Annotated in this window: 52 protein-coding genes (2 of these 52 cut by a window edge); 8 read left to right on the top strand and 44 right to left on the bottom strand. The window is 37.5% G+C overall.

Going from position 1 to position 57,671, the window contains the following annotated elements:
* From pcrA to ACEN36_RS05920, 12 genes are all read right to left on the bottom strand, one after another.
* On the bottom strand, positions 1-1,435 hold the 5' portion of the coding sequence (pcrA, locus tag ACEN36_RS05865; RefSeq protein WP_407126162.1) for a DNA helicase PcrA. 803 nt of this gene lie to the left of the window's left edge; only the first 1,435 of its 2,238 coding nucleotides appear in the window; it begins with the start codon at positions 1,433-1,435; its stop codon lies beyond the left edge, outside the window.
* A gap of 244 nt (positions 1,436-1,679) precedes the next feature.
* Positions 1,680-2,330, bottom strand: coding sequence for a GntR family transcriptional regulator (locus ACEN36_RS05870; RefSeq protein WP_407096473.1), 651 nt, complete (start codon positions 2,328-2,330; stop codon positions 1,680-1,682).
* A gap of 550 nt (positions 2,331-2,880) precedes the next feature.
* On the bottom strand, positions 2,881-3,771 hold the full coding sequence (locus tag ACEN36_RS05875) for a DMT family transporter (protein ID WP_407102688.1): 891 nt from the start codon (positions 3,769-3,771) through the stop codon (positions 2,881-2,883).
* 138 nt (positions 3,772-3,909) lie between these two features.
* Positions 3,910-5,208 carry an adenylosuccinate lyase gene (gene purB / locus ACEN36_RS05880; protein WP_407096475.1) on the bottom strand — a complete coding sequence of 433 codons (1,299 nt, stop codon included), beginning with the start codon at positions 5,206-5,208 and terminating at the stop codon, positions 3,910-3,912.
* 178 nt (positions 5,209-5,386) lie between these two features.
* Positions 5,387-6,508 carry a 5-(carboxyamino)imidazole ribonucleotide synthase gene (locus ACEN36_RS05885; RefSeq protein ID WP_407102689.1) on the bottom strand — a complete coding sequence of 374 codons (1,122 nt, stop codon included), beginning with the start codon at positions 6,506-6,508 and terminating at the stop codon, positions 5,387-5,389.
* A 23-nt stretch (positions 6,509-6,531) separates the two neighbouring features.
* The gene (locus ACEN36_RS05890) at positions 6,532-7,089 is read right to left on the bottom strand and encodes a DUF2179 domain-containing protein (protein WP_407096477.1); all 558 of its coding nucleotides are present in this window, start codon (positions 7,087-7,089) and stop codon (positions 6,532-6,534) included.
* A gap of 122 nt (positions 7,090-7,211) precedes the next feature.
* Positions 7,212-7,784 carry a xanthine phosphoribosyltransferase gene (locus ACEN36_RS05895; RefSeq protein ID WP_407096478.1) on the bottom strand — a complete coding sequence of 191 codons (573 nt, stop codon included), beginning with the start codon at positions 7,782-7,784 and terminating at the stop codon, positions 7,212-7,214.
* Positions 7,785-8,094: 310 nt separating this feature from the next.
* Entirely contained in the window at positions 8,095-9,447 is a 1,353-nt protein-coding gene (locus ACEN36_RS05900) for a hemolysin family protein (RefSeq protein ID WP_407126163.1), read from the bottom strand.
* A 135-nt stretch (positions 9,448-9,582) separates the two neighbouring features.
* Positions 9,583-11,628, bottom strand: a complete 2,046-nt coding sequence (locus tag ACEN36_RS05905) for a penicillin-binding transpeptidase domain-containing protein (RefSeq protein WP_407126164.1) — start codon at positions 11,626-11,628, stop codon at positions 9,583-9,585.
* Positions 11,629-11,854: 226 nt separating this feature from the next.
* Positions 11,855-12,484, bottom strand: a complete 630-nt coding sequence (locus tag ACEN36_RS05910; protein ID WP_407126165.1) for a glycoside hydrolase family 73 protein — start codon at positions 12,482-12,484, stop codon at positions 11,855-11,857.
* A 39-nt stretch (positions 12,485-12,523) separates the two neighbouring features.
* Entirely contained in the window at positions 12,524-13,336 is an 813-nt protein-coding gene (locus ACEN36_RS05915; protein ID WP_407096482.1) for a D-alanyl-D-alanine carboxypeptidase family protein, read from the bottom strand.
* A gap of 114 nt (positions 13,337-13,450) precedes the next feature.
* On the bottom strand, positions 13,451-13,987 hold the full coding sequence (locus ACEN36_RS05920) for a hypothetical protein (protein WP_407126166.1): 537 nt from the start codon (positions 13,985-13,987) through the stop codon (positions 13,451-13,453).
* Positions 13,988-14,159: 172 nt separating this feature from the next.
* Here ACEN36_RS05920 and ACEN36_RS05925 point away from each other — a divergent pair, with 172 nt between their 5' ends.
* Both ACEN36_RS05925 and ACEN36_RS05930 read left to right on the top strand, forming a co-directional pair.
* Positions 14,160-14,825, top strand: coding sequence for a hypothetical protein (locus ACEN36_RS05925; RefSeq protein ID WP_407096484.1), 666 nt, complete (start codon positions 14,160-14,162; stop codon positions 14,823-14,825).
* Between the two features lie 98 nt (positions 14,826-14,923).
* Complete coding sequence (locus tag ACEN36_RS05930; protein WP_407126167.1) at positions 14,924-15,892, top strand: Gfo/Idh/MocA family protein; 969 nt, start codon at positions 14,924-14,926, stop codon at positions 15,890-15,892.
* A 78-nt stretch (positions 15,893-15,970) separates the two neighbouring features.
* On the opposite strand, the gene ACEN36_RS05935 is transcribed toward ACEN36_RS05930, so the two are convergent.
* The 11 genes from ACEN36_RS05935 to ACEN36_RS05985 form a co-directional block, all read right to left on the bottom strand.
* The gene (locus ACEN36_RS05935) at positions 15,971-16,621 is read right to left on the bottom strand and encodes a CBS domain-containing protein (protein ID WP_407096486.1); all 651 of its coding nucleotides are present in this window, start codon (positions 16,619-16,621) and stop codon (positions 15,971-15,973) included.
* A 3-nt stretch (positions 16,622-16,624) separates the two neighbouring features.
* The gene (locus ACEN36_RS05940; protein ID WP_407096487.1) at positions 16,625-17,329 is read right to left on the bottom strand and encodes an ABC transporter ATP-binding protein; all 705 of its coding nucleotides are present in this window, start codon (positions 17,327-17,329) and stop codon (positions 16,625-16,627) included.
* On the bottom strand, positions 17,330-18,103 hold the full coding sequence (locus ACEN36_RS05945) for an ABC transporter ATP-binding protein (protein ID WP_407102695.1): 774 nt from the start codon (positions 18,101-18,103) through the stop codon (positions 17,330-17,332).
* Positions 18,103-19,074 carry a branched-chain amino acid ABC transporter permease gene (locus tag ACEN36_RS05950; protein WP_407096489.1) on the bottom strand — a complete coding sequence of 324 codons (972 nt, stop codon included), beginning with the start codon at positions 19,072-19,074 and terminating at the stop codon, positions 18,103-18,105. The genes ACEN36_RS05945 and ACEN36_RS05950 overlap by 1 nt, the downstream gene beginning before the upstream one ends.
* Before the next feature lie 9 nt (positions 19,075-19,083).
* The gene (locus ACEN36_RS05955; RefSeq protein ID WP_407096490.1) at positions 19,084-19,962 is read right to left on the bottom strand and encodes a branched-chain amino acid ABC transporter permease; all 879 of its coding nucleotides are present in this window, start codon (positions 19,960-19,962) and stop codon (positions 19,084-19,086) included.
* Between the two features lie 92 nt (positions 19,963-20,054).
* The gene (locus tag ACEN36_RS05960; protein ID WP_407096491.1) at positions 20,055-21,203 is read right to left on the bottom strand and encodes an ABC transporter substrate-binding protein; all 1,149 of its coding nucleotides are present in this window, start codon (positions 21,201-21,203) and stop codon (positions 20,055-20,057) included.
* A 505-nt stretch (positions 21,204-21,708) separates the two neighbouring features.
* Complete coding sequence (locus tag ACEN36_RS05965) at positions 21,709-22,842, bottom strand: GerMN domain-containing protein (RefSeq protein ID WP_407096493.1); 1,134 nt, start codon at positions 22,840-22,842, stop codon at positions 21,709-21,711.
* A gap of 67 nt (positions 22,843-22,909) precedes the next feature.
* Positions 22,910-23,893 (bottom strand): aromatic acid exporter family protein, encoded by a 984-nt coding sequence (locus ACEN36_RS05970; protein WP_407126168.1) that lies wholly within the window; start codon positions 23,891-23,893, stop codon positions 22,910-22,912.
* Positions 23,894-24,398: 505 nt separating this feature from the next.
* Positions 24,399-27,989, bottom strand: coding sequence for an FtsX-like permease family protein (locus ACEN36_RS05975; protein WP_407126169.1), 3,591 nt, complete (start codon positions 27,987-27,989; stop codon positions 24,399-24,401).
* 10 nt (positions 27,990-27,999) lie between these two features.
* Complete coding sequence (locus tag ACEN36_RS05980) at positions 28,000-28,701, bottom strand: ABC transporter ATP-binding protein (RefSeq protein WP_407096496.1); 702 nt, start codon at positions 28,699-28,701, stop codon at positions 28,000-28,002.
* Between the two features lie 148 nt (positions 28,702-28,849).
* Positions 28,850-30,235 carry an APC family permease gene (locus tag ACEN36_RS05985; protein WP_407126172.1) on the bottom strand — a complete coding sequence of 462 codons (1,386 nt, stop codon included), beginning with the start codon at positions 30,233-30,235 and terminating at the stop codon, positions 28,850-28,852.
* Between the two features lie 233 nt (positions 30,236-30,468).
* On the opposite strand from ACEN36_RS05985, the gene ACEN36_RS05990 reads away from it, so the two are divergent.
* The 3 genes from ACEN36_RS05990 (at position 30,469) to ACEN36_RS06000 (ending at position 33,637) form a co-directional block, all read left to right on the top strand.
* Positions 30,469-31,746: an NAD(P)/FAD-dependent oxidoreductase gene (locus tag ACEN36_RS05990; protein WP_407096498.1), complete on the top strand. Its 1,278-nt coding sequence runs from the start codon at positions 30,469-30,471 to the stop codon at positions 31,744-31,746.
* Positions 31,747-32,169: 423 nt separating this feature from the next.
* The gene (locus tag ACEN36_RS05995; RefSeq protein WP_407096499.1) at positions 32,170-32,739 is read left to right on the top strand and encodes a 5' nucleotidase, NT5C type; all 570 of its coding nucleotides are present in this window, start codon (positions 32,170-32,172) and stop codon (positions 32,737-32,739) included.
* Positions 32,740-32,803: 64 nt separating this feature from the next.
* Positions 32,804-33,637: a metallophosphoesterase gene (locus ACEN36_RS06000; RefSeq protein ID WP_407096500.1), complete on the top strand. Its 834-nt coding sequence runs from the start codon at positions 32,804-32,806 to the stop codon at positions 33,635-33,637.
* 564 nt (positions 33,638-34,201) lie between these two features.
* Here ACEN36_RS06000 and ybaK read toward each other — a convergent pair.
* The 3 genes from ybaK to ACEN36_RS06015 all read right to left on the bottom strand — a co-directional run bounded on the left by ybaK (position 34,202) and on the right by ACEN36_RS06015 (position 36,633).
* Entirely contained in the window at positions 34,202-34,699 is a 498-nt protein-coding gene (gene ybaK / locus ACEN36_RS06005) for a Cys-tRNA(Pro) deacylase (protein ID WP_407096501.1), read from the bottom strand.
* Positions 34,700-34,725: 26 nt separating this feature from the next.
* The gene (locus tag ACEN36_RS06010) at positions 34,726-35,904 is read right to left on the bottom strand and encodes a class I SAM-dependent rRNA methyltransferase (protein ID WP_407096502.1); all 1,179 of its coding nucleotides are present in this window, start codon (positions 35,902-35,904) and stop codon (positions 34,726-34,728) included.
* 84 nt (positions 35,905-35,988) lie between these two features.
* Complete coding sequence (locus ACEN36_RS06015; protein ID WP_407096504.1) at positions 35,989-36,633, bottom strand: VanZ family protein; 645 nt, start codon at positions 36,631-36,633, stop codon at positions 35,989-35,991.
* Between the two features lie 324 nt (positions 36,634-36,957).
* Between ACEN36_RS06015 and ACEN36_RS06020 the strand changes: the two genes are divergently transcribed.
* The 3 genes from ACEN36_RS06020 (at position 36,958) to ACEN36_RS06030 (ending at position 40,938) form a co-directional block, all read left to right on the top strand.
* Positions 36,958-39,123 carry an LTA synthase family protein gene (locus tag ACEN36_RS06020; protein WP_407096505.1) on the top strand — a complete coding sequence of 722 codons (2,166 nt, stop codon included), beginning with the start codon at positions 36,958-36,960 and terminating at the stop codon, positions 39,121-39,123.
* Between the two features lie 555 nt (positions 39,124-39,678).
* On the top strand, positions 39,679-40,320 hold the full coding sequence (locus tag ACEN36_RS06025) for a hypothetical protein (protein ID WP_407096506.1): 642 nt from the start codon (positions 39,679-39,681) through the stop codon (positions 40,318-40,320).
* 69 nt (positions 40,321-40,389) lie between these two features.
* Positions 40,390-40,938, top strand: a complete 549-nt coding sequence (locus ACEN36_RS06030) for a hypothetical protein (protein ID WP_407096507.1) — start codon at positions 40,390-40,392, stop codon at positions 40,936-40,938.
* A gap of 430 nt (positions 40,939-41,368) precedes the next feature.
* On the opposite strand, the gene ACEN36_RS06035 is transcribed toward ACEN36_RS06030, so the two are convergent.
* The 18 genes from ACEN36_RS06035 to ACEN36_RS06120 all read right to left on the bottom strand — a co-directional run.
* Positions 41,369-42,799, bottom strand: a complete 1,431-nt coding sequence (locus ACEN36_RS06035; RefSeq protein WP_407096537.1) for an ATP-binding protein — start codon at positions 42,797-42,799, stop codon at positions 41,369-41,371.
* Between the two features lie 48 nt (positions 42,800-42,847).
* Positions 42,848-43,564, bottom strand: a complete 717-nt coding sequence (locus ACEN36_RS06040; protein WP_407096508.1) for a response regulator — start codon at positions 43,562-43,564, stop codon at positions 42,848-42,850.
* Positions 43,565-43,980: 416 nt separating this feature from the next.
* Positions 43,981-44,385 carry a single-stranded DNA-binding protein gene (locus ACEN36_RS06045; protein ID WP_407096509.1) on the bottom strand — a complete coding sequence of 135 codons (405 nt, stop codon included), beginning with the start codon at positions 44,383-44,385 and terminating at the stop codon, positions 43,981-43,983.
* Between the two features lie 139 nt (positions 44,386-44,524).
* Positions 44,525-44,728: a DNA-directed RNA polymerase subunit beta gene (locus ACEN36_RS06050; protein ID WP_407096510.1), complete on the bottom strand. Its 204-nt coding sequence runs from the start codon at positions 44,726-44,728 to the stop codon at positions 44,525-44,527.
* Between the two features lie 23 nt (positions 44,729-44,751).
* On the bottom strand, positions 44,752-45,744 hold the full coding sequence (locus tag ACEN36_RS06055) for a rod shape-determining protein (RefSeq protein WP_407096511.1): 993 nt from the start codon (positions 45,742-45,744) through the stop codon (positions 44,752-44,754).
* Positions 45,745-45,989: 245 nt separating this feature from the next.
* Positions 45,990-47,300, bottom strand: coding sequence for a UDP-N-acetylglucosamine 1-carboxyvinyltransferase (gene murA / locus ACEN36_RS06060; protein WP_407096512.1), 1,311 nt, complete (start codon positions 47,298-47,300; stop codon positions 45,990-45,992).
* Between the two features lie 154 nt (positions 47,301-47,454).
* Positions 47,455-47,688: a DUF1146 family protein gene (locus ACEN36_RS06065; RefSeq protein ID WP_407096513.1), complete on the bottom strand. Its 234-nt coding sequence runs from the start codon at positions 47,686-47,688 to the stop codon at positions 47,455-47,457.
* Positions 47,689-47,935: 247 nt separating this feature from the next.
* Positions 47,936-48,358: a F0F1 ATP synthase subunit epsilon gene (locus ACEN36_RS06070; RefSeq protein WP_407096514.1), complete on the bottom strand. Its 423-nt coding sequence runs from the start codon at positions 48,356-48,358 to the stop codon at positions 47,936-47,938.
* A gap of 70 nt (positions 48,359-48,428) precedes the next feature.
* Positions 48,429-49,865: a F0F1 ATP synthase subunit beta gene (gene atpD / locus ACEN36_RS06075; RefSeq protein ID WP_407096515.1), complete on the bottom strand. Its 1,437-nt coding sequence runs from the start codon at positions 49,863-49,865 to the stop codon at positions 48,429-48,431.
* Between the two features lie 38 nt (positions 49,866-49,903).
* A complete protein-coding gene (locus tag ACEN36_RS06080) occupies positions 49,904-50,827 on the bottom strand; it encodes a F0F1 ATP synthase subunit gamma (RefSeq protein ID WP_407096516.1) in 924 nt (307 codons plus the stop codon).
* A 32-nt stretch (positions 50,828-50,859) separates the two neighbouring features.
* Positions 50,860-52,383, bottom strand: coding sequence for a F0F1 ATP synthase subunit alpha (gene atpA, locus ACEN36_RS06085; protein ID WP_407096517.1), 1,524 nt, complete (start codon positions 52,381-52,383; stop codon positions 50,860-50,862).
* 31 nt (positions 52,384-52,414) lie between these two features.
* On the bottom strand, positions 52,415-52,954 hold the full coding sequence (gene atpH / locus ACEN36_RS06090) for an ATP synthase F1 subunit delta (RefSeq protein WP_407102705.1): 540 nt from the start codon (positions 52,952-52,954) through the stop codon (positions 52,415-52,417).
* Positions 52,941-53,459, bottom strand: coding sequence for a F0F1 ATP synthase subunit B (gene atpF, locus ACEN36_RS06095; protein ID WP_407126170.1), 519 nt, complete (start codon positions 53,457-53,459; stop codon positions 52,941-52,943). The genes atpH and atpF overlap by 14 nt, the downstream gene beginning before the upstream one ends.
* Positions 53,460-53,560: 101 nt before the next feature.
* Positions 53,561-53,773: a F0F1 ATP synthase subunit C gene (atpE, locus tag ACEN36_RS06100; RefSeq protein WP_407096520.1), complete on the bottom strand. Its 213-nt coding sequence runs from the start codon at positions 53,771-53,773 to the stop codon at positions 53,561-53,563.
* A 48-nt stretch (positions 53,774-53,821) separates the two neighbouring features.
* Complete coding sequence (atpB, locus tag ACEN36_RS06105) at positions 53,822-54,571, bottom strand: F0F1 ATP synthase subunit A (protein WP_407102707.1); 750 nt, start codon at positions 54,569-54,571, stop codon at positions 53,822-53,824.
* Positions 54,572-54,859: 288 nt separating this feature from the next.
* Positions 54,860-55,489, bottom strand: coding sequence for a uracil phosphoribosyltransferase (gene upp / locus ACEN36_RS06110; RefSeq protein WP_407096522.1), 630 nt, complete (start codon positions 55,487-55,489; stop codon positions 54,860-54,862).
* A gap of 195 nt (positions 55,490-55,684) precedes the next feature.
* Positions 55,685-56,923, bottom strand: coding sequence for a serine hydroxymethyltransferase (gene glyA / locus ACEN36_RS06115; RefSeq protein ID WP_407096523.1), 1,239 nt, complete (start codon positions 56,921-56,923; stop codon positions 55,685-55,687).
* Positions 56,924-57,225: 302 nt separating this feature from the next.
* Positions 57,226-57,671, bottom strand: the final stretch of a protein-coding gene (locus ACEN36_RS06120) for an L-threonylcarbamoyladenylate synthase (RefSeq protein WP_407096524.1). The gene runs 583 nt beyond the window's last position; 446 of the gene's 1,029 nt are visible here — the last part of the coding sequence; the start codon falls outside the window, past its right edge — the gene reads right to left on this strand; the stop codon is at positions 57,226-57,228.

The following is a 57,671-nucleotide window of genomic DNA, read 5'->3' on the forward strand; positions in this document are numbered from 1 at the left end:
TTTGCAAGTACTCTTGCATCTTGCTTAAGTCTTGCAGCAATACGCCAAAGCCTTCAAGTGACTTAGCCGCTTTTCCAGTAATATTGGTTAAGGCGATATTTTGCGCAGCTTCCAATAAAGACCAGTCATATAGATCAGCAAAAGCTCTTAATTTCTCTACTGTTCCTGGACCAACTCCTCGTTTTGGAACATTGACGATCCGTTCGAAGCTCATATTATCAGAGGGATTTGCGATCAAACGCAAGTATGCCAATACATCTTTGATTTCTTTTCGATCATAGAATTTATGGCCGCCAACCATTTTGTAAGGAATATTGGATTGCAGCAAACTTTCCTCTATTTTACGAGATTGAGCATTGGTACGGTATAGTACAGCAAAGTCGCCGTAGTTTAATTGATTTTTTTTCATTTCTTCTTGCATTTTCGAAACGACATAGCGAGACTCATCGCCTTCACTTTGAGCACGATAATAAGAAATTTTTTCTCCATCATGATTGTCAGTCCATAGTTTCTTTTCTTTTCGTTTCGCGTTGTTTCCAATGACATCATTGGCTGCTTGTAAAATGTATTTCGTAGAGCGGTAGTTTTGTTCCAATAAGATTACTTTTGCTTCTGGATAATCATTTTCAAAGTCCAAGATATTTTCCATATTTGCTCCACGCCAACCATAAATACTTTGGTCAGCATCCCCCACAACACAAAGGTTCTTAAAACGAGCTGCCAACATTTGTACTAATGTGTATTGCGCTTGGTTGGTATCTTGATACTCATCCACGTGAATGTATTGAAATTTCGCTTGATAATGTTGCAGTGTTTCAGGGCTCTCTTTGAATAAACGTGTTGTCAACATGATTAAATCATCAAAATCGACTGCTTGATTCCGACGGAGCTCTTTTTGGTAATCATCATAGCAGTCCGCTACTATCCGTTGAAAATAAGAAGCAGCTGTTTCGCGGTACTTTTCTGCGGTCAACAATTCATTTTTTGCATTGCTGATCTCAGCCAGAATCGCTCTCGGATTGAATTTTTTCGGATCAATGTCTCGCTCTTTTAAAATTCGTTTCATTAAGGTTTGTTGTTCACCTGGGTCACTAATCGTAAACGCCCTAGTATATCCAATACGGTCAATATCACGACGCAAGATTCTGACACACATTGAGTGAAATGTCGAAACCCAAACATCATTTCCACCGTCTTGAATCAATCGGCTTACCCGTTCTTTCATTTCTTTAGCCGCTTTATTGGTAAATGTGATCGCTAAAATATTCCATGGATTCACATTTTTTTCTTGGATCAAATAAGCAATACGATGAGTCAAGACACGCGTCTTGCCACTTCCTGCACCTGCCATGATCAAAAGCGGTCCATCTGTGTGGATCACCGCTTCTTTTTGTCGGGGATTCATACCGTTCACTAATTTTTCTCGTAATACCAATTCTTACATCCTCTCTGATTCCTTAAGTACATTATCCGCTTGTCTGAAACTTGTAACGGTTGCTTTTTATGCTGTCTTTTAACATTTTCCATGTCCATTTTACCATAGTTTGATTCTTCTTTGAGTACGATACGAAAAACTTCAAATTTATCATAAAAAAAGCACATCACTCTTTATACTTTCGCATAAGAAATCAATAAGAACTCTTCATTTCTGAAAAGTTCTTTCTTTTTAAATACTGTTGTTAAATCCCTTGAATGATTGCTAGAGAGAGTTGATTCAACAAAATACGGATTTCTTTCCGTGCATATGCATATCGAGATTCGGATAAATATTTTGTCAGTTGGGTTAAATATTTTACTTTCAATTCTCTTGATTCAGATAAAACAACTTGAATTTCTGCATTTTTTTGATGTGTTAAAGAGCGCAGCGTATCCATAAATAAAGTCACGTTATATGTATTCTTTGCGTAACGAACAAATTCTTGCCAATATTTTATTTCGGCAACATAGAATTCTGTTTCTTGTCGCTTTCCTGTTAAACGAGCTAATGACTCCACACAATTTTCCAGTTCTGAAACATCGAACACAATCTCTCTGATTTGAATTTGATGCAAATAATTGTTTAGGATCATCTCAATAAATCCAAGTCTGTCTTGAAAGCCTTTATCATCAATGGACGGTTCTTGAATAGAAGCGCCTTTATGAGGGATAATCTCTAATACGTCTTCTGCTTGAAGACGTAAAAAAGCTCTTCTTATAGGCGTACGGCTGATACCCAATTCTTGAGACAAATCTTGCTCTGTAATGTGGGTTTTAGGCAGCCATTGCCTTGTCTCGATTTTTTCCTTAATGTACAAATATGCTTGTGTTTCCAAGTTCTTTGACTTCACCATTTCGCTTCTTCACCTACTTTATTTTCTTACACCTGTCATTTTGTTTTATCCATCCTAAATACAAAAACAATTTTGTGTATTTTCTATCTTAGTTGATTATAAGTACTTTCACTACAATATTCAATACCATTCTTTGCACAATTAACTACAAAACAACTCTGTAGGCACATTTCTCTTTTTAATCCGTTGAACACTCTGCTAGGTAATCACTACTATTCTCTACATGGAGAAATTTTGAACGCATTTCAACAATTTTTTGCTGCTATGTTTAAACCATTAGTCACTAATATAGAAAATCTCCCTAACTGACGTTAATAACTTCATCATAAATCACTAACTAGGATCCTCAGCTCATCAGTTAAAAGCATAACTTCACAAAATTTACAAAAAGAAAACCTTTCCCTAACCTCTTTTTTATAATCCTATGGTAACTTTTAACTAGTGTTGACTATTACTAATTGTTCTATCTAGTTTTTTTGGATAGGACTTACCCCTTTAGGAACTGTTTGTGCCCACAAACAGTTCCCTTTTTGTCTCTTGCTGATCCACTCTATCCCATAGTAGGTTTTGATTTAGGTATCCCTTGCCAATCACTGATAAATGCAGCTCCTAATACAAATACTCCGCCAATAAACTGGACCAAACTCAGGTGTTCATTTAAGAAAATAGTTGAAAACAGAATAGCCGATACAGGATCGATGTAACTTAGCATAGCAGTTGTCTGCCCTTTTAAATAAGGAATAGAAGAAAAAAACATGACATACGTGATGCCGGTATGAACGATCCCTAAGATAACTAAATAAGGCAACGATGCAATAGGCATACTCAACAGATCAAACCCTTCCGTAAAAAAGACGTAAGGGATCAATATTCCGGTAGCAATCAATAATTGAAAGAATGTACTCTGCAATCCTGAAAATCCTTTCAAAAACTTATTGCTGATCATCATACCGGCATAAAACACTGCTGCAGCTAAACCAAAAGCAATTCCTTTAAGAGGATCAGAGTTCCCCACACTGGATATACCTCCACTATTGACGATCATAAACATCCCCGACATAGCTATTCCAATGCAGCTCACCTTTTTCACCGTTAATTTTTCTTTCAACAATACTGCAGAAACCAACACCACAAAAACAGGAGCAAAGTAATAACTCAATGTTGCATTGGAAATAGTTGTGTAACGATACGACTCAAACAATAACAGCCAGTTTACTCCAATTGCACCACCCGAAAAAAGCAATGCCAGGCTATTTTTTTTAACGAGCCGCCAAGAAATTTTCTCCCGTTTTACAACCAATACTATTCCTATAAACAAGCAACCAAGCAGTCCTCTAGAAAGAGCGATCTCACTAGAAGACAGTTGAATCCGTTTAACAAATAACCCCATAGAGCCAAAAATGAACATTGCAGTCATTACATTGTATTTTGCTTTTTTCACGGCCGCACCAGCTTCTTTTTTTTATGTTTGCGCAGACAAACAGAAGCCCAACTCAATTATTGGCTCCTGTTTTTAAAAGAATTCACTTGTTGTTCTCATTGTTTCTTATTTCATCATGAAAGTATGCCCCTCACGAGCTTAATCACCCAGTCCTAAACGTTCAAATACCTTGTCGACATTTTTTAAATGGTAATGATAGTCAAAAGCATCATCCAGTTCTTCTTTAGACAAAACTTCTGTGATACGCTCATCTTGCTCCAACAAAGGTCTGAACTGAGTTTGTTCATCCCATGCAATAGCGGTTTTCGGCTGCACTAGATCATAGGCTGCTTCACGGCTCATCCCTTTATCAATCAACTTCAACAATACGCGTTGGCTGTAAATCAGGCCAAATGTAGCCTCCATATTCCGCAACATATTTTCCGGAAGAACGGTGAGTTTTTTCACAATATTTCCAAAACGATTCAACATATAATTCAATAGAATCGTAGAATCTGGGATAATGATACGCTCTGCTGAAGAATGTGAAATATCTCTTTCATGCCATAAGCTGACATTTTCATAAGCTGTGATCATATGACCTCTAATTACACGCGCTAATCCAGTCACATTTTCAGAGCCAATAGGGTTTCGTTTATGAGGCATTGCAGAGGACCCTTTTTGTCCTTTTGCAAAAAATTCTTCCACTTCACGTGTTTCTGACTTTTGCAATCCGCGAATTTCCGTTGCAAATCGTTCAATACTGGTTGCGATCAAAGAAATAGAAGCGACGTATTCTGCGTGCAAATCACGAGGCAAGACCTGCGTAGAAATTTCTTGAGCGCGAATGCCTAGATGTGTGCAGACATATTCTTCTACTTCCAACGGCGTATTCGCAAATGTTCCCACTGCACCACTGATTTTTCCAGCTTCAACACCTTTAGCAGCATGTTCAAAACGCTCAATATGACGTTTCATTTCAGAATACCAAGTTCCTAGTTTCAAACCAAATGTAGTAGGCTCCGCATGTACACCGTGCGTTCTTCCCATCATAACAGTGTACTTATGTTCTTTGGCTTTTTCTCCAACAATAACTAAAAAGTTTTGCAAATCTTGGCGTAAAATATCATTTGCTTGTTTGAGTAAATACCCATACGCCGTATCCACCACATCAGTGCTTGTCAATCCGTAATGAACCCATTTGCGTTCTTCACCTAAAGTTTCAGAAACAGCTCGTGTAAATGCCACCACATCATGACGTGTCTCCAGTTCAATCTCAAGAATACGTTCCACATCAAAAGAGGCATTTTTTCGTATTTGTTCTGCATCCTCTTTTGGAATTTCTCCTAATTCCGCCCATGCTTCATCTGCCAAAATCTCAACTTCCAGCCAAGCTTTGTAACGATTCTCATCAGTCCAAATAGCTCCCATTTCAGGTCTCGTATAACGTTCAATCATTTTGTAATCTCCTCAATTCTGAGTTTTGCCTCATTCATCTATCAAATGAATTTTCAATCCATTTTTTCTGACAGTATTAGTTTAGCAGTATGGACATCATCTGTCATGAATTATCTAACTTTTTTATAAAAAAAAAGACCAGTGCAGATTACCTGCATTGGTCTATCCATTAATCCTTTTAAAGCAGAATTCCCGTATCCCTTAGCAAATTAAGCGCAGACTCAATATCCTCCGTTAAAACAGTGATGTGTCCAATAGCTTGATGCTCAGTAGATTCTTTGACACCATAATAATAAAAGTGCCAATTGGGTTTAAGTTGAAGCTGATTTTCTACCTCTGTTTGATTCTCATTCAATGTTTTTACAGTGATTGCTCGAGAAAGCAACTTTATCTCTGGCAAAGGCCATCCGCAAATCGCACGGATATGACTGTCAAAAAGAGAAGTAGAGCAAGCATCTAATGTACTCAAGCCACTGTCATGAATAGTTGGAGTAATATCATCCACATAGAGAGCCCCACTTGACGTTAATAGCAGTTCAACAGTAAGTGTACCGACTAAATTGCTTCTTTCAGCGATCAACTGTCCAATCCGTTTCACTTCTTCATCTACTTCTTCAGTGATATGAGCAGGAAAAATAGTTTCATACAGTAAGTCGTTACGGTACAAGTTCTCAGAAACGGGAAAAATACGCATTTCTCCTTTAGCGTTTTTGACCACAGACACCGACAATTGTCTTTCAAATGGAATTAACGCTTCTAAAATGCACGTTCCATGAACAAGCAATGATTTACTGCGCTCAAAATCTTCTTCGCTATACAAAATCACTTTTTGTTTCTTGCTTTTATCTCGATGCAGGGTCTTTAACGCACAAGGAAATCCTAGTTCTCTGCTCGCTGATTCTATATCTTCAGCTGATACAATCGTCGCATACGGTGCAATATTAAAATTGGCTGCTTCTAAATAAGCTTTTTCCAATATTCTATCTTGAGCAATATCCAATAACTCTGTTCCTTGAGGAAAAGCTACTGTTCTAGAAACTCTTCGTGCTGATTCAGGAAATACATGCTCAGCCTCCATCGTTACCACGTCACACTTAAACGCCATCTCGGTTAGAAGATTAGGATCATTGATATCTCCGACCAATTGCCAATCAGCTGCTTGTGCTGCTGAACATTCAGGCATCGGATCAAGAATGCCTACTCGATAGCCCATTTTTTTTGCAGCTAACGCCAGCATTCTCCCTAAAACTCCTCCACCAATGATTCCTATTGTTTTATCAGGAGTTATCACATTTGCCACGATTCATCCCTACCTTCTTAATCTTACTCTTTTTGTTCCATTTTGATTTCTTTTCTTCTTTTCTTCACGCGTTTTGTCCAAAATCCACCGCTGATGTATTTCGGTTCATAAGAAATAACAAATGCTTTAGGAGCCAATTCTTCAATTTGCTGATACAATTTCCGTTCCGTCTTCCGAAGTGTAAGAATTTCTAACACCATCCGGTCGCCTTCTTTGCCCAATGCAAAACTGGTTGTTACTCCATATCCGAGTTCGCGCAACTTACTAGGTATATCGTTCTCAATCGAAGGAATAATAGCTGTTACCATGATGTAACCCAATGCTAAGTATTCTTCGATTTTCATTCCTGCAAGAATACCGACACCATATCCTAAAGCATATACAAATATGTTCACGAAATTGTCTAAACGATCCAATACGAGTCCTAAACCAACGATGTAGATAGTCACTTCCAGCATAGACAGCAAAGGTGCAGCTAATCGATAACCTTTCATCGTCAGCATCATTCGAATTGTCATCAACGTTACATAACTGACATTGATCACAAAAATCACCAGTAATAATCCTAAATCTATTTCCATTTAATAGTGTACTCTCCTCTTCTGAAAATCTCCTACTGCAAGTTAACTCATACAGTTTCCTATAATGATAACATTAGGCTATATCGCTTCATAAATCAAACGCAAAGTATTCTGTCACACGATTAATCAGCAAACCTGACTTCACCATTTGTCAGCGATTGGATTCTGGCTAAGGAATAAATTTCCATTCCTTTTTCTTCCAGTAACGCACGGCCGGTTTGAAAGGATTTTTCAATAACGATTCCGATACCTGCAACTGATACGTCCAATTGTTGACAAATTTCCATTAAACCCAATGCAGCTTGTCCATTGGCTAAAAAATCATCGATGATCAAAACAGTATCTTGCTCACTTAAAAATGTTTTTGAAATCGAAATGCTGTAATTTGTTTGCTTTGTAAATGAATAGACGTCAGCTATCGCCAATTCATCAGTCATTGTGATTCCTACATTCTTTTTCGCTACGATTACTGGGACATTTAAAGAGATACCCGCAAAAACAGCTGGAGCGATTCCAGAAGCTTCAATTGTAATGATTTTTGTGATGCCTTTGTGTTTAAAGTAATTGCCAAACTCTTCGCCAATGGCTTTCATTAGTTGAGGATCGATTTGATGGTTGATAAAACTATCTACTTTCAAAACCCCTTCACTTAATACACGACCATCTTGAACTATTTTTTCCTCAAGTAATTTCATTTTTCTATTTTCCCCCTACAATTTTTTAGAGCTCTTCATCTTCTAACGTTAAAAGAAATGATTTTTTACTTACCAACGTCAAATAGTGCAGAATCCTTTTTAGAGCGTGGAGCAAGGCGTTTAGACTCTCGTAGAGTTCTCTTTTTCCAATTGAAATCATAGAGAGTCTATCTTGCGCAACACGTTTAAGACAAGTCCGTGAAGCAAGAATTGGATACCAGATACCAAAATCGCTTCAAAGTCTAAATTTGTATACAAATAGTAATAGAATAAAAGGTTAAACCAGTGGCTGGTTTAACCCTTTATGCGTTTATTCTTCTTCGTCTTGCGAAGGCTCATCAATTTCTTTTTTTTCATCTATAATTTCAACGATTATATTACTGATACGTGAAGATTCTATTTCATTTGCTTTAAGTAAGAAGTTCCCATACTCTACAAATGCGTCATCTCCATCTCGTGGTATGTTTCCATATTCAATAATAAAGAAACCGGCAATAGTATCCACATCAGAAGACTCGATATTGGTGTCAAAAAACTCATTGAATTTTGACAATTGAGTAGATCCATCTACTAAGTAGCGGTTATCATTGATTTTTTCGATCAAGGCATAGACCTCGTCATACTCATCGTCAATATCTCCCACAATTTCTTCTACAACATCTTCTAATGTAACGATACCAACTACTCCACCATATTCATCGTTCAATATAGCCATTTGATTTCGTGTTCTTCTTAGTTCATAAATCAAATCATCGATATAGATGGTTTCTGGAACAAATAAAGGTTCATTTAATACATCTTTTAAATCAATTTCATCAATATTACGGTTTCGGCTTTCTCTTAACAAGTTTTTGACATGAATGATCCCGATAATATTGTCTTTATCTTCAAAATAAACAGGAATACGTGAATAAGGTATATCTAAAAGTTTAGGGATGTTTTCCTCGTTCCCATCATCATAATCAATCATAAAAGTGTCCGTTCTAGGAACCATGACTTCTTTAGCCATTTTGGTATCTAGAGATAACACACCTTTCAACATTGAAAATTCAGCTATATCAATCGCTTCGTCTTTTTGACTTTGATCCAAATAAGAACGGAATTCGTCACGCGTCATCTTCTCTTCTTCTTCAGAAAACTCAATTGGTGTAATTTTCTTCAGCAGGTTTGTTGATAAAGATAAAAGTTTTACAAAAGGCATCATAAACTTTTGTACCCCTAATATAATACCAGCAGTACCAAGAGCAACACTTTCTGAACGCTGTAACGCAACGGTCTTTGGAAACAGTTCTCCAAATACAAGCGTGATATACGAAATAATAATTGTCACAATCACAACGGCAATGGTTTGAGCACCAGGAATATTTCCTAATAACGGTGTAAAACGATTAGCTAAAGAGGTAGCCGCAGAGGCACTGTTTAAGAAACCTGCTAACGTAATGGCTACTTGTATGGTAGATAAAAAGTTGTCTGAATTGGCTAACAATTTCAGCACATTCTTCGCTTTCTTATCTCCATCGATAGCTTTTTCGTTTATTTTCCCTTTGTCTAAAGAAACAAAGGCCATTTCTGCTGCTGCGAACAACGCATTGATTGCGGTTAATACTACAATTAAAATTATCTGGACACTCAGTGACGAATCACTTCCCGAGTCTGGGGCCATTTAACATCTTCTCCTTTAAATATATAGATACAAATTTTTATATCACTTAAAACATCATTAATGTACCATTTTTTATAAATTATTTCAACATTTGATTCTCATCATTTTTTAATCAAACATTCGTCCGATTATAATTTATTGCAGTAGTGTAGGCATTTCCTGCAACAGAGGTTTCAAAATGGTAATCACTTCTCCACTCGTTCTTCCTTCAACTAAACCAATCATGACATAAGAGTTTTCATCTGCATCAAAAGCCATAATAAATCCATTGTCCTCGTTCTCTTCCAGACCCTGGAATTCAGCCGTTCCTGTTTTGGCACCAACAGTATATGGAAGATCAGCTAACTGATGTGCTGTCCCATTTTGATTATCCACTACTTCCAATAAATAAGAACGAATCAATTCAGCAGATTCAGCCGTTACAACTTGCTTCGTTTCGTTTGTTTCCTGGTCACTGGTTAGCTTTGGATAAATCAAATTTCCACCGTTGACAAATGGGCTGTACGATACCACTTGCTGAACCGGACTCATCAACAATTCTCCTTGTCCATAGGCTGTATCCGCCAATAAAAGTTCTGTATCTAGTGTACCTGAATTAGACAATTGAGCAGGTTCCATTGAAAATGGCAGATTTAAACTTTCGCCAAAAATGAATTTCGCCATTCCGTTTTCAACAGTTTCTTGTCCCATCTCCAAAGCTTCTTGAGCAAAGAAAATATTGTCTGAGTAAACTAGCGCATCTTTCAAAGTAACTTCAGGTACTACAGTCACACGGTGAACAGAGTAATTTCCCCAAGATGCATTGGCTTGCCAAGTATCTCCTTCTATCTCATGGACTTCTTCTGGAGTTGTGATCCCCGAATCTAGCCCTATCCCTGCTGTGATCATCTTAAATGTTGAACCGGGAGCAAATCGAGCTGCGTATCGCGCTAAGAAAGGAGAATTTTCATCATCCAGATAAGCTTGATAAGCTTCATTTGTGATTCCGCGAGTCATTAAACCAGCGTCATAAGATGGTGTACTGGCAAGAGCCAATAAACTTCCGTCTTCAGGATTCATCACTACTACAGATCCATTGACTCCTTCAAGTTCCTCATAGGCTTTTTGTTGAACATCAGCATCGATCGTTAATTGAACATCTTCTCCATTGGTAATTTCAGCTTCTTTTAAAACAGTCTTTGTTTCTCCTTGGACATCGTTCAAAACGATTTTTCCGCCTATCTTACCTCTCAACTGTGCATCAAATGCGGCTTCTAGTCCTGATTTTCCAATCATATCCCCAGCTGCTAAAGCAGGATTATTTTCCACATCTTCAGCCGATACTTCTCCTACATAACCAATCAAATGAGCTGCTGCTTCATTCAAAGGATACGTGCGCATAGATAATTCTTGATAGACAACGCCTGTAGCCTGAACAGAATCTTCCGTAGCCATTACTTTAAACGGCACAAATGAATCCCCAGTGACCCAACTTTGTCCTAAAAGTTCTTCCAAGTGCTCCAATGGAACTTCAAAAGTTTCACTGATTTGAGTTAGATTTTCTGTCCTTGCTTCCCCTTCACCTAAAAGCGATGGATGCAATCCAGCTTGTAACCATGTGCCCGCTATAGCTAAAGGATCTCCATCCTTGTCCAAAATATTCCCACGTTCGCCTTTTGAAAATTGCGCATCGACCGTATCTCCTGGTTCCATACCTGGTACAATCAAGTTTGGATTCCAATCGACTGTAAAATCTCCTTCTTCATTCTTTGTCAAAGAAGCTGAGTAGACCAGTTCTTCTATAGCTCCTATTGGAGACGTCAAATTTAATTGATAAGAAAAATCATAAGTGTCATCCGTCTCATTTTCATCAAAGACAACATTAGTTGCCTCAACGTTACTGATCTGCATTTCATTAAATGTCGATTGGTATAATTCAGTCAGTTGTTCTCGGGTATAGCCCGCATCTACTAAAGTAGATTCCGTTGTACTATTGGCTAAAGCAGCAAAATCCTGTGCTTCTAAGTACCCGATAAATTCTTGTGATTTCTCTTCTGCAGCTTCTGTGTCTGAGCCTTTGCCATTGAAGTAAGACCATGCCATCCAACTGATCCCGCCGATCACAGCTGCTATAACGACTACAATAATTCCCCATAATGCCAAACTTAATTTCAACTTCTTTTTTGGTTTGTTTGCTGACATAGATCTCTAATCTCCTTTAGTCTATTTCCTCATTTCTTCACATCTTTAAATTAAGTTGGTTCTTTTAGATCTTCAAACAAGACAGTATAATGACTTCCGCAACCTAGATCAATTTAACTGAAAGGCCAAGTCAATTGGCAAAAAAAGATACATGACCATTGGCGTAAAGCGCCGTTAATCATTCTCCCTTTTTGCATCATTGCTGTCGAGACCTTTTAGCTTCCTGTCAATCATCGTATTGATGGAGTTGGTATTGTTCGATCAGATCGATAAGTTTTTGGGCATACGTCGGATCGGTTGCGTATCCATTATCCTGCAAGGCTTGTGCTGCTTCTTTATAATTATCAGCTGCCAGGACGGTCGTATATTGTTCCGCATTCCAATCTGTTCCATTTACGAACAATAAGGCATGATCATCCATCGATTGCTGCCAGCTTTCATATTTTCTAAACGGCGCTTTTATTTCGATCCATTCACCATCAACAAATTCTTTCGTCTGCATCATTTCTGTATTATCTGGATCACTGCCTTTTATCCCATAAAGATTTTTACTTTCGGTTGCTAATTCACTGGTGCCCCAGTCCGATTCTAGAATAGCTTGTCCTATACTGATACTAGGCAGCAGTTTATATTCTTTTTGCAGCGTTTTAGCATGACCGGATATTTGAACAATAAATTCTTCTTTTTCTCGGCTCGAATTCAGCGGCTCAATGACAGACTTGCCTAAAACAGCTAACGCGCCGAAGAAAACAAAAAATAATAGAAACAGCGCAATTAAAATGCGACTAGGGAAAAAACGTCTTTGTCTGCTCTTTCTTTTTCGGTATGCAGTTTGTTTCTTTTTTTGTTGCACCAACGCAGTTTCTCCTTCCTGATTACTTGTACCCTCAAATAATTACCTCACTTCTGTTTTCCCAGCTTTTTCAAGCAGCTCAATATACTCTTCTAAAGCTAAATCATATTTTTGGATAAATTGAGCATTTTCTACCCCCACATAACGGAAATGCCAAGACTCATACTCTATTCCCGTAGCTTCTTCTTTGTCTTTTGGAAAACGCAAGATAAAGCCATAATCTGCAGCGGTATCCGCTAACCAATGTTGAGATTCCTGCGTATCATATTCTGGAACTAATCCTTTTCCAGCATTTAACCATTCGCTGTCTATCATATCTAAAGCTAATCCAGTGTGATGTTCACTACCTCCTGGAACAGCAATGTAATCTTCTGTCATTTTAGTAGCTTCTTCTTCTGAATAGCCTTCATTGATATACTGTTGGATACTATTGTTGTAGTTTGCTCTTTGTCGGTCTACAGAACGGTAAGAAGAGGCCAAAAAGATATTGTATCCAGCTTCAGAAGCCGCGTTCATCCAATTCTCATAAGGCTCCATGATGCGCGCATCGATTTCTTTTTGATCCGCCGCTTCCTCCAATGGAATTTCCAGCGTTTCATCGATCGGATTCCAATTGTTCACTAAAATAAGATTCCAGTCTTTTGTGGAAACATCTGGTAATTCTGCCATCATCGCTTTTTCTTTCTCTTCTTCAGGCGACAAAGTTGATTCCGATCTTGCTTGTGATTCTTCTATTGTGCTGCTCACTTCACTATTCGCCGAGCTGGATGATTCATTCTGTGAAGTAGTGAATTCAGATTGACAACCCGCCAACAATAATGCTGCAACTGTTGTCATCAATATTTTCAATTTCATTGCTTATAGGACTCCGTTCATTTTATGATCATTGTTTGTACTCACTCTATTTTATAGTAAAATTTCTTCTTTTCAACCTACTTGGGCCCTATTTTTTTAATTGAAAACCATCCATTACTCTGTTTGATTGATAACTGGAGGAGCGACATTTTGATTAAACCACTCCAAAAGATCTTGTTTTTCTGTCTTTATTTGCTGTTGAACGATTCCAGGCAAATGCAGTTCAATACGATCTTTGTAACTCCAGAAATCGTAACCGATTTCAATTTGAACGATCGTCTGATTTATTTTGCGATGGACAGGTTCTTTTGTCTCACCTTGATTGTCACGGATTTCAATTGTTGCTAACCCGCTTTTTATCCACTTTTTTGCCACATGATATTTCATAGTCATGTATTCAGCGACAGGGCTTTCAGCTACTTCAGAAATAAGGATGGCATTGCGACAAACTTTTTGGACCAGCATCCATTCATAATCTGTAAATAATTGAGCGATTTTACTCATATTTTCTGCTTTTAATCCTTGGTTCCCTTTTTTCCAGCGATCCCAACTTTGAGGAGAGATTCCTAATTGAGAAGAATAAAAAGCTTTTTCAGTTACATATTGTTCTTTCACTGCTCCTAAAACGATTTCTACTAGTGCTTCATGCATAAAAATCATTCCTCCTGATGAATAATGTTTGCTGTTTCATTTATATTTACATAATACACCTATTACGTTACTTTCTAAAGTTTTACTTACTGATAAGTCAACTAGTTGACCTGAAAACGGCAACTCTATATGGTTAAATTAGTAAGACAATTCAAAAAGGGGAATGATGTCTATGATCGATACTATTTTATTTTTTGGTTACTTTGCTGCTTATTCGGTACTGCTGATTTGGACAATCAAATTAGCGGTCCAATACGGATGGAAAAGCTTATCAAATTTACTGATTCTGGTTATCGTAGGGTTAGTCTATGACAATTTGATACTGGCTTTGGGAAGTTTTATTGGTGAAGGAAACTTACTGGAGAATCTAAGTTACCCTCGATTCTACATGCACGCCTTTTTCACGCCACTGCTTGTCCTCTTTTCTTTGAGTACATTAAAAAGGTCCGGCGTACAGTGGGCGTTTAAAAAATCCATTGGCATGGCGTTTTATTTGATTACATTGTGTTTGATGCTGTACGAATTAATAGTTGAAGTGCGAGGACTAGCGCTCATATCTAATTGGCAATACGGTGGTTTAAGTTACAGTAATGCTGAGGCTGCAAGCGGCGTTCCAGTAATGGTGCTGATTGTTTCTATTGTTTTGATTATCTCTTCTATCTTTGTCTGGCGTAAACAAGGATGGATATGGTTCTTCATAGGAATAGGAATCATGTTCCTTGGGAATGCCTTTCCTCTTTCAGTACCCAGTGCGGCTTTGACTAACGCATTTGAACTCATCTTGATTCTAGCTTTATTTTTCACTAAACAGTTTCAAGATAGACGTGCGACGCCCTAAAGGATTTTTTCGCAGCATATTTAGACTGTACTTCTTTTGTCGAATAAGCAATAATGGAAGCGGAACGATTTTATCATTGAAGGGAGTTTCTAAAAAATATGACAACAATTAATTGGGGAATCATCGGATTAGGAGATATAGCATCCAGTTTTGCTGCTGCTTTTAATGTAGAAAATGCAACATTATTAGCTGCTGCTTCTCGAAATTTAGATAAAGCTAATGCGTTTGCTGAAAAACATTCTATTCCAAAAGCTTACGGCAATTACGAGGAGATGCTGTTTGATCCAGATATTGATGTAATTTATATCGCTACGCCGCACAGCCACCACGCTCAGTATATTTTAAAAAGTCTAAAAGCCGGAAAACATGTCTTGTGCGAAAAAGCTATCACCATGAGCAATAAAGAATTAGACGAGGCACTTGCTTTAGCAAAAGAAAAAGAGTTGGTTTTAACTGAAGCCATGACCATCTACCACATGCCTCTTTTCCACAAATTAAAAGACATCATCGCTACTGGAAAACTGGGCAAATTAAAAATGATTCAAGCCTCTTTCGGGAGTTTAAAAGAAGCTGATCCAACAAATCGTTTCTTCAACAAAGATATTGCCGGTGGTGCTTTACTGGATATTGGCGTTTATGCTTTAGCGTTCACTCGTTTCTTTTTATCCAGTCAACCAACAGAAGTTCTGACTACCATGAATCCATATGAAACAGGTGTAGATGAACAATCTGCGATCATCTTAAAGAATAAAGACAATGAAATCGCCGTTGTGAGTTTAACTTTTCGTGCTAAGATGCCTAAAGTAGGTATAGTCGCTTTTGAAAACGGCTATATCACGGTTCAAGACTACCCTCGGGCAAGTAAAGCTACAATCACTTATCCGGATGGTACTTCAGAAGAAATCGATGCTGGGGATTCAGCTGAAGCCCTAAATTATGAGATAGACTTAATGACTCAAAATGTTTTGCATAAAACGCCTAATGTAAATATGCCCCTGACGCATGGTGTAATGGAAATTATGGATAATTTACGTGAACAATGGGGCTTAACATACGACTTTGAATAGAAAAAACTCTTTACAGCGAAAAAGACTTTCCTTATTCGACTCTTAGTGAGTCATAAGGAAAGTCTTTTTCGTTGCGGCTCAATTGCCTTCTTTGTAGACAGCTGAACTGACTGTATATCCACTAGTCGTTAGTATTTCTTGGATGTCATTCGTGTTCTCGCTATCCATTTGGATAACGACTTGAGTGAATGAATCTTTTCGATATACTGCAATTTGATTGATGCTTACATTAGCTTCCGCTAAAATATTCGTGATGTCTTCTAAGATACCGGGATGGTCCTCTGGTATATCGATCACTACACGACTGCCTTTATTGTTGTATCCTAAAAGATCAATAAATGCTCTAAAAATATCTTTGTCTGTGATGATTCCAACAAGTTGATTTTCATTTTGGACTACCGGCAATACGCCGACTTTTAAATCCCTCATTCTGCTGGCAGCTTCTTCCAGTAAATCTTCTGGACCAATAGTCGGTACTTTACTGCACATGATATCTCCAACAGTCGTTTTCGTCAGTAGGTAATTCAACTCATGGATACTTAAAGAAGTGGCTGTTGAGGGGGAATTATCACTAATGATCTCTTCAGTGATCAATCCTATCATACGGCCATTTTTGACGATCGGCAACCGGTGAAAATCATTCTCCTTCATTAAATCCAACGCTTCTAATACTTTAGTATCTTCTGCAGCAGTAATAACTTCGGTTGTCATGTAATCTTTCACTAACATCTTTTAACCTCCCAAGTAAGCTTTTTGAATAACATCACTTTCTAGCAATTCTTTTCCTGTCCCTGTTTGAACCACATTGCCGGTCTCTAATACGTAACCTCTATTTGCTATCTTTAAAGCCATTTTAGCATTTTGTTCGATCAAGAGTACAGTCGTACCCGTTTGGTTGATCTCTTCAATGATATGAAAAATTTCTTTGATCAATATGGGTGCCAATCCCATAGAAGGTTCATCTAGGAGCAATAACCTTGGTCGGCTCATTAAAGCTCGTCCCATTGCCACCATTTGTTGTTCTCCTCCAGACAAAGTAGCTGCATCTTGCTTCATCCGTTCTTTCAATATAGGGAAACGACTGAAGACATTGTCTAAATCATTTTGTACTTCTGCTCTATCTTTTCTGAGAAAAGCTCCCATTTCCAAATTTTCCATAACGGTCATCCCGCTAAAAATGTGTCGCCCCTCTGGTACTTGAGAGATGCCTTTTTCTACGATTTTTTTAGGTGTTTCTTTCGTAATAGCTGTTCCTTCGTAGAGAATTTCTCCATGACTAGGTTGGTGCAATCCAGAAATAGCTTTTAGAATCGTTGATTTCCCTGCCCCGTTTGCCCCAATCAAAGATACGATCTCGCCTTCATTCACACTAAACGTTACATTTCGAATAGCTTCGATAACTCCATAATGGACTGTTAAATCTTTTACTTCCAGCATTTACTCACCACCTAAATAAGCTTTAATCACTTGGTCATTTGCTTTGATCTCTTCCGGTGTCCCATGGGCAATCATACGACCGTATTCCAATACATAAATACGTTCGCAAACATTCATGACCAAAGACATATCGTGTTCAATCAGTAAAATTGTAATCTCGAAATCTTTTTGAATCTGACGAATCAAAGCTGTAAGATCTGCCGTTTCTTGAGGATTCATCCCTGCAGCCGGTTCGTCTAAAAACAATACTTTAGGTCGGGTAGCCAGTGCTCGCACAATTTCCAGCCTTCTTTGTTCCCCATAAGGCAGGTTTTTAGCGAATTCAGTTACTTTATTTTCCAAACTAAAGATTTTTAACAATTCAATCGCTTCTTGTTTCATCTTTTTTTCTGAAGCATAATAGCTTGGGAAACGCAATATACTTTTTATCGTTCCCACTTTACTTTTTGAGTGCATCGCGATCAATACATTATCCAGTACCGTTAAATCTTTAAACAGGCGAATGTTTTGGAAAGTTCTTCCAAAACCCATATCTGTGATGGTAAACGTTTTTTTCCCAATGACGGATTTCTTTTGACCATCTGTTTCAATATCGATCGTCCCCTCTGAAGGCTCATAAACACCCGTTAACAAATTAAAAAGGGTCGTTTTCCCAGCGCCATTAGGACCGATCAAGCCAACTAATTCATTGCTGTTCAGTTCCAAATTGACATTCGATACGGCAGAAAGCCCGCCAAAATTTTTGGTTAATTTTTTCACTTCTAATAAACTCATTATTTGCCCTCCTCTTGTGTAGTGGATTTACGGCCAAAGAGGCGGAGTATTCCTGATACTGTAAATTCTTGATTTCCTAGTAATCCAGAGGGTTTGAAAATCATGATAATGATCAAAGCTAGTGCGTAGATAATCATACGCAGTGAACCGAATGGTTGTAAAAATACATTTAAAATACCTAGAATAATTGCTGCAATAACTGATCCAGTCACACTTCCAATACCGCCAAAAACCACAATGATTAAAATATCAATGGATTTATTGAATGTAAAATCTCCCGGTCGGATAACACTGAAATAAGATGCATGTAATGCTCCACCGATAGCAGCAGTTGCAGCTCCTAAAACAAAAGCGATCGTCTTGTATTTTGTTGTGTTGATCCCCATCGATTCAGCAGCAATCTCATCTTCACGAATCGAGATCGTAGCTCGTCCAGGACTGCTTCGCGTATAATTGACAACAATCAAAATCGTTAATACGGCAAATACATATATCAAAGGCCATTTAGCTAAATAAGGTATCCCACTTAATCCAGCCGCCCCATTTGTGATCCCTTGCATGTTTACGATCGCAATCCGAATGATTTCAGCTACTCCCAAGGTAGCAATCGCTAAATAATCTCCTTTTAATCGCAATGTTGGAATCCCAACGATCAAAGCAACCACACTGGTTAATATGATCCCTGCTATAATACCTAGAAATAATCCTCCATAATGAGGGAAATATTTAGAGATGATTCCAGCAGTGTAGGCTCCAATCGCCATAAACCCGGCATGACCTAACGAGAACTGTCCTGAAAAACCGATGATCAAGTTTAATCCAACGGCTAATATCACATTGATCAAAATAGTGACCAACGTAATTTCATAGTAAGCACTGATGATTCCAGTTGAAACAGCTAATTGCAGCAGCAAAAAGGCAGCAACAGCTAAAATCAGCCAACCGATATTTGTTTTATTCACTAATTTCATTTTTGCCACCTACACTTTCTCTTTAACATGTTTCCCTAAGATACCTGAAGGACGTATAATCAAAATCAGAATCAAAATTCCATAGACCACTGCATCTCGGATCATTGAATTCCCATATGCACTGACCATGGTTTCAATGATTCCGATAGTCAATCCGCCGATCATCGCTCCCGGGATAATTCCAATTCCTCCAAGAACAGCTGCTACGAAAGCTTTCAAACCAGGAGCTACACCCATCATGGGATCAATAGTATTGTAGTACAAACCAACCAACACTCCTGCCGCTCCTGCTAAAGATGAGCCAAGGAAAAAGGTAAATGAAATCGTATTGTCTACATTGATTCCCATTAATTGAGCGGCTGAAGCATCTGTACTTACTGCTCGCATCGCTTTTCCCATTTTTGTTTTTTGAACGATAAACTGCAATAAAATCATCAAAATAAACGTCGTTCCAAAAATCATCAATTGGATCTGACTGACCTGAATTCCTCCAAAGCTGTACAATGTATTGTCAAGTACTTGAGGAAAGGCTCGAACTTCTGCACCATAAAAATACAGCATCCCATTTTGCAATAAATAAGAAACTCCGATAGCTGTGATCAGCACTGCTATTCGGGTAGCGTTCCGAAGCGGTTTATAGGCGATTCGTTCAATCAATACTCCTAACAACGCACTTAACGCCATCGCCGTTACAAGAGCTGGGAAAAATCCCATCCCAAATGAATTGATCATCGTGTAGCCAACAAACGCTCCTACCATGTATATATCGCCGTGAGCAAAATTAATCAATTTAATAATTCCATAAACCATCGTGTAACCTAACGCAATCAACGCATAAATGCTTCCCAGTGATAAGCCATTTATCATTTGTTGAATAAATGTATCCATTCGGCACCTCTCTTTAAATCTATAGTTTTGGTGATAAAAAAGGAAAAGTGCAAAGCTTGTATGTGGCTTCGCACCTTTCACATGTCCTATTTTTATGGTTGGATTTCTTCAGTACTTGCTTCTTTTCCTTGTTGCACTTCAATAATCAGAGTTGATTTGACAGGGTTATGGTTTTCATCTATTGAGAAGGTTCCAGTGACTCCGTCAAAATCAGCGATACTTTCTAATGCAGCAGTCACAGCTTCTGGAGTAGCTTCCCCACCATCTTCTAGTGCTTGAGCTACTAGGTATACCGCATCATAGGCTAAAGCAGAGAAAGCGTCTGGAGCCGTATCGTATTCGGCTGTATAGTTGTCAATGAAAGTTTGCACTTGTTCATCTTCATTTTCTAATGAGAAATGAGCTGAATAGTAAACATCTGTCACGTTTTCTATGCCAGCCAAGTCCAGTAAAGCTTGGTTGCTGAAGCCGTCTCCACCCAGAATAGGTTGTTCGATACCCATTTCGCGAGCTTGTTTCAAGATCAGCCCAGCTTGTTCATAATAGGCTGGCAAATAGATGACATCAAAATCTTGATTTTGGATTTTCGTTAAGATCGCACTAAAATCTGTATCATCTTGTGTAAAGTATTCTTCAGCAACGATATCGCCTTTATAGGTATCCTTAAAAGCATTCGTCAAACCTACTGCATAATCACTTGAACTATCTCCAATGATCACTGCTTTCTTGGATTGCAATTGTTCTGTTGCAAAGTTGGCTAATGCCACACCTTGGAATGAGTCTTGGAAAGACGTACGGAAAACAAAAGGCTGCACATCTCCTGATTCTGTCACCGTCAAGTTATCCGCTGTTCCCGAAGGTGTAATTAATGGGACCTCAGCTCTGGTGATAGGTTGAGTGGCTGCTTGAACGGCTCCTGATGTAGCCGGTCCTACAATAGCTACTACTCCATCTTCTGTAGCCAGTCTTGTTGCAATACTGGTTGCTTCCGTATTATCTGATTTAGTATCGTATTCAACTATTTCAAGTTGTTTGCCTAAAACACCGCCAGCTTCATTGATTTCTTTAACAGCTAACTTTACACCGTTCGATTCCGCTGAACCATAAGCAGAAACTGGACCTGTTTTTTCAAACATTGCTCCTAATTTAATGGTATCCCCATCCGCAGTGCTGCCCCCAGCACCACAAGCTGTTGCAAATACAGACAAAGCTGCAAGTCCTAACAATAATTTCTTTTTCATTTATGAAACTCCCCCGTTTTATCCGTATTTCTACTAGTTTTCAATCTATTCAGAATTTATTAGAAACATTAAAATCAAATAAGAAAACTGTTGATGCTCCTTAGTATAGAATATTCAGAATATTTAATCAATAGTTTTTTTAGGATAACGAAAGATATTTTCCAGCTACACAAAAGAATGCGCTTTACTAACTTTTTTGGAGAAATTCCAGCACTGTAACGGAAAATATTTACTATTCAATTCGTCTGGTCTGTTGATTATTTAGGATATTCAAAAAGCAGCTGACACCATTTTCTGGGTCAACCGCTTTCAGATTTAATTATGGTCTATGGCAGGGATCAATTGTGAAATATCAGAATGAGGATCATTCCTATTGGCAAAGTAATTTTCATTCACTCGATAAGTGATTCATTGTTTTTGGAAGTTTGTGTTCTGATTGAACAGTTTTTACGATAGGGGAACTATGGTGAGCAGCTGTTCAACTGTTTTCATGATTATTTAGACGTTATTCCGTTAATTGAAATTCTGGTATCCCTTCTACATCGACTTGGAAAAAGTCTCCTTCTTGTTGCTCGATATGTCCTGTTTGATACGGCTTTCCGGCTACTGTCAGATACACTTCCGTTACGTCGTAATAATTTCCAATGGTATTTACTAAACTTTCTACAATTAACTGTTCGACTAAAGACCCAGCATTCATTTCATCCATCAATTCTTGTGAAAAATCTACATAAACTCTGCCATCATCGTTCAAATATAGTGTATTGATGTCAACATTTTCAGATAACACAGGTGTTAACCCTTCTGGAATTTCTTTGTAAGCAGATTCTATTGCATCTTTCGTACTATCATTGGTATTCATTTGAACAGTTTTATTGACGTATTCGACTTGCTCTGATTCAAAGTTAGGGTAATAAAAGCGAATTGTTTGTTCAAAAGGAGTTTCCGTAATGGATTGAATTTCAGTAATGACTTCATTTCCTTCATCATCTGTAAAGACACTTTTTACTAAGCCAATTTCAGGTGCATAATAGTCCACGACTACAGCTGATTCATTATCCCATTCAGTCGTCACTTCCAACGTTTCATATTCAGCCAGCTCTGTAGTCACAGGTACTTCAAGTCCAGTGATTGTTTTAGTGCGTCCATCTGGTATTTCCCAGCTGGCTCCTACTTGAAATGGACTTTGCAACAGTATTTCGATAGGCTCATTGGATTTTTCCAATGCATTTTCGCGATAATAAACTTCTCCTTTATGATAAAGAACAACAAGTTGATCCTCTTGTAAAGCAATTACCTCCGCAACTTCAGTTCCTCCATTATTGCGAGAAAATTGTTTTCGGTTTTCAGTCGAGTAAACAGTAGATTCAGAAAAACCCGCATACTCAATTCCTTCACCTGTGTATTCATAATGAAGATTATCGGTATTTGGAAAAAAGTCTTTTGTCGTATAAATAGATTCTGTTGGCTCCTGTGTGCTGGATTCAGATACACTGCTTTCTTCCGCTTCGGAAGAAGAACTTTGTGAGCTTTCGTTAGTACTCGACTCCTCTGGGTCTCCTGATTGACTCCCACAAGCTGTTACGCCTAATACTGCTGCTACTAGAAATGTCATACGGATTTTTTGGAATCGTTCCATAAAAACTCCTCCTTTTTGTACTCCTCTTCTTACATAATATTATACTTGAACTGTATACGCACAGCACCTAAAGACTACTGTTTTGAGTAAATAATTCATTGCGGTATTCGTCGAAAAAGTCTTTCTTGATTAGAAGGAATCGTTCAAAATCATTGAGTAATTGAAATAATATCGCTCTTTTTTCAAATTCTTCTCTCGTTTGCGGCAAATCACTTTCTCTAAAGTAACGTGTCAGCTCATCGATCTCTTCCAATAGGTTGATTCCAGGATTGTACTCATGCAATGTTTCAGCCGTTAAATAATACATTCCAGCCAGTATTTTACTTTGCAGCAGAGGAATAGAGATTTGTTTCAAATTGTGCTGCATCTGTTCTAATATCCTAGCTTGTGTTTTGCGTATCTCAAAATAGCGGATACTGTAATACGATTGATTGATGAAGCGATTATCTGCTTCATTGTGAGCTAATAGGATCCCTTCTTCCAATAATTGATCCAATGTTCTCAATTCAGTATCTGAAATATCTGTTTGGATTCCGTTTTGTAAACAGCCATCAATTTGATATAAGATCTTTTGCATTTGTTCTTCTACTTTATTTCGAATATCAGTGATTTTATCTGCTTTAGAAGGCATGTATAAATTGACCAATAAGGCCATTCCAGCACCGATCAACATCAATAGTAATTCATTTAGTAATAAACCTGACGACGTGCTTTCAGCAATCAATAAATGAGTAACCAATACTGAACAAGGAGCAATCCCAGATTGGACGTTTAATTTGTAAGCGCTGGGGACGTAAAGAAGCAAATACAATCCAAAAACCAGCGTTGAAAAACCAAATAATTGGAAGAGCACTGTAGCTATTCCTAAGGCTAACAGAGTGGATATGACTCTTTGAACAGCAATTTCAAATGAAGTTTTCCGTGTGTCCAGCACACTTAATATGGCAATAATTCCAGCAGATATACTAGAATCCAATTGAAGAAAATCGGCTATAAAAATTGCGACTACGGTTGAAAGAGCTATTTTTAATGTACGTAAACAAAGGGACACTGCAGTCACTTCCTTTTCTACAGGGTAAAGATAACTAACTTGAGAAAATATCGTTGTCTATAAGTTCATTTTCATTATACCAGATGATTCATTTAATGAGCAGTATGCAAACACAGTATGGTAGTTGAGCACTTTATTAGTACCATATCTCACCGTTTAAAAGCACAGTATGGTAGTTGAGCACCTTATTAGTACCCTATCTCACTGTTTAAAAGCACAGTATGGTAGTTGAGCACCTTATTAGTACCCTTTCTCACTGTTTGCAAAAAAATGTTCATCATCACTCAGCGGTGCTCAATGATGTTAAGACTCCGTTACTTCATCATTTCATCATCCAGCATAGCTCTTTGATGATGCAAGTAATCCTCCATATTCCTAAATAAATTTCTACAAGGTTCAAAATTAAAAGACGGTTAATTTTTATTTGTCAATTTCAAAAAGTTGGCAAACCACAAAAAAGGCAGCCGCTTATGGATCAAGCAACTGCCTCTTTTGTAATCATCTTCTATTCTACTGTTTTTAAAGCTTCCAGCATATCTACATTTTTTAATTTGACATGCATGAAGAGCATAACGATGGTAGAAAATAAAATCGTTAATAACGCGGAATAAATATAACTGGATACCGCAATGACCGGACTGAACATCATAATATCTAATTCAGCTGTATTCAATACAAACCCATGCAATAACAATCCCAACAATAATCCGACTGCTGTTCCCATCAACGTTAAGAGGAAGTTTTCACGGTACACATACATGGTCACTTCTTTATCATAAAAACCAAGGACTTTGATCGTGGACAATTCACGAATGCGTTCAGATACATTGATATTCGTCAAATTATACAATACGACAAATGCCAGTAAAGCAGCCGAGACAACTAAAACAATCGTTACAATAACTAAGCTTTCCAAGGTATCTTTGAAAGCTTCGCTAATAAAACTGGTAAAGGTTACCCCAACGACCGCATCTAATTGTGTCAGTTGTTGGCCAAATTCATCTTCCCAATTTTGCGACTCATCAAAACTCAATAAATGAGTGTTGGCTTCAGGAATTTCTCCTACCGCTGACTCATAGTAAGCTGGTGAAAGATAAACAAAATGCTGCAAGTAATTTTCAGTAATCTGTTCGACTGTGACACTGATTTCCTGATTGTCTGCATCTTCCAATGTCAACGTGTCTCCTATTTGCAAGTCAAACAACTCAGCAAGCTTTTCACTGACAACAGCTCCATCATCTGACAAAACGTAATGTTCATCTGAAGTACGATTTGTCAGTGTAACAAATGCATCTAAGTTCTCCGTTGTTTCTGGGACAAAAATCGTCACATCTTGAGGATTGACGCCTTCTTCTGCGGCAGTGTAAATTTCTTGATACACTTTCAATCCTGATTCTAATTCAGAAGTATTTTCAATCAATTGGGCGTATTCTTCTTTTTCAAAGTCCGTTGCATCCGTATTCAAGGCCACAATCGAATCGTATTGGTTGATTTTTCCATATTGTAGAGTACCAACATCTGAAATCGAATCCGATAATCCAAATCCAGTTAACAACAAGGCTGTACATCCAGAAATACCAGCAACTGTCATCAACATTCTGCGCTTGTAGCGGAAAATATTCCGAGCGGTAATTTTTTGTGTAAAAGTAAATCTATTCCAAATAAATGGAATGCGTTCTAACAAGATTCTTTTTCCAACTTTTGGCGCTTTAGGACGCATCAAATTGGCGGCATTACTTTTTAGAGAAACACGAACGGCTATTAAAGCTGTTAAGCCGGTACATAGGAAAGCGATGATCAAGGAAACGATAACGTCTTCCCAGTAATAGCCGATTTGAACAGACGTCAAATTGTACAAAGATCCGTACGCATTGATAATCACCGTCGGGAACAAATGGAAGCCAACAAGTAAACCAATCACCGCACCTGTCAAACTAGCTAGTGAGGCGTAAACGAGGAATTTCTTTGAGATATCCCAGTTGGTATACCCTAAAGCTTTTAACGTTCCAATTTGTGTGCGTTGTTCATCTACCATTCTAGTCATCGTAGTCAATGAAACAAGCGCTGCGATAAGGAAGAAAAATACTGGGAATATTTGTGCAATGGAAGCGATCCGTTCTGCATTATCATTAAACTCTGCATATCCTGGATTTGTATTCCGATCCAACACATAATATTCAGGCAGCGTAACATCTTCCAATTCTGTTTTGGCTTTATCTAGTTCTCTTTGCCCTTTAGCTAGTTCAGCCTCAGCATCTTCGATTTCAGCTTCAGCATCTCTTTTTTCTGTTTGAAATTCTGCAACTGCATCTTCGTATTCAGCTTCGCCTTGTTCTAGCTCGGCTTGAGCTTCTTGCAATTCCATTTCGCCGTTTTCTTTTTGTTGATCCAATTCATTTTGAGCTTCTTCCAAAGCAGCTCTGCCTTCAGCGATTTGACTTTCTGCTGCCTCAAGTTGCGCTCGTTGTTGATCAATCTGTTGCTGTCCTGCAGTTAACTCGGCTTGATAATTGTCTAACTGCTCACGAATTAAAAGTAGTCTGGATTCTGTCGTATTCAATGCTTCAAGTGCATTTACAGGCGGAACCACACCATCGTAGTAATTGGTCATCATTTCTCCCAACTCTACTTCCATAGCATTCAGTTGTTCCGTTACTTGTACTTGTCGATCTAAAGGCACATTCATACCTGGTATCTGAATCACGGTGCGAGCCGTTTCGATCCACGCTTGAATACCAGCAGCGTTCTCATCAGCTTCATCCGTTGGCAAACCAGCTTCTACTTCTTCAATAGTTGAAAGAACTGTTTGAGCAGGAACTGTACCTGCCAAATAACCACTCACTAATCCGCTTATCTCTGGACTAATGGCTTGAGCCCCACTTACCAAGGTATTCTGATCATCAGAGGGAATCGTTTCACTAGGAATCGTAACTGTAACTGTTTCACGAGCATTTTGAAGAACTGCCGTACCATTCGCTATCTGTGTTTCGCCAGATGCTCTTTCTTGTTCCAGAGCAGCTTTTGAATTGTCTAGTTCTTCTTGCGCTGCCTCCAATTCTGCTTTTCCATTCACAATTTCGATACGTGAATTTTCTAATTCTTGAGTCTTTTGATCGATCGTTGCTTGACCATTGGCAATTTCGGTTTCAAATGTCGCTACACCGTCATTGTATTCTTGCCATCCTTGATCTAGTTCAGCACGGGCATTAGCCAGCTGGGTTTCGGCATCTGCTAAAGCTTGCTGACCTTCTTCAATTTCAGTACGTCCATCATCGATTTCAGCTTGTCCTTTATCTATCTCGTCTTGAATGCGTTTTTGAATCTCTTTTCTTCGCTCTTCAGGACGATTGCTTAATGCAGCTTCAATAGCGGATTGTTTTTTTTCAACTTCCGTCTCATAATTATCGGAATAAGATTGAAGAGCTTCAGCACTTGAAAAAGTTAAATAAGCTTCTGTGTAAACCTCCAGATTGAAATCATCTTGAGGAATAAAAGCAAACCCATCAAGAGTCCCTGATCCAATAGAAGTGTTCCCTCTAGCGTTATTTTCAATAAATTGAGGGGAATGGGCAAATCCAACAACTTCATACGTTACACCAGTAAAAGAATCTTCTAAGTTGATTGAATCATCATCTGTTTTAAACGTTATCGTATCACCAATCGAATACTCTTCTGTATACGCGCTTTTCGCATCCAGAACTATTTCACCTGAATTTTCAGGAAGTCTGCCATCAACTAAGACAGGCTGATTGATATCTGGTTGGTCAGCATTCGAAGTACTCACAATTTTTGTGACCAAATCTGTCCCTTCCAGTATCACGTCTTGCGTATAAACAGCTTCAACAGAAGCCCCTTCGATATCTTTCAATAACTCAATATCGTCTTCTGTCAGTCCGTACGTTGAAAGGACTTTTACATCCATTAAATTATTTTCTTTATAATAAGTATCAGCGGTGTCTATCATATCGGGGCTGGTAGCCTTAATTCCTGAGTAAAAAGCCACGCCAAGCAAAATAATCAAAAAAATCGATAAAAATCGCATTTTTGATTTCGCTATTTCACGAAAAATATCTTTCCATAATGTTTTTTTCTTCAAAGTCTCACCTCTACCATTCTATCTCTGCTACAGATTTAGGATTAGGATTCAGTGTAACTTTGCGTACTTTGGCATTATTGATTTCGATGGTACGATCTGCAATCGGTGTGATCGCTTGATTATGAGTAATCACAATAACGGTCGTACCATAGTTTTCACAAGTGTCTTTCAACAACTTCAATACTTGTTTCCCTGTTTCATAATCTAAAGCACCAGTAGGTTCATCACAAAGCAATAACTTCGGCTGTTTAGCCAGAGCTCTTGCGATCGCTACACGTTGTTGTTCTCCACCAGATAATTGTGCTGGGAAATTGTTCATTCGATGACCCAATCCCACTTCTTGAAGTACTTTTTCAGGATCCAATGCATCGACAGAAATTTCAGAAGCCAATTCCACGTTTTCTTTTGCCGTTAAATTAGGCACTAAGTTATAGGATTGGAAGACAAAACCTATTGATTCACGGCGATAGCGAATCAACTGTTTGTCGTTAAAATCGGAAATGTCTATTCCATCAATTTCAACCAAACCTTCATCAGCCGTATCCATTCCACCTAAAATATTCAATACCGTTGTTTTTCCAGCACCACTTGGTCCTACGATGACTGCGAACTCACCTTCTTCAATCTCAAAGGTAACTCCATCATTCGCAGCAACAATCGTTTCTCCCATTTTATAGCGTTTGTACTCATCTTTTATTTTAACAAAAGCCATTTTCTCCACACTTTCTAACTAATTTGTTTTTTCAGTTTTTACTATTTAATATAGATACCCGTACAGTTTAACAAAAAAAAGCATTTAAAGAATAGTTAGACCTTCATATTTATAAAGGCTTAACTATTCTCTTTGTTTGATAGAAGCATTATTTTTTTGTATTCATTTTACTATGTTTATAACCATACACCATGTAAATAACGATCCCAATTATCAACCAAACTAGGAAAGACACCCAAACGGTCCACGACAACTGTACCATTAAATAAATACAAACCAGAATAGACAGTATTGGCAATGCCGGAACTAGTGGGACTCGAAACTCCCCTTTTTCAGGTTGTCCATGTTCTTTTCTTAATTTGATGATTCCCGCAGCCATGATCACAAATACCATCAACGTTACAATATTTGTCAATTCAGCCAATTTCCCTAGAGGAACAACTCCCGATAAAACAGCTGTAATGACACCAGCAACCATGGTCGCTTTTTTAGGCGTATGGTTTTTCTCGTCTATTTCACTTAAAAATTCAGGCAGCAATCCATCTCTGCTAATCGCGAATATCAATCTGCCTAGTCCATACATCATAGAAATAAGAACCGTCAGTAGCGTTAAGATGGCTCCCACAGAAATCATTCCAGCCACAAAATCCTGTCCGATAAAACGCATGGCAAATGATACAGGATCACGAACATCCAGATTCGCAAATGGCACGACACCCGTCAATACCAAGGTTACTAAAATATATAAAACTGTTGCAATTCCTAAAGAACCAATAATTCCTCGAGGCATACTTTTTTGTGGATCTTTTGTTTCTTCTGCAGCCGTACTGACAGCATCAAATCCCAGAAAAGCAAAAAATACAATGGCTGCTCCTTCAATAATACCATCTAAACCAAAAGGTGCAAACGGTGTCCAATTTTCCGGTTTAACATAAAACACACCAACCACTAAAAATAATGCAATCAATCCAAATTTCACATACACCATCATACTGTTCAAACGAAGAGCTTTTTTAGCTCCTTGCATAACTAAATAGCTGACGATAAGCGTTACTAAAACAGCGATCAAATCAATATAAGTACCCTTTGCTGCATTGTAAGAAGCTCGCAAAGCAGAAGGCAGCCCAATACCTAGACCTGTTAAAAATCCATTCAAATACCCGGACCACCCTGAAGCTACAGAAGCACACGCCAATAAATATTGACACAGCATCAACCAACCGACAAGCCAGCCGACAATTTCACCAAAAATAGCGTACCCATAAGAATAGGCTCCTCCAGATACCGGCATTCTTGAAGCAAATTCAGCAAAACACAATGCGCTTAGTGCACAAGAAAAAGCTGCAATAATGAACGAAATAATTAAAGCCGGTCCTGCAGTTACCGCACTAGCTGTTCCGGTGATGACAAAAATCCCCGTCCCAACAATGGCTCCTAAACCTAATAAAATCAGATCCATCGTTTTTAATTCTTTAGGCAATCCTGATTGCCTTTCTTTCCCTATTGTTACAGGGAGCTTTCTAAAATAGCTCATCTTCATCCGTCCACTCTCTATTAAATTCTTGATTAAATCATTACACTACATATTAACAATAAGTGAGCTTAAATAAAATCTTTCCTCCTGTTTTCTCATACTTTCTTTAGGGAATTTCATCTATTTTCACAGATAAAAGCGGATTATGGACTAATTTAGGTGAACAGGGCTTAAATGTGCTAAAATAAAACTACTAAAAAAGACTAGCAACTAGTAATTAAGGAGTTAAACAAATGGATGCAACTGTAATTGTAGTCGGTGGAGGAACAAGCGGTATGATGGCTGCTATCTCTGCTGCTGAAAATGGCGCTAAAGTCATATTGGTCGAAAAAAACAAAACATTAGGAAGAAAACTGTTAGTAACTGGAAATGGACGTTGCAATGTTACCAATAACCGCGATAAAGAAGAAATTATCGCACACATTCCTGGTAACGGACGTTTCTTGTATAGTGCATTTGCACAATACGATAATTATGACATTATGGATTTTTTCCGCTCTAACGGTGTAGCCTTAAAAGAAGAAGATCATGGCCGTATGTTTCCAACTACGGATAAAGCTAGAACGATTTTAGAGACATTGATTAAAATCATGGATCGCTTAAATATCCAAGTGTATACCGATGCTCCTGTGGAAACAGTCTTATATGAAGACAATAAAGTAAAAGGTGTCTTGTTGAAAGATGGACGGACGTTAACGGCCTCATCAGTCGTTTTATCAGTCGGTGGAAAAGCGATGCCTCGAACAGGTTCAACCGGAGATGGTTACAAATGGGCTAAAAAAGCTGGGCATACGATAAAAGAATTGTATCCGACAGAGTCACCCGTGACTTCTGCTGAACCGTTTATCCAAGACCGCACTTTACAAGGTCTTTCTTTACGAGACATAAATTTAAGTGTTCTCAATAAAAAAGGGAAAAACGTTGTCTCACATCAAATGGATATGATTTTTACCCACTTTGGTGTTTCTGGTCCAGCTGTATTGCGCTGCTCAATGTTTATTCACCAAACATTGAAACGAGACAAAACAGAATCGGTGACAATGACGATCGATTCAGTGCCGCAAACTACCGCTCATGAATTAAAACAACACTTGCAAAAATTGATTAAAACTGACGGAGACAAAGCAGTTAAAAATGCCTTAAAAGGCTTTGTTCCTGAACGTTTCTTGTTATTTGGATTAGGACGACTGAATGTTGAAGAAAATACACCTTTAAAACAACTAACGGTTCAACAGCTGGACCTTTTTGTGGAATTTTTAAAAGATTTTCGTTTCCAAGTCAATGGTTCGCTGCCCATTGAAAAAGCTTTTGTTACAGGCGGAGGCGTGAATACAAAAGAAGTGAACCCTAAAACCATGGAGAGCAAATTAACCCAAGGACTTTATTTCAGCGGCGAATTTCTAGATTACAACGGATACACTGGAGGGTACAACATCACAGGTGCATTTATAACCGGAAGAATAGCCGGAAAGCACGCCGCACAGGATGCGGAGAGGCCTCGGGAGCAATGACGCAAAAATAGGAAATTATGATTGGGGCGTTTCTCAGTCCCAATCATAATTTATCTTTTTTGCAAAATTGCTAGGCCTCGCAGCTCTACTATCAGGATGCGTAAGTCGCTGGTTTGGCTTGAAGGGAAAATCTATTCTCTTTTTAGAGGATGCTTTTTATCCTCAAAAAAGAGAATGATTTTTCCCGAAAGTCAAGCGACCGAAGCTCAACTACAGGATGCGTAGGTCGCTTGGGAGACACGACAAGAAAATAGGAAAATCAAATAAGGACGCTTTTTTTCCTCAATTGATTTTATCTTTTTCTCGAGTGTCTACCGACCGTAGCTCTACTAGAACAGGGTACGTAGTGCCTGGTTTAGCTCCGATATACAACTTTAAAACACTATCTGAAAATAACTCTTCATTTGAAAGGATTTTGTCACTATGAAAAAACGTATTGCGATCGACATGGACCAAGTATTGGCTGACATGGAAGTGAGTTTTATAGAATTGTACAAGAAAGAATATCAAGTCACGTTTGAGTCTACAGAAGATTACATTGCTCAGCACCCTGATTTTGATATTGTAAATGTCATTAAAGAACTTTATCCTCTCATCAATACGTATGATTTTTTCAGAAAAATTCCTGTAATGAAAGATGCTCAAAAAGTTTTACGCGAGTTGAATGAACATTACGACCTATACATCGCAACAGCTGCTATGGATGTTCCTAATACATTCAAAGCAAAATATGAATGGTTATTAGAACACTTTGATTTTCTAAATCCCCAACACTTTGTTTTTTGTGGAGAAAAAAGCATTATCCATGCTGATTACCTGATTGACGATTCTATTCGTCAATTGGATCGTTTTTCTGGTACTGGGCTGTTGTACACCAACTCTCTCAATCAAGACCCTTGCTCCTATGAACGAGTATACAACTGGATGGATATCAGGGATTATTTTATGGACGATCAAAAAATCGCTTCTTTACCTAGCTCATCACAGCAATAATATCTGAATCGGACGGGAGATTTTTCCCGTCTTTTTTTACATTTCGTCCAACGGAGGTGTCTTCTTGAAAAAACTACTCATTGGTTTACTTTGTTTCTTCTTTCTGTTTTTGCTGGTAATGCTTCATGGTTATCGTGAGAATCGTACTCTAGAAGTTGAACAGCTCTTCATTGAATTACCTGAACTTCCGAAAGAACTCGATCAGTTAAAGATCGTTCACCTATCAGATATCCATTTTCCGAGAAGTCGGATCGATCCTGCTGTGTTGATTGCAGAAACGAAAAAAGCTGAGCCTGATTTGATTTTCTTAACGGGTGATTTGATGGATCGATCGGCAGATATAGCCACTACTCCGTTAGCCGAATTAGTAGCTGAGTTGTCTCAAATAGCCCCTACTTACTCGGTGTCTGGAAACCACGAAACTTCAAGCGGCCAATTGGAAGAATGGAATGAGGTTATGGTCCAAAATGGCGTCGTTCTGCTGGAAAATGAAACAAACGTAGTTACTGTTCACGAAGAATCTTTAGCCATCGTTGGTTTGAAAGATGGAGAAATGATGTCAGAGCTACCAATGACGCACGACACTACCAGATTACCCACTTTAGTATTGGCACACCATCCAGAATATTTTGAATCCTATCTAACCGATAATCCAGCTATACAACCGGATATTATTTTTAGCGGTCATGCTCACGGAGGGCAAATTCGTTTGCCGATCATAGGTCCCTTATTTGCTCCAGGACAAGGTTTCTTTCCCACATACACATCAGGGATTTACCCTGCTTCTCAAAATCCTGACCAAAAATTAGTTGTCAGCCGTGGAATTGGGAATAGTCTCTTCCCCTTACGCATCAATAATAAACCCCATTTCATTATTGTCACTCTTACAAACGAATAGTCCAGCAACCTTTAGATTTGTTTCATATTTCCCTCCAAATCTAAAGGTTTGTTTAACATTCTCTCTTGGCTATTTCTTTATTGCTTTTCGTAGTGTACGCTTACATTAAGATTTACATATAAAATACTTCTATTCGGAAAGGATAATGACGATGCACCCTATCTACAGTCTTTATTGGTCTTCTTTTCAAGCGGTTTTTATCTTTCTAAGTCTTACATTAACTTTGCTATTTGCCGGCTCTTTTTTTGTCGGAAAAGAGAGGAAATCTGCCATAAAAAATAGTGTATTATTATGGCTGCCTTCTCTGACAACTTTTGTAACAGTGATTTTTGTGTCCTTCTTTTCAGGTATACTCTATGACGAACTAAATATTCCAACTGATAATTTTATACTTTTACTGATAGGGTATTCAACCATTATCTTCTTTCTTCATACAGCAACCTTTGTTTACAACTGTGTTCAAATGAATAAAAAGAAGCGTTATGTAAGTCATTATTAAAAAGAACTCTAAAGGAGCGATTGCTGGACAATCGCTCCTTTAGAGTTCTTTTTTGCGTGTTCTCTTTATGGATTTACTGCTTCAATTTCAGCAAACACTCCATTTGTAATAGACTTTAAATCACTTGGCGTTAATTCTACTTGCATACCTCTTTTCCCTGCTGAAACAATGATGCTCTCCATATCTTCAGCTAGAATAGATAAATAAGTAGGAAAATCCTTTTTCATGCCTATTGGCGAACAACCGCCTCGTATATAGCCCGTGGTAGCCAGCAAATCATTCATATGAAGCATGACGATTTTTTTATTCCCGCTTGCTTTAGCCAACGCTTTTAAATCAAGTTCACTAGTTCCTGGAATGACAGCTATCACTACTCCTGTCTTATCTCCTACCGTGACCAGTGTTTTAAAAAGTTGTTCTTTAGGGACTGATAATTTTTCCATCGCATCTTTCGCGCTTAAGTGATCTTCACTCCACGGAAAAGTATGCACTTGAAAAGAAACAGCATTCTTTTCAAGTAGTCGAATTGCATTTGTTTTTTGAATTTTTGCTTTCTTTCCCATCCTAAAAACTTCTTTCTATAAAAGAATCAACCTTTTTGGATAATGTACACTTTCAAGTAATTGCCTTCTTTAAAATGTGGATTGACTTTAAAATCTTCTGGAAGAGTATGCTTTTCCAGAATTCTATACCGTGATTCTTTATTCTTAAAGGCTTCATTGATAAAGGACTCAAAACGTTTGGTAGATACTGCAGCAGAGTTTGTAGATGCAATGATTGTACCGCCGTCACTCGTAATATCAATGATATCTTCTAACAACGCTGTATAATTTTTCGCTACACTGAACGTTCTTTTTTTCGAACGGGCAAAGCTGGGTGGATCGACCACTATAGTATCGAAGACCAGTTTTTTACGGACAGCATATTTGAAATAATCAAATACATCCATCACACGAATTTTATGGTTTTCCAAGCTTAACTCGTTTACAGTAAACTGTTCTTCCGTTTTAGGTAAACTGCGCTTCGCTAAATCCACACTAACGGTCTCAACAGCTCCTCCAAGAGCTGCTGCAACTGAAAAAGCACCAGTGTAGCTAAAAGTATTTAACACCCTTCTGCCAACAGAATATTTTTCCATCAGACTGTTGCGGACATGACGCTGATCAAGAAAAATCCCTGTCATCAGTCCATCATCTAAATAAGTCGCATAATGGATTCCGTTTTCTTGAATGATCAATGGTTCTGGAGCTTCTTGACCGGAAACAAATTCTGATAATAGACCGTCTGGACGCTTGTAACGGAATTTTTGATAGATCCCTTTTGCTTCAGGAACTGCTTGTTGGAAAGCTCGATAAATTGCTTGTTGGTGTTCAAAGATACCTTCGCTGTACCAAGAAAAGACGTAGTATTCTTCATATACATCAATGGTCAATCCGCCTAAGCCATCCCCTTCTCCATTAAAGAAACGATAAGCTGTCGTTGTATCATCCGCTTTTAGTGCTTCTCTCACCTCAGCAGCTTGTAAAAATAAGCGCGCGTAAAAATTTTCAGTAATGACTTCATTAGGATTCAATGTTAACACCCAGCCATTTCCTTTATTTTGTGTTGCCAGATAAGCCGTTGCCACAAAGCGATTATTTTGATCGCTTAACTTGACAAGTGTGCCCTCTTTTTCATTCAATGGCTCTACAAAGTCTTCATTGATCAATAATGGGTTGCCTTTCAATACTCGTTGAACAGCTTTTTGTTTTAATTGTAATGTTTTCACTCATAAACCTCATTCCAGTTAATATACTTCTTCTCTTATGCAAAGTATAACTTAAAGTACTTATTTAAACCTCAAGTTACTTTTTTAAACTCGATTCTTTTTTTCATATTTTCTTTTCTTTCGTATCCACTGGATAGCATGAAATAAACCAATTCCAATAAGCGTTCCAACAGTATTAAAAATCAAATCATCGATATCCGGAATACCTGTATCAAAGAAAAACTGCAGTACTTCAATAGATAGTGAGACTAAAAATCCAATAGAGAGCGTTCGAAAAAAAGAATGCTTTTTACTTAATAGATAAGCTGCTCCAAATCCCATGGGCACAAACCAGAGAATATTTCCATAGAGATTATAATAATAAGAAAACATTGACAGACCATTGGTTAACTTGATCGTCTCTACAAAAGGAACCCAATTGATCACGCTCAAAGGCTGCAAATGAATCGACACAGACGATAAGGTCGTTTCCCCACGGAAAACAGTTAAATGGATCAATAAGAGAATATAAAAGACAAAGACATTTAATATCACTTCTCGGCGCATTTTTTTAACTGGCCAACGATCTTGATGGAACCTTAAATAAAGAAATCGACACATCAACCAAACTATGAAGTAGAGCAACGAACGATCTAAACTGAAAAAAATCAGTTCAATCAAATAGAAATGATTGATCCAATCGCCGGCCAAGACTTCTGTAATATCATATAGTTCTTGTAAAAAAATCACTTTAAGCAGAAGCCTCCTTTTTATCAGCACTATTATAACTTATTATAGATACAAGTTTAAGTCTATTCTAATGTCATTTTTTATGCGTTTATAACAGGTTGTTTACCAAATTTTAACATTCTTCTGTGAAGCTTGTTCCCAAAAGATTTATCATACTACTAAAGTCTCAACTTTTCTACTTTTAATTGACTATATTGTGTATTAATTGTAAAATATTTGTTGATGTAAGATCTAAAAAAAACAGAAAAATCAAGGAGTTCAGTACTTGATTTTATTGAAAATGTACATTTATGTTTGAGGCATTTTCAAAAAGGAGGCAACACCGTGTCAAAATTAAAACAATTACTTTCTAAACGACTGGGCTTTTTCACTTTTGCTGTCATTCTCTTCTGGCTAAAAACTTATTTAGTTTACCAGATCGAATTTGAGTTAGGTGTAGAAGGATTGATGCAGGAATTCATCTTATTCATTAATCCTATCGCGACCACAGTCTTGTTATTTTCTATCGCCCTTTACTTTTCCAAGTCTAAGAAAGCTTATACTGCCTTATTCGTTGTTTATTTCTTAACGAGCATGTTATTGTATGCAAACGTCCTTTATTACCGTGAATTCAGTGATTTCTTAACGATTTCTACCATGTTGGGTGCCGGTAAAGTAGCCAACGGGATAGGCGCCAGTGCTTTTGCTTTGTTCCGCCCTCAAGATCTTCTTTATTGGTTAGATTTTGTTGTCCTGATTTTTGTGATGTTCAATAAAAAAATCGGTATTCAAATGGATAACCGTCCAATACTGAAACGCTATGCCGTCGCAATGACTACTTTAGGTGTAACATTATTTGCTGGAAATTTAGCTTTAGCTGAAAGCGACCGTCCACAATTGCTTTTGCGTACATTCGACCGGAATTATATTGTGAAATACCTGGGAATCAACTTCTTTACCGCTTATGATGGTTATCAAACAGCTCAATCGAATCAAATCAAAGCAAGTGCTGATGAATCGGATATGGAATCTGTTCTATCTTATGTCAATGAGCACAATGCTGAACCAAACAGTGAAATGTTTGGAATTGCTAAAGATAGAAATGTGATCTATATCCACTTAGAAAGTTTCCAACAATTTTTGATCAATTACCAATTGGAAGATGAGAATGGTGAAATGCATGAAGTAACACCGTTTATCAACAGTCTTTTTGATAACGAAGACAGTTACAGTTTTGAGAACTTCTTCCATCAAGTAGGACAAGGTAAAACAGCTGATTCAGAAATGTTATTAGAGAATTCATTGTTTGGCTCTTCTCAAGGTGGAGCATTTACACAATATGGTTCTACAAACACTTTCCAATCAGCTTCTCAAATCTTGCGTTCCGAAGAGGACTATACTTCCGCTATGTTCCATGGAAATGTAGGTTCATTCTGGAACCGTGATGACACGTATAAATCTATGGGAATCGATTATTTCTTCGATGACGAATACTATACGTTCACTGAAGAAAATACATTGGAATATGGAATGAAAGATAAAATATTCTTCCAAGAATCGATCCAATATCTAGAACAATTGCCACAACCGTTTTACAGTAAATTTATCACTGTATCTAATCACTTCCCTTATCCTTTAGATGAAGCGAATGCTGATATACCAGCTGCAACAACTGGTGACAATACAATCGATAATTACTTTGTCACAGCTCATTATTTAGATCAAGCGGTTGAAGAGTTCTTCAACTATTTGAAAGAATCAGGATTATATGATAACTCAATGATCATTTTATACGGAGATCATTATGGTATTTCAAACGCACGTAACGAAACATTAGCCCCATTGTTAGGCGAAAATCCTGATGAATGGTCAGGTTATGACAATTCTATGATGCAAAGAGTTCCTGCCATTTACCATATTCCTGGTACTGGCAACGGGGAAGTATTCGATACATTTGGTGGACAAGTTGATATCTTGCCAACTACCCTTCACTTATTAGGAATTGATACAACTGACTATGTATTGATGGGTAATGATTTACTCTCTGCAGATCATGATGAGACAGTTGCCTTTAGAAATGGTGACGTGGTCACTCCTAAATACACTTTAGATGGATCAGTTATTTACGATACAGAAACTGGTGAAGTCATCGCTGAGCCTTCTGAGGAAGTATTGGCGGAAGTGGAAAAAATAAAAGAACAAGCAACTGCACAATTAAGTACGTCAGATAGTATTTTGGAAAGTGACTTGCTCCGTTTCTACACTCCTGAAGGATTGTTAGAAGACGATGTTTCTGATTACAATTACATGAATCAAGCGGATCGTTTAAGACAGCTGAATGAGAACCTTGGTGAAGATTCCACCAGCTTATATCACTTAAACGGAGATCAATCAACTGTTCCGTTGTATAAAACCAATGCACCTGAATTAGCAACAGACGCGCAAGAATCTGTTGATTCAGAACCAACAGGTACAACCGATATGGAAGAAAATACAGCAGAAACTGAATAAAATGTTAGACGGAGATGGGACATTAGTCCTATCTCTTTTTTTTGCTTTATACTAGTTAAACTGGTTCTACAACATTTGACGTTGGTGAGTAGAAAATCCATTTCTTTTTAACTCTAACTCTATTAGAAACTCAGTTCTAGAAATTTATGGAGGAATATGGGGTTGCTTATAGCCATGAAAAGGATGCAATGAGAATTACCCCGAGTTAAGCTTCAGCTTTTACTCGGGGTTTGAAGCTTGCAAGTCTTGAGACGCGGTTTTCGGCTCAAGGCGTTCCCATGGTGTTCCATAAGCAGCCCCATAGGCCGGAAGAAATTTCTTTACCAACGTTAGAAGATGAAGAGCCGTTAAACTGTTTTTCTCCATGCTCTCTTCATACCTTTTTCATATTCTTTCTTTACAATATGAACAGTAGGCTATAGAAAGGGGTATCTAAAAAGTATGAGTCTTATAGGACGTGCAATGAAAAGCATGCGGCATCATCACATAACTACCAGTATGTTATTTATATACAACTTCCTTTTCTTAAGTTGTTTCCTGCTCCTAGGCTGTTTTATGTTGTATTTGCTTACTTCTACAGAACAGCTCGCTAGTTCTGTAGAGACTATCAAAGAATACGATACTTCTCTCTATGCCAAACCTTTTGAAGAACTAATCAGCAAAATAACTCATTTATTTTTAACTATCCAGCCACTTTTCCTCCTGCTCATCTTTATAGGGATGATTAGTATCATTTGTGTTCAGCTCCTCTTATTTCATTTTCGCAAGCAAGAATACCGCTCTTATTTATTGCTTAATGAACCATCCAGTAAGTTATGCTGTCAAATCACGTTGGAACAATTGATGGTGTTAAATGCAGCGCTGGTGTGTCTATTTATTCTATATATCTTTTTCCAATCTCAGTTGTTTGATTTCCTTTCCAGAGTTGAAAACTCTATTCTACTTGATCATGCAACTCAGACAGAAGTCATGACCATTCAATCAACTCCTGAACCCAATTCAATTATCAACGGACATGGATTTACCCGTTTTCACATACGTCCTTTCTTAGTCAGCTCTAAAAATGAACATTTATTTACGTTAGCTGTTCGACATCAATTCCCTATCATTGCGCTCTTTTTAAATGCTATTTCTTTTTGCCTCATCTATTTTTCAAATTATGTTATTTTTTATGTAACAACTAAAAAACGCTTCTGACTCTCTGTAGTTGTTTTTTTTATTGCCTTACCAATGGCTATTCGTTAAATCATATAAGGAGTGTCTTTTATGCAAAAAAAGAATCGTGACCGGCAAGATAAGCTCTATCAATTAAATCCGCAATTGTACTCCCTTTCGTCTGTAAATTACTCTTTTCAAGATCTCTTGAATTTGTTTAAACAGCATCTGGGCGATTATCCTGGAACATTGCTTCAAAAGCCTGTGGCGGTAGAATATTTAAGTCTAAAAGAAAATATTTTATTGGCTTATTCAATCGCTGATCCAAAGAATAAACACAAAGAACAAATTATTGAAGATACTTTTGAAAAATCAGGTATTGATTTAAACCATTTATCTTCCATTCCTCTTGCTGATCTTCCGCTTGAAACGATTTTAAAGGTGCAATTGGTGACTCATTTTCTTTGCCAAACTAAAATTATTTTATTGGATAATTGGATCGCTAAATTACCAGAAAAGGATATGAAAGAAGTGACGCTGTTTTTGAAACATGTTTGTCGGCAACAAGGATGTGCGATTTTGATTTATACATCCAATAATACGGTTATGAAACAATGTGATGAAACTATTTACCTAGACTCTTTTTTATCCGTATCTTAGATTCTGATGGTTATTCCAATGCACTATTATCTCTACGTCAAAGAAGAACGAGTCAATTTTAACTATATTCAAAATTGACTAGCAGATTCGAAAAAGCAGAAGATTGGATGGTTATTTCATTCACTCTTCTGCTTTTTACATTATTTTCATGCAACTTTATTTGAGCAGACCTTAATGAGGCACGCTTTTTATTCAATCCGCTAACTCAAGGCAATCTTCTACTGGCTATATTGATATAATCCATACATAAAAAAGACCCTTTCTCCAAATTTAAAGGAATTAACCATCAAAATTTGGGAATGAGTCTTTTTAAACGTGGTTTCTCCCCGCTCTTTCTATTTCCTATTTCACTACGCCAGTAGGAAACTGGATAACTGTCTTAGTTGACTATGTTTTATCCGAGTTACTTTTTTTGTAAAAATACATCTGATTATTTTTCTGGCGTATTCAACTTAGATTTAGCTGGAAAAATAATCGTGAAAGTACTGCCTTTTCCGACTTCACTTTTTACAGAGATTTTTCCTCCATGCAATTGAACTAATTGATGGACGATAGCTAATCCTAGACCAGATTCTCCATATTTAGTACTCTTTCTGGAGGCGTCTGCTTTATAGTACCGTTCCCATATATTCCGAACTTCCTCTTCAGTCATGCCGATTCCAGTATCTGTAATAGTGATGATACTGCCCTCTAAATCTTTTTCAGCAGTAATGGTTATTAACCCATTCTCTGTAAATTGAATAGCATTTTGTACTAAATTGACTACGATTTGTACGAATCGGTCATAATCTGCATAGAACTCTAATTCTTCAGAACAACTAAATTGAAGTTGATTATTAGCCGACTGCGCTTTGCCTTTTAACTGTTCGACGATGGTTTCTAAAGCATTGTATGCATTAAATGATTGCTTTCTTAAATAAATTTGATTGGAACGGATTTTTTCGTAATCCAGATTCTCATTTACTAAGCGAATCAAGCGACGTGTTTCATTTTGCATCAACTGTAAACTTCTTGTCTTTTGATTTTCTGGAATCATGTCATGTTCCAGCCCTTCCAACAGGCCATTGATCGTTGTTAAAGGTGTTCGCATCTCATGAGCAGCATCGGCCATAAATTGCCTTCTCCGATCTTCTTGACGCTCAATCTCTTGCTGAGACTCTTTCAATGAGCGAGCCATGCTATTAAAGTCTTTTGCTAAATCATCGAATTCATCTTGTCCACTACTTTCTAAATGAACCTCAAAATCCCCTTTTGCTACACGGTGAGTTGCATTTCTTAGTCGATTGATACGTCCTACTTGATAACGAGTAAACAATAAAGCAATCACAATCGCACCTAAAGAAGAGATCACAAACGCTGTAAAGAGATTGCTGCGCATTTCTCTTAAATTTTCTTCAATCCCGCTAATTGGAGAGCTGATTCCTATAAAACCAGCAAAGTCTCCATTCGTTTGAGAAAAGAACGGTAAATAAACCAAAGCAATTTCGACTTGGTTACCGAAAAAATCTTTATCCTGAATAGTTAACGTGATTCTCTCTCCATTTTTCAACTGTGCAAAGTTTTCATCGGAGATTCCACTGGAATATGAAACTGCAGTTGATGGATAAGCCATTTGGTTTTCACTGTTAAAAACCGTGACAACGACCTCTTGATTCTGCAAAACAAATTGAGCATCTTCCAGTTGGTCCTCTTGTAAATCTCCGTCCACAAGAGCTTCTGCGTAACCGAATAGCAGCTCTTCTGTATCATGATAAGTAGAGTTACGGGTAAATTCCAGAAAAATAACTGTCATAATAATCAATAGTGTGATCATCACTACAAAAAAGGCCAGCATTTGTTGGTAAAAATATTTTATTTTCATCAATCATCCAACCTCCTCGTTCGACAGTCTTTCGCCACTCGGAATAAATTAAACACTGATTTCTGAATCATCAAATTTATACCCTACTCCCCATACGGTTTGAATGACTTGAGGTCCATTTTTATCAATTTTCTGACGCAACTTCTTGATATGAGCATCGACCGTTCTTTCGTCTCCAAAATATTCGTAATCCCAAACGATTGCTAGTAACTGCTCTCTTGAGAAAACTTGTTTGGGACTCGTTGCCATTGTATAAAGCAATTCAAATTCTTTCGGAGTCAGCCCATCAATTGGTTTGTCGTATAAAAAAGCTTCTCTTGTCTTCTTATTGATTTTTAAATACGTTGTTTCGATCTCAAATTCTGAAGAAGTACTTTTTTCAGCTTCTTCCATGCCTAAATCGGCTCTTCTGTGCAAAGCTTTTATACGAGCAATAAGTGTTAAGGGACTAAAAGGTTTTGTAACGTAATCATCTGCTCCCATTTCCAAGCCAATAACTTGGTCGCTTTCAGTATCTTTAGCTGTCAGCATGATAATAGGCACAGACACAGACACTTTGCGTATTTCACGGCAGATCTGCATCCCGTCCATGCTAGGTAAGTTTAAATCTAAAATCACCAAATCCCATTGGTCTTTTTCCTGCATGAACTTTTCAAGACCCTCTTTTCCATCTTGTATAAAATCAGCTTGCCAGTTTTCTTTTTGGAAAAACATATCCATCATTTCACCTACAGATGGGTTGTCCTCAATCATTAAAATTTTCAAAATATCCCCTCTTCCATCCCGCTTTCTTTCCATTATACTCTATTTTCAAGGACTTCTAAAGAAACATATCACAAACAATCAATGGATTTAAAAGAGTTTTTTCAATAAAAGATATCTTTTTAAAAAACTTTTGTTATAGTATGGTAGTATTTGAAATCGTTTCAGTAGGAATGTCTATGAAATATTTAAGTGGTGTAACCGCACTTTGCTGCGTTTTTTAGATGCACATTTACCTTGTGAGATAAATCAAATCTTCTTCTATGTTTATCCAGTTATTTTATTTTCAGTAGCATTTTATTCTTTCTACTTTTTTTAAGAACAAAAGATATAAACTCACTCTACTCAGCTATACTTTCATAAATAAAGAGGAACGAGATTTTACACTCGCTCCTCTTCAGTCACTTCAGCATCCGTTTTTAGTTTCCAACATTTGCAGCTGCTGCATTTTCAGTCGTTTGAAGTACAGGTATATTGGGTACTTGGACCGGCTGACTTGTTTCTTCTTTTGGTTTATTGGATAAAAATTGAACTGTATTCACTACCATCTCGACAACGTAAATAGTTTCATTTTCTTTATTCAGATAGGACCTTGATTGCATCCTCCCTGTTAAGCCAATGAGATTTCCTTTTTTACAATACTGATGCAGTAAAACAGCTGTCTTATTCCAAGCTACGATCGGAATAAAATCGGTATCTTGCCCACTATCTTTTTTAAACGCCATGGGGATAGCTATGGTATTATTAACCACCTGTTTTCCCTCTCCTAATTCTTTCAACTCAATATCTCTCACTATTCTTCCTATCACACTGACTTGATTCATATGAACCCTCCTATTTTTTTATAGATAGTATAATATAGGCAAAAAAAGTCAGATTCGTTAATTTATCTAAAAAAAAAAGACCTTATACACACTTAACTCGGAAGGTAAGTATATCTAAGATCAGATTTAGGTTTTTACGTTAATTAAGGATAGTGGGGCTTTTAAAGTAATTAAAAATGTTTTCCCAAATAGCCGGATCAAAAACTCCAGCCGGTTCGCCATCTCCGAGTACTCCATATCCAACCATTGCTCCAATAACAAACGCCAGGACGATTAATACAATGACAAGCATGATTTTTAACACAAAAGACAACGTATTGATTAAAATTTTCTTCTTAGTCATTGTTCCACCTCTTTAGCACAAATTTAAAATCTACGGTTCTTTTTAGACATATTTTCCAAAAGAATTCCTGTTCCTAATGCAACAGAATCCAACGGATGTTCAGCAGTAAATACAGGAACTTTTAATTCTTCAGTAAATAACTGTTCAATACCATCCAGTAAAGCTCCACCACCAGTTAAAATGATTCCGCGGTCAATAATATCTGCAGATAATTCTGGAGGAGTTTGTTCTAGCACTACTTTAGCTACTTCAACAATTTGCATCATTGGATCTGCTGTCGCTATTTGCACTTCATTAGAAGTGATCGTTATCGTTCTAGGTAAACCAGAAACCATGTCACGTCCACGAACTTCCATTGAATCTTCGCGACGTCCTTTAAAGACAGTTCCGATTTCTTTTTTGATCGTTTCAGCAGTACGTTCACCGATCAATAATTTGTGAGTTTTTTTCACGTATTGAATGATCTCATTATCTAATGTATCACCGGCAACTTTTATAGAACGGCTTGTAACAATCCCGCCCATTGACAATACCGCTATATCACTTGTACCGCCACCGATATCAATGACCATATTTCCGCTTGGTTGGAAAATATCCATTCCAGCACCAATAGCTGCTACTTTAGGTTCTTCTTCTAAGAACACATTTTTACCGCCGCTTTTTTCAGCTGCTTCAATGATCGCTTTTTGCTCGATCGCAGTAATGTTTGTTGGACAGCAAATTAAAATATTCGGTTTTGATAAAAATCCTTTTACATTCAATTTATCAATAAAGTGAGTCAGCATTGCTTCTGTAGTATCAAAATCAGCTATAACGCCGCCTTCTAATGGACGAATAGCTTTTATGTTTCCAGGTGTACGTCCCACCATTAAGTACGCTTCTTCTCCGACTGCTAATACTTTCTTAGTCATTACATCAATAGCAACAACTGAAGGCTCGTTTAAAACGATTCCTTTTCCTTTTACATGTATTAATACATTGGCAGTACCTAAATCTATTCCAATATCTTTAGCCATTTGTTTTGTTCTCCTCTCAGGCCATTATTAACCATGGTGACAATAGTAAATGTAACCATCTAACAAATTATAGCACAAAACAATTTAATAGGAAAAGACGTTTTGAAATTTATTGTAAATGTAATACTACTGTACCACTTTTGTCCCTGAGAAGAGCGTAAAAACGACAATGATCAGCATTCACCTCAACATTATCGTTTTTATTTTTTCTTCATTTAATCAATCATATAAAACAAGAATTGATTCTATACGAATAAGTCGGATAATTCTTTTTCTGTATTTTCACTCGAAATAGAATCATCTACACGGATAACATCTCCGCTTAATTGTTTCAGTTTTTGATGGAATTGATAATAGCCGCGATCTAAGTGTTCCAAGTGAGTTACTGTTGTATATCCTTTAGAGACTAACCCAGCAAGGATCAAAGCTGCAGCTGCTCTTAAATCGGTAGCAGAAACCTCTGCTCCTTGTAATGCTGCGCTTCCTGAGATAATGACCGTCTGTCCTTCTACTTTGAAGTCAGCGTCCATACGACGTAATTCTTCCATGTGCATGAAGCGGTTTTCGAATACTGTTTCTTTCATGACACTTGTACCTTGTGCAAGAACTTGGGCTACAGACATTTGTGCCTGCATATCTGTTGGAAATCCAGGGTGAGGCATAGTTTTTACATCCGTAGCTTTTAACACTTTAGGGCCCATAACACGCATTCCTTTTGATTTCATCTCAAAAGCAACGCCCATTTCTTTTAATTTTGAAATCAAAGGTTTGTTGTGCTCTGGAATCGCATCTTCAATAAAGACATCTCCATTTGTGATAGCAGCCGCTACCATGAACGTACCTGCTTCAATACGATCAGGAATGATACTGTGAGTTGCTGAATGTAATTCTTTTGTCCCCTCGATACGAATCGTTTCGGTACCGGCGCCAACAACTTTAGCTCCCATACGATTTAAGAAAATAGCTAAATCCACTATTTCAGGCTCACGTGCTACGTTTTCGATAGTCGTTACTCCTTCTGCTAAAGTAGCTGCCATCATAATATTTTGAGTAGCTCCAACACTAGGAAAATCTAAGTAAATATGAGCTCCATGTAATTGATCAGCAAAAGCTTCAATATAGCCGCTCTCAATGTTGATTTTAGCCCCCATTGCTTCAAAGCCTTTTAAATGCAGATCAATCGGTCTTGTTCCAATTGCGCATCCTCCTGGCAAAGCTACCTTTGCGTGCCCTAAACGAGCTAATAAAGGCCCCATTACGACAATAGAAGCGCGCATTTTACTCATGTACTCAAAAGGAGCTTCAAAATTCAATCCCTTTGTAGCATCTAAGCTAATTTCTTTTTTATCTTGGTTAAAATCAACCTCTAAGTTTAAGTGTCTCAATACTTGGTTTAAAGTGAATATGTCTGATAAGATAGGAACATTGGTTAATTTAGTTTGGCCTTCACTTGCTAAGATAGAAGCAGCTAAAATGGGTAATACAGCGTTTTTTGCGCCTTCAACCTTAACAGTACCCTCGAGGCGTTTGCCTCCTCGAACAATAATTTTTTCCATTTTTATATCCCTCCGAATATGAGTTGCTTTCCGGATTTCTCTAGAAATTAATTCTAGAACCAAAACAAATCCATACAACTTTGTGCATTATAGCATAAGCAAATTGTAGAAAACAATTGAAATCAGCATTTGTCATAAAGTTATCACGACTTGATTATTCAAGAAGAAAGAGTAAATTTTGCGAAGATAAAATAAATTCAATAAAAAATGTACTCACTAAATAGCCAATAGCAATTGAAACCAATAGATAAAGTACTTTTGCTTGACTGACATGATACTTTCGTATGATTTTTTCTACACGAACAGCTTGCAGTGCCCAAAAAGTCAATAATATAAAAAATATATGGGATATTAATGTGCCAGCTGCTTGAATACCAATAAAGTTCATTCCTCATCTACCTCTCTCTTCTTACAAATAGTAACACAATTGTAATCTTTTTACATGAAACTTGTTTGTGATAACGTTATCAATAGCATTTTTTTAATCCATTTACATTAAATTCTAATAAATTTAGTCTGTTCTCTTTCCTTTTGCCCGTCTATATAGGTAATTTGCATTTCCCTAACTATCTTACTACATAAAAGCAAAAAAAACGGCCAAAAAGGATTTCCTTTTTGGCCGTTTTTGAGATTAGCTACAATCTTTTATTTTTCGATACATTGATCCGATTAAGTGCTTTGTGCAGAGAAATCGAAGCACGTTTATAATCTTGATTGGATTTAATCCCCGATAAACGTTGCATATTTTCTTCAGCACGGTGTTTTTCTTCAAAGGCTCTCTCGATATCAATATCACGGGCTCTTTCAGCACTATCTGCTACAATAGAGCAAATATTATTTCTAACTTCCAGTACTCCGCCATTTACAGCTACCCAGTCCTCTGTATCAATGGATATTCGCTTTATACGAACAGCATGAATGGCTAACGGAACAATGATAGGAGTATGGTTAGGTAAAATACTGATGTCTCCATCTACTGCTCTAGCACTTACCATAGAAGCTCTGTGATCATATATAACTCCTGATGGCGCGACTATTTGCACACGTAATTCCGCCATTCGTCATTCCTCCTCTTGAAAAGCACTTATTTAAGAGTAATCCCTCAATCAGTGCTTTTGCTTTAGTGGATTAGTATTTCATTTTTTCTGCTTTTTTAACTGCTTCTTCGATTCTTCCCACATTTCGGAAAGCATCTTCTGGAAGATCATCATAACGTCCATCTAAAATTTCTTTAAACCCTTTAACTGTTTCAGCTACAGGTACATAAGAACCAGGTAACCCTGTAAAAGCTTCAGCTACATGAAAGTTTTGAGACAAGAACAATTGAACTCTTCGTGCTCTGGATACAACGATTTTTTCGTGATCCGATAATTCATCCATACCTAAAATAGCAATAATATCTTGCAATTCTTGGTAGCGTTGCAGCGTATGTTGGACTTCTGTGGCGACCTCATAATGTTCCTCTCCTACAATTTCTGGAGAAAGAGCACTTGATGAAGACGCTAATGGATCAACTGCCGGATAGATTCCTTGTTCAGTTAATCGACGTTCTAAGTTTGTTGTAGCATCCAAGTGGGCAAAAGTCGTTGCTGGGGCGGGGTCAGTATAATCATCCGCAGGCACATAAATAGCTTGAATAGAAGTAATCGACCCTCTTGTTGTAGAAGTGATCCGTTCTTGCAATTGTCCCATCTCAGTTGCCAATGTTGGTTGATAACCAACAGCTGAAGGCATACGGCCAAGCAAAGCAGAAACTTCCGAACCAGCTTGTGTAAATCGATAAATATTATCAATAAAGAGCAAAACATCTTGACCAGCTTCATCTCTAAAGTACTCTGCCATTGTCAAACCTGTTAAAGCTACCCGCATCCGTGCACCAGGCGGCTCATTCATTTGACCAAACACCATAGCTGTACGTTTGATAACCCCAGAATCGATCATTTCAAAATAAAGATCATTTCCTTCACGTGTTCGTTCTCCTACTCCAGCAAAAACAGAAATTCCGCCGTGTTCTTCGGAGATATTGTGAATCAATTCTTGGATCAACACTGTTTTCCCAACACCAGCTCCACCGAATAATCCAATTTTCCCACCTTTTAAATAAGGCGCAAGTAAATCAATAACTTTGATCCCCGTTTCCAAAATAGATGTGCTGGCTTCTAATTCATTAAAAGAAGGAGCTGTCCGGTGAATTGGATCTCGTCTAGTATCTTCACTAAAAGGTTCTTTTTGATCAATTGGTTCTCCTAGAACATTGAACATACGGCCCAATGTCTCTTCCCCAACAGGTACAGAAATTGGGCTGCCAGTACTTTTCACCCTCATTCCTCTTTGTAATCCGTCAGTAGATTCCATTGCGATAGTACGTACTACTCCATTCCCAAGTTGCAAAGAAACTTCTAGAATGACTGTTTCTTCTTGAGAAGAGCCCGAATTGTTGCTTGACTGTTCATCGGTTCCTGCTTCAACTACTAAAGCATAGTTGATTTCAGGAAGAGTTCCGTTTAATGGGAATTCTACATCGACAACCGGACCAATTACTTGCACAATATGACCAGTACTCATTCCTCTTCCTCCCATTCACTTACCGTGTAATTCATTTTTTATTTTAATCCTTCAGTTCCGCCTATAATTTCGGTAATCTCTTCAGTTATAGCGGCTTGTCTAGCACGATTGTATTTAATCGATAAGTCATCGATAATTTTTTTCGCGTTGTCTGTTGCACCTTTCATGGCCGTCATACGTGCGGCATGCTCAGCTGTTTTAGCATCTAAAATAGCCCCATAAAGTAAACTTTCAGCATATTGCGGCAACAGTAAATCTAATATTTCTTCCTTGGAAGGCTCATAAATATAATCTTGTTCAAATTCTAATTTATCAGCTTCTGAAACATCTAAGTCTGTTAAGGGCAATATTTTTTCGGCTCTGTATTGGAATGTAATCGTATTTACATGATGATTGTAGCAAAGATACAACTCATCAAAGACTTCGTTTTTATACATTTCTACAATTTGACGAGCCACTGCTCGTATTTCATCAAATGCAGGCTGATCACTCAAGTTGTCTAACTCATAAACAACATTCATGCCCCGATTTTTAAAGAATTCAGCAGCTGTTCGACCAATAGCCATAAAAATGTACTCATCGGGAGACTGATGGTCTCGTTGGATCATATCGATCGTCGTTTTAATTACTGAACTGTTGTAAGCTCCAGCTAAACCAGTATCCGAGCTGATGATGATGTAGCCTGTTTTTTTAACTGGTCGTTCAATCAACATATCATGAAAATTAATGTTCGAAGGAGAATTCGTACCAATAAGGTCGGAATCCTCCAATAACGCTAATTGCGTTTGTGCTAGGTGAACGACCATTTCTCTAACTTTAGAAGAATAAACTTGAAACCCCTTATTGAGCTGTTCTTGTTTACCCAACTTTGCTGCTGAGACCATTTGCATAGCCTTGGTGATATTGCTTGTTTTCTTCGTTGATTGAATACGTTTTTTAATATCTTGTAAGGATTCTGCCACTTTTATTCACCGCCTTAACTTAGGATCCTCTTTTAGCGATTGATGTCAGTATAAGTTGCGTTAAACGCTGTATTGAATTCTGAAAGGACCGCATCTAATTCCTCTTCAGCAGGGAGATCTTTTGTTTCTTGTATTTCTGTTAGGATTTCGTTGTGCTGATTATCCAAAAATACATACAATTGCTTTTCATAGCTTCTTAGTGAACGTACAGGAATTGAATCAAGGAATCCATGTGTCAAAGCATAAAAAATAATGACTTGTTTTTCAACTGGAATTGGATTATGCAAATCTTGTTTTAATACTTCTACTGTTCTTTGTCCACGATTTAATTTTGCTTGCGTAGCTGCATCTAAATCAGATCCGAATTGAGTAAAAGACTCTAATTCTCTATAGCTCGCTAAATCCAGACGCAAAGTACCAGAGACTTTTTTCATCGCTTTGATTTGAGCCGATCCCCCCACACGAGATACCGATAAGCCAGCTGCTATAGCAGGTCTTACTCCAGAATAGAACAATTCATTTTCCAAGAAAATCTGTCCATCTGTAATCGAGATTACGTTGGTTGGAATATAAGCTGAAATATCTCCTGCTTGTGTTTCTACGAAAGGAATAGCTGTCATAGAACCGCCACCCAAAGCGTCGCTTAGTTTTGCTGCTCTTTCTAATAGACGAGAGTGCAAGTAAAAGACATCTCCAGGATAAGCTTCACGACCTGGCGGACGACGCAACAGCAAAGAAAGTTCTCGATAGGCCGCTGCTTGTTTACTTAAATCATCAAATACGATCAAAACGTGTTTTCCATTGTACATAAACTCTTCACCCATTGCTAAACCTGAGTAAGGCGCAATGTAAAGTAAAGGTGCAGGTTGCGAAGCACTAGCTGTTACGATAATTGTGTATTCTAAAGCACCATAACGTTTCAACGTTTCTACTTGAGACCGTACAGTAGATTCTTTTTGACCGATAGCTACATAAATACAAATAGTGTCTTTACCTTTTTGATTTAAGATAGTATCGATAGCTAAACTGGTTTTACCCGTTTTACGGTCACCGATAACCAATTCACGTTGGCCTCTTCCAATAGGAACAAGGGCATCAATAGCTTTGATACCTGTTTGTAAAGGTTCTTTAACGGATTGACGCTGCATTACTCCAGGAGCTTCTGTTTCAACTTCACGGGTTTGAGAAGTTTGAATATCCCCAAGGCCGTCAACAGGTTGTCCTAGCGGATTGACAACACGGCCAATAAGTTCTTCCCCTACTGGAACTTCCATGATACGGCCAGTACGTTTTACTTTATCGCCTTCACGAATTCCGTCAAACGCACCTAGTATAATAATCCCTACGTCATCTACTTCTAAGTTTTGAGCCATTCCGTAAACACCATTTGCAAATTCTACAAGTTCACCTGACATCACGTTTTTCAACCCAAACGCACGAGCAATTCCGTCTCCGACATAACTAACTGTTCCGACTTCATCAATAACCAACTCATTGCTGTAACCTTCAATTTGATTTTTTATCAACATACTAATTTCTTCAGCTTTCTTGCCCATTTACTTCTCACCTCTTTAAAGTCATTCTAGATCAAAGAATTTGTTTTTTTAATTTTTCAAAATTAAAGCGCACACTGCCATCAATAACTTGATCTTCCGTTTCGATAATAACGCCGCCCAAAATTTCAGGCTTCACAAATTCATTGAAAATAACTTTTTTTGCTTTCATTTTTTTAGCAAAAGCATCCGTTAAACGTTGTTTTTGTTCTTCTGTTAAAGGAACCGCAGTAGTTACTTTTGCGACTACTGTTCGATTATGGTAGTCATAAATTTTTTCAAATTCATTCACAATATGATTTAATCCACTCATCAGCTGATAATCATAGATAGTGTGGACAAAACTTTTTGTTAATTCAGTAAAGTTCTGCAAAAGATCGTGCATCACCTGCTCTTTATTTGCTTTTTCAATAGCTTTATTATCAAAAAACGCTCCTAAATCAGGGTTATTCTGCAAAATCTGACGAACATCCATCATATTGTCAAAAACAACATTCAATTGTCCTTTTTCTCGAGCATCCTCATAAAAAGCTCGTGCTAATTGTCCATCATCCATATTCCTATTCAGTTTCATTTGAATCAGCCAACCTTTCGATAAATTCATCGACTAATTGAGCATGGGTTTGGCCATCAATTTCTTTTCCGATCAATTTTTCAGCTATTTGAAGAGATAATTGACTAATTTCACTTTTTGCTTCATCAAGTGCTCTTTGTCTCTCAAACTCGACGTCCATTTTAGCTTGCTTTTTCATTTGAGCAATAGACTGTTTCGTTTCTTCAAGTAAGTCTTTTTCGATTTTGGCTGCATTCGTTTGTGCTTGTTCAATAATGATTGCTGATTCTTTTTGCATATCTGCTAATTTATTTTGTTGTTCCGTTGCTAGGCGGCTAGCTTCTTCTTTGGCATTTTTTGCATTATCCAAATCATTGGCTATCGTTTCTGAACGCTTTTCCATCATTTCAGTAACTGGTTTCCATGCGAATTTCTTCAATAATAGTAATAAAATTAAGAAAGAAATAAGTACTACCAGTGTGTTACCCGCACTAGTAGCAGCGCCTAAAGCTAATTGGTTGAACATTCCTTGTTGCTCCTCCCATTTTACCCAAATATTTACATAAGCTTCGTCTCTTCCTTCGACAATCAAAGTTATTTAGATGGTTACTTTTTTCTATACACTTATTATTGAAATACAAGGATAAACGCAATAACAACGCCCATGATTGGAATCGCCTCTACTAAACCAACACCGATATACATTAATGTTTGTAGTTCACCCTTCATTTCTGGTTGACGTGCGATAGACTCTACTGTTTTTGAAATGACACGACTTGATCCAAGTGCCGCTCCTATTGCTGCTCCTGCTACTGCAATTGCTGCTCCGATTAAACCCATTATAATTTCCTCCTTGTTTGTAATAACTCATTTTTTATATTTCGTACACTATTTTGCTTCTATATATTCTTCGTGCTTGACAGTTTCTTCATGACCTATTTTATGAGAAATGTACACCATACTTAAAGTAGTAAAGACAAATGCTTGAATACTTCCTATAAATACAGAAAAGGCTTGCCATGCTATTTGAAGAGGCACTCCTACGATCCAAGTTACTGCTCCAAAACTATTGGCTAAACCAGCGATCAGACCAATCAAAATTTCTCCAGCAAATATATTACCATATAAACGCAAAGCTAAGGTCAATGTATTTGTAAACTCTTCAAAGAGTTTTATAGGCAACAGGAACGGTACCGGACGTATATAACTATTTAAGAAATAGTTTTTAAATCCTTGTTCTTGAACCCCGAAGAAATGTGACAACAAAATCACCATCATTGCCAAAGATAACGTTACGATCGGGTCGGCAGTAGGACTCTTCCACCACTGGATATCATCTATCACTAACACTAAAGGCAACCCTAACATGTTAGAGACAAATACAAATAAGAACAATGTAAATCCAAGTAATTTAAAACGGTCTCCACGTTTTCCCGGAATCGACGTTGACACAATATTGCTTACAAAATCGATGACCCATTCTATAAAATTTTGTTTACCTGTTGGTTTAAGTTGCAAGTTGCGCGTACAAATAAAAACAATCAAAAAAACGATCACGCATGTTGCGACTGTTACTAGTGTGGTAGTGAGATCAAAGCTTAACCCCAGAAATTCTCTAGTCAATGTTTCATGTTCCAATACTTTCACCTTCTTTCTCAAGAATCAATCTTTATAATAGAAACTTTTTCTGATGCAGGACAAAAAAAACCTGTTTTTTGTCTCTCTTATCAGACAATTGACATCATACCACCAAGCGAAATTAATTTCAAAGAAATTATGTGAAATTAGAATAAATAGTTTTAACTACTGGTATAAAAACGTTTTTAAACAACCAACCACTTGCTTTTCACAAACTTTTGAACCGTTTACACTTTTAAATAAAGAAAAACCAAAAACTGATAAATATCAATTTTTGGTTTTTACACCCTATAGAGTGCCGAATAACCGATCGCCTGCATCTCCCAGACCTGGTAAAATATATCCGTCTTCGTTTAATTTTTCATCTAAAGAAGCCGTATAAATATCGACATCAGGATGAGCTTCTTGTAATGCTTTTACCCCTTCTGGTGCCGCAACTAAACAAACAAATTTTATAGACGAGCCGCCACGTTTTTTCAATGAATCAATAGCTGCAATAGCTGATCCACCTGTAGCTAACATGGGGTCTACAACAAATAATTGACGTTCTTTGATATCAGAAGGCAATTTCACAAAATACTCAACGGGTTCAAAAGTTTCATGATCACGATACATTCCCACGTGACCTACTTTAGCTGCCGGGATTAAATCCAACATGCCGTCTACCATGCCTAAACCAGCACGTAAAATAGGAATAATAGCCACTTTTTTTCCTGCAATTTCTTTTTGAACACTTTTAACTAAAGGTGTTTCTATTTCAACATCTTGTAACGGCATATCTCTTGATACTTCATATGCCATTAAGCGGGCGATTTCGTTAACCACTTCTCTAAAAACCTTTGTTCCTGTATTTTTGTCTCTAATAATAGTTAACTTATGTTGGATTAATGGGTGATCCATTACTTCAAGTTTTGCCATTTTTTTGCCCCCTTGGAAATTTTCATTCAAACATATTGATTATACTGGAATATTCATCTTTTATCAGAAAAATAAATAAATTCTCATCTATTATTTTACTCGTTGTGTTTTTTTATTACAACCAGAAGCCCTTATCAAAAAGAAACAGCCCTTATTCTTTTCTTGCTGAGTAAAATCAGTAGTAAAAAAGGATTCTCAATCTATCGCATACAAGGGTCTGTCGGTTGTTAAACGTCTGACTTCCAGCTTGATTTCATCCAGCTTTTCATTATCATCTTTAGCTTCCAATGTTGCCACAATTAATATTGCCACTTTTTTAGAATCTGCTGCGTCAAAATGACGAGTTGTGATGGCCGGAGTACCAATTCTGATACCACTAGTTTTCATAGGGCTCAGTTCTTCAAAAGGAATAGTGTTTTTATTTACGGTTATCCCTACTTCATCTAATAATTTTTCAGCTTTCTTGCCATTCAACTCAAAGCCTCGCACATCCAACAACAATAAATGATTATCTGTCCCACCACTGATCAAACGTGCTTTTGATTGGTTGAACACTTCCACCATGGCTTGGGCATTTTCTACTATTTGTTGTGCGTACGTTGTAAAATCAGGTTGCATAGCTTCTTTCAAAGCTACAGCTTTACCGGCAATGATGTGTTCTAATGGCCCACCTTGAATTCCTGGAAAAATAGCACTATTCAATTTCTTCGCAAATTTTTCTTTTGCTAATATCATTCCGCCACGTGGACCACGCAATGTTTTATGGGTAGTCGTCGTAACTACATCCGCATAAGGAACTGGATTCTGATGCACTCCTGTCGCGACTAAGCCAGCAATATGAGCCATGTCTACCATAAAATAAGCGCCTACTTCATCAGCTATTTCGCGGAATTTCTTAAAATCAATGGCTCGTGGATAAGCACTTGCTCCTGCAATAATTAATTTCGGTTTGTGTTGAACAGCTAATTCCCTTACCTTATCATAATCAATTTGTTCAGATTCTTGATCTACGCCATATGGCACAAAATGATACGTTTTTCCACTGAAATTTACAGGCGATCCATGTGTCAAGTGACCTCCATGGGTCAAATCCATTCCTAAAACAATATCTCCAGGTTCCAACAAAGCATTATACGCAGCCATATTTGCACTAGAACCAGAATGTGGTTGAACATTTGCATACTCTGCATTAAATAATTTTTTTGCTCGTTCGATTGCTAGATTTTCAATAACATCTATGTACTCACAGCCGCCATAATACCTTTTACCAGGATATCCTTCAGCATACTTATTCGTCAAAATGCTTCCTTGTGCAGACAATACTGCTTGCGAAACAAAATTTTCTGATGCAATCAATTCAATATTCTGTTCTTGGCGCTGCTTTTCTTGTTCAATTGCGTCAAATATTTCTTTATCCCATTGATGATTTTCCATTATCAGCCACATCCTTTATTTCTATACCAATCTTTTTTTGATTTTCACAACAGTCGTCTACCCGATTTTATTAAACGGCTTTCTGCTTCTACATATTTTCTATTTTTGTCTCCTGTCTGTCAAGCAGAACCAAACAAAATAAACATAAAAAAAGCTAGTAAACGTCTTCAAATGAGACGGAAGCAGGTGTTCTTACTCCTGCTTCCGCATACTATAAATGCAGTGTTTTTATTTTTTTGTGCTCTCTGCTTGAATGAGAAAAGCTCATTAACAGAGAATCCTTACAATAGAAAAGAAGTTTTTTACACATGATTCTTATAATACTGATTAGCTGCTGCTTTTTTCAGCCGATTCATGTACGCTATTCCAAGTCCTGTTTCAGGATAAGGCTCAGCTAATATAATACTAGCTTCTGTCTTCTCAAAGTGTCTTAACCCCGCATACATTCTGTGTGAAGCGGTTTGGATATTGCCTTCTTCCCCCAATGAAAAGCTTTCTATTGTCGGGTCTGAAAAAGCAGCTACAATACTCTCATTTGCCATTAAGCCAACTTTTTCTCCAAGAGATTGGTAGTGCTTGATCGCACTTTCCCATAGTTGTTGGCTGCCATCGACAATTATGACGGGCTCATTAGGAGAGTAATGTTTGTATTTCATTCCTGGCGCTTTAGGCGTTTCCTCACTAGAAACTAAATGTTGATCTACACTGACGAAACCGATCACTTCTTCTAATTCAGTTTTTGAAATGC

The sequence above is a fragment of the Desemzia sp. FAM 23989 genome (genome assembly GCF_045528345.1).
GTDB lineage: Bacteria > Bacillota > Bacilli > Lactobacillales > Carnobacteriaceae > Desemzia.

Excerpts from the sequence above, each read along its gene's own strand:
- ACEN36_RS05870 (WP_407096473.1), bottom strand. The coding sequence starts at position 2,330 with ATGGTGAAGTCAAAGAACTTGGAAACACAAGCATATTTGTACATTAAG.
- purB (WP_407096475.1), bottom strand. The coding sequence starts at position 5,208 with ATGATTGAACGTTATACGAGACCTGAAATGGGAGCTATTTGGACTGAT.
- ACEN36_RS05890 (WP_407096477.1), bottom strand. The coding sequence starts at position 7,089 with ATGGAAATAGATTTAGGATTATTACTGGTGATTTTTGTGATCAATGTC.
- ACEN36_RS05895 (WP_407096478.1), bottom strand. The coding sequence starts at position 7,784 with ATGAAATTACTTGAGGAAAAAATAGTTCAAGATGGTCGTGTATTAAGT.
- ACEN36_RS05900 (WP_407126163.1), bottom strand. The coding sequence starts at position 9,447 with ATGGCCCCAGACTCGGGAAGTGATTCGTCACTGAGTGTCCAGATAATT.
- ACEN36_RS05905 (WP_407126164.1), bottom strand. The coding sequence starts at position 11,628 with ATGTCAGCAAACAAACCAAAAAAGAAGTTGAAATTAAGTTTGGCATTA.
- ACEN36_RS05915 (WP_407096482.1), bottom strand. The coding sequence starts at position 13,336 with ATGAAATTGAAAATATTGATGACAACAGTTGCAGCATTATTGTTGGCG.
- ACEN36_RS05920 (WP_407126166.1), bottom strand. The coding sequence starts at position 13,987 with ATGCATGAAGCACTAGTAGAAATCGTTTTAGGAGCAGTGAAAGAACAA.
- ACEN36_RS05925 (WP_407096484.1), top strand. The coding sequence starts at position 14,160 with ATGATCGATACTATTTTATTTTTTGGTTACTTTGCTGCTTATTCGGTA.
- ACEN36_RS05930 (WP_407126167.1), top strand. The coding sequence starts at position 14,924 with ATGACAACAATTAATTGGGGAATCATCGGATTAGGAGATATAGCATCC.
- ACEN36_RS05935 (WP_407096486.1), bottom strand. The coding sequence starts at position 16,621 with ATGTTAGTGAAAGATTACATGACAACCGAAGTTATTACTGCTGCAGAA.
- ACEN36_RS05940 (WP_407096487.1), bottom strand. The coding sequence starts at position 17,329 with ATGCTGGAAGTAAAAGATTTAACAGTCCATTATGGAGTTATCGAAGCT.
- ACEN36_RS05945 (WP_407102695.1), bottom strand. The coding sequence starts at position 18,103 with ATGAGTTTATTAGAAGTGAAAAAATTAACCAAAAATTTTGGCGGGCTT.
- ACEN36_RS05950 (WP_407096489.1), bottom strand. The coding sequence starts at position 19,074 with ATGAAATTAGTGAATAAAACAAATATCGGTTGGCTGATTTTAGCTGTT.
- ACEN36_RS05955 (WP_407096490.1), bottom strand. The coding sequence starts at position 19,962 with ATGGATACATTTATTCAACAAATGATAAATGGCTTATCACTGGGAAGC.
- ACEN36_RS05960 (WP_407096491.1), bottom strand. The coding sequence starts at position 21,203 with ATGAAAAAGAAATTATTGTTAGGACTTGCAGCTTTGTCTGTATTTGCA.
- ACEN36_RS05965 (WP_407096493.1), bottom strand. The coding sequence starts at position 22,842 with ATGGAACGATTCCAAAAAATCCGTATGACATTTCTAGTAGCAGCAGTA.
- ACEN36_RS05980 (WP_407096496.1), bottom strand. The coding sequence starts at position 28,701 with ATGGCTTTTGTTAAAATAAAAGATGAGTACAAACGCTATAAAATGGGA.
- ACEN36_RS05985 (WP_407126172.1), bottom strand. The coding sequence starts at position 30,235 with ATGAGCTATTTTAGAAAGCTCCCTGTAACAATAGGGAAAGAAAGGCAA.
- ACEN36_RS05990 (WP_407096498.1), top strand. The coding sequence starts at position 30,469 with ATGGATGCAACTGTAATTGTAGTCGGTGGAGGAACAAGCGGTATGATG.
- ACEN36_RS05995 (WP_407096499.1), top strand. The coding sequence starts at position 32,170 with ATGAAAAAACGTATTGCGATCGACATGGACCAAGTATTGGCTGACATG.
- ybaK (WP_407096501.1), bottom strand. The coding sequence starts at position 34,699 with ATGGGAAAGAAAGCAAAAATTCAAAAAACAAATGCAATTCGACTACTT.
- ACEN36_RS06025 (WP_407096506.1), top strand. The coding sequence starts at position 39,679 with ATGTTGTATTTGCTTACTTCTACAGAACAGCTCGCTAGTTCTGTAGAG.
- ACEN36_RS06030 (WP_407096507.1), top strand. The coding sequence starts at position 40,390 with ATGCAAAAAAAGAATCGTGACCGGCAAGATAAGCTCTATCAATTAAAT.
- ACEN36_RS06035 (WP_407096537.1), bottom strand. The coding sequence starts at position 42,799 with ATGAAAATAAAATATTTTTACCAACAAATGCTGGCCTTTTTTGTAGTG.
- ACEN36_RS06045 (WP_407096509.1), bottom strand. The coding sequence starts at position 44,385 with ATGAATCAAGTCAGTGTGATAGGAAGAATAGTGAGAGATATTGAGTTG.
- ACEN36_RS06050 (WP_407096510.1), bottom strand. The coding sequence starts at position 44,728 with ATGACTAAGAAGAAAATTTTAATCAATACGTTGTCTTTTGTGTTAAAA.
- ACEN36_RS06055 (WP_407096511.1), bottom strand. The coding sequence starts at position 45,744 with ATGGCTAAAGATATTGGAATAGATTTAGGTACTGCCAATGTATTAATA.
- murA (WP_407096512.1), bottom strand. The coding sequence starts at position 47,300 with ATGGAAAAAATTATTGTTCGAGGAGGCAAACGCCTCGAGGGTACTGTT.
- ACEN36_RS06065 (WP_407096513.1), bottom strand. The coding sequence starts at position 47,688 with ATGAACTTTATTGGTATTCAAGCAGCTGGCACATTAATATCCCATATA.
- ACEN36_RS06070 (WP_407096514.1), bottom strand. The coding sequence starts at position 48,358 with ATGGCGGAATTACGTGTGCAAATAGTCGCGCCATCAGGAGTTATATAT.
- atpD (WP_407096515.1), bottom strand. The coding sequence starts at position 49,865 with ATGAGTACTGGTCATATTGTGCAAGTAATTGGTCCGGTTGTCGATGTA.
- atpA (WP_407096517.1), bottom strand. The coding sequence starts at position 52,383 with ATGGGCAAGAAAGCTGAAGAAATTAGTATGTTGATAAAAAATCAAATT.
- atpH (WP_407102705.1), bottom strand. The coding sequence starts at position 52,954 with ATGAAACTGAATAGGAATATGGATGATGGACAATTAGCACGAGCTTTT.
- atpF (WP_407126170.1), bottom strand. The coding sequence starts at position 53,459 with ATGTTCAACCAATTAGCTTTAGGCGCTGCTACTAGTGCGGGTAACACA.
- atpE (WP_407096520.1), bottom strand. The coding sequence starts at position 53,773 with ATGGGTTTAATCGGAGCAGCAATTGCAGTAGCAGGAGCAGCAATAGGA.
- upp (WP_407096522.1), bottom strand. The coding sequence starts at position 55,489 with ATGGCAAAACTTGAAGTAATGGATCACCCATTAATCCAACATAAGTTA.
- glyA (WP_407096523.1), bottom strand. The coding sequence starts at position 56,923 with ATGGAAAATCATCAATGGGATAAAGAAATATTTGACGCAATTGAACAA.